Annotated in this window: 49 protein-coding genes (1 of these 49 cut by a window edge); 13 read left to right on the top strand and 36 right to left on the bottom strand. The window is 72.7% G+C overall.

Translation table 11 applies throughout. The features are described 5' to 3' along the window. A protein-coding gene (locus Aau02nite_RS28700; protein ID WP_212991713.1) for an aminotransferase class I/II-fold pyridoxal phosphate-dependent enzyme crosses the window boundary here: on the bottom strand, positions 1-632 show its 5' end (the start). The gene continues 715 nt to the left of window position 1, outside the view; 632 of the gene's 1347 nt are visible here — the first part of the coding sequence; it begins with the start codon at positions 630-632; its stop codon lies off the left edge, out of view. Between the two features lie 46 nt (positions 633-678). Between Aau02nite_RS28700 and Aau02nite_RS28695 the strand changes: the two genes are divergently transcribed. From Aau02nite_RS28695 to leuE, 3 genes are all read left to right on the top strand, one after another. Then, entirely contained in the window at positions 679-1917 is a 1239-nt protein-coding gene (locus Aau02nite_RS28695) for a bifunctional pyridoxamine 5'-phosphate oxidase family protein/GNAT family N-acetyltransferase (protein ID WP_246595515.1), read from the top strand. Positions 1918-1974: 57 nt separating this feature from the next. Continuing rightward, complete coding sequence (locus Aau02nite_RS28690) at positions 1975-2358, top strand: VOC family protein (protein ID WP_212991712.1); 384 nt, start codon at positions 1975-1977, stop codon at positions 2356-2358. Positions 2359-2518: 160 nt separating this feature from the next. Next, positions 2519-3232: a leucine efflux protein LeuE gene (gene leuE / locus Aau02nite_RS28685; protein WP_212991711.1), complete on the top strand. Its 714-nt coding sequence runs from the start codon at positions 2519-2521 to the stop codon at positions 3230-3232. Between the two features lie 119 nt (positions 3233-3351). On the opposite strand, the gene Aau02nite_RS28680 is transcribed toward leuE, so the two are convergent. The 7 genes from Aau02nite_RS28680 to Aau02nite_RS28650 form a co-directional block, all read right to left on the bottom strand. Further along, entirely contained in the window at positions 3352-4116 is a 765-nt protein-coding gene (locus tag Aau02nite_RS28680) for a sporulation protein (RefSeq protein ID WP_212991710.1), read from the bottom strand. A 12-nt stretch (positions 4117-4128) separates the two neighbouring features. After that, positions 4129-5187, bottom strand: coding sequence for a hemolysin family protein (locus Aau02nite_RS28675; RefSeq protein WP_212991709.1), 1059 nt, complete (start codon positions 5185-5187; stop codon positions 4129-4131). Beyond that, on the bottom strand, positions 5184-6533 hold the full coding sequence (locus tag Aau02nite_RS28670; protein WP_212991708.1) for a hemolysin family protein: 1350 nt from the start codon (positions 6531-6533) through the stop codon (positions 5184-5186). Before Aau02nite_RS28670 ends, Aau02nite_RS28675 begins: the two co-directional genes overlap by 4 nt. 147 nt (positions 6534-6680) lie before the next feature. Continuing rightward, positions 6681-8201 (bottom strand): M28 family metallopeptidase, encoded by a 1521-nt coding sequence (locus Aau02nite_RS28665; protein WP_246595514.1) that lies wholly within the window; start codon positions 8199-8201, stop codon positions 6681-6683. Between the two features lie 109 nt (positions 8202-8310). Further along, positions 8311-10122, bottom strand: a complete 1812-nt coding sequence (locus Aau02nite_RS28660; RefSeq protein ID WP_212991707.1) for a serine/threonine-protein kinase — start codon at positions 10120-10122, stop codon at positions 8311-8313. Positions 10123-10185: 63 nt separating this feature from the next. After that, complete coding sequence (locus tag Aau02nite_RS28655) at positions 10186-10914, bottom strand: class F sortase (RefSeq protein ID WP_246595513.1); 729 nt, start codon at positions 10912-10914, stop codon at positions 10186-10188. 11 nt (positions 10915-10925) lie between these two features. After that, entirely contained in the window at positions 10926-11780 is an 855-nt protein-coding gene (locus Aau02nite_RS28650; protein WP_212991706.1) for a DUF4397 domain-containing protein, read from the bottom strand. 269 nt (positions 11781-12049) lie between these two features. Between Aau02nite_RS28650 and Aau02nite_RS28645 the strand changes: the two genes are divergently transcribed. After that, the gene (locus tag Aau02nite_RS28645) at positions 12050-16582 is read left to right on the top strand and encodes an ATP-dependent helicase (protein WP_212991705.1); all 4533 of its coding nucleotides are present in this window, start codon (positions 12050-12052) and stop codon (positions 16580-16582) included. A gap of 52 nt (positions 16583-16634) precedes the next feature. Here the strand turns inward: Aau02nite_RS28645 and Aau02nite_RS28640 are convergent, their stop codons facing one another. Next, positions 16635-17168 (bottom strand): GNAT family N-acetyltransferase, encoded by a 534-nt coding sequence (locus tag Aau02nite_RS28640; RefSeq protein ID WP_246595512.1) that lies wholly within the window; start codon positions 17166-17168, stop codon positions 16635-16637. Positions 17169-17474: 306 nt separating this feature from the next. Continuing rightward, positions 17475-18404: an LLM class F420-dependent oxidoreductase gene (locus Aau02nite_RS28635; protein WP_212991704.1), complete on the bottom strand. Its 930-nt coding sequence runs from the start codon at positions 18402-18404 to the stop codon at positions 17475-17477. An 82-nt stretch (positions 18405-18486) separates the two neighbouring features. On the opposite strand from Aau02nite_RS28635, the gene Aau02nite_RS28630 reads away from it, so the two are divergent. Further along, a complete protein-coding gene (locus Aau02nite_RS28630) occupies positions 18487-19272 on the top strand; it encodes an SAM hydrolase/SAM-dependent halogenase family protein (protein ID WP_212991703.1) in 786 nt (261 codons plus the stop codon). A gap of 39 nt (positions 19273-19311) precedes the next feature. Here Aau02nite_RS28630 and Aau02nite_RS28625 read toward each other — a convergent pair whose 3' ends face one another. Together Aau02nite_RS28625 and Aau02nite_RS28620 are read right to left on the bottom strand one after the other, a co-directional pair. Next, positions 19312-20049, bottom strand: a complete 738-nt coding sequence (locus Aau02nite_RS28625) for an N-acetyltransferase (RefSeq protein ID WP_212991702.1) — start codon at positions 20047-20049, stop codon at positions 19312-19314. 12 nt (positions 20050-20061) lie between these two features. Beyond that, positions 20062-20721, bottom strand: coding sequence for a hemerythrin domain-containing protein (locus Aau02nite_RS28620; protein ID WP_212991701.1), 660 nt, complete (start codon positions 20719-20721; stop codon positions 20062-20064). A 66-nt stretch (positions 20722-20787) separates the two neighbouring features. Between Aau02nite_RS28620 and Aau02nite_RS28615 the strand changes: the two genes are divergently transcribed. Both Aau02nite_RS28615 and Aau02nite_RS28610 read left to right on the top strand, forming a co-directional pair. Continuing rightward, positions 20788-23586, top strand: coding sequence for an ATP-binding protein (locus Aau02nite_RS28615; protein WP_212991700.1), 2799 nt, complete (start codon positions 20788-20790; stop codon positions 23584-23586). Further along, positions 23573-24418, top strand: a complete 846-nt coding sequence (locus tag Aau02nite_RS28610; protein ID WP_212991699.1) for a DNA-formamidopyrimidine glycosylase family protein — start codon at positions 23573-23575, stop codon at positions 24416-24418. The genes Aau02nite_RS28615 and Aau02nite_RS28610 overlap by 14 nt, the downstream gene beginning before the upstream one ends. Here the strand turns inward: Aau02nite_RS28610 and pspM are convergent. The 7 genes from pspM to Aau02nite_RS28575 form a co-directional block, all read right to left on the bottom strand. Beyond that, positions 24415-25176, bottom strand: a complete 762-nt coding sequence (gene pspM / locus Aau02nite_RS28605; RefSeq protein WP_212991698.1) for a phage shock envelope stress response protein PspM — start codon at positions 25174-25176, stop codon at positions 24415-24417. The genes Aau02nite_RS28610 and pspM overlap by 4 nt on opposite strands. A 29-nt stretch (positions 25177-25205) precedes the next feature. After that, positions 25206-26081, bottom strand: a complete 876-nt coding sequence (locus tag Aau02nite_RS28600) for a PspA/IM30 family protein (RefSeq protein WP_212991697.1) — start codon at positions 26079-26081, stop codon at positions 25206-25208. Positions 26082-26301: 220 nt separating this feature from the next. Further along, positions 26302-26778: a helix-turn-helix domain-containing protein gene (locus Aau02nite_RS28595; RefSeq protein WP_212991696.1), complete on the bottom strand. Its 477-nt coding sequence runs from the start codon at positions 26776-26778 to the stop codon at positions 26302-26304. Positions 26779-26969: 191 nt separating this feature from the next. Then, on the bottom strand, positions 26970-27485 hold the full coding sequence (locus Aau02nite_RS28590) for a CinA family protein (protein WP_212991695.1): 516 nt from the start codon (positions 27483-27485) through the stop codon (positions 26970-26972). Between the two features lie 35 nt (positions 27486-27520). Then, complete coding sequence (gene pgsA, locus Aau02nite_RS28585) at positions 27521-28114, bottom strand: CDP-diacylglycerol--glycerol-3-phosphate 3-phosphatidyltransferase (RefSeq protein WP_212991694.1); 594 nt, start codon at positions 28112-28114, stop codon at positions 27521-27523. Beyond that, complete coding sequence (gene rimO / locus Aau02nite_RS28580) at positions 28111-29592, bottom strand: 30S ribosomal protein S12 methylthiotransferase RimO (protein ID WP_212991693.1); 1482 nt, start codon at positions 29590-29592, stop codon at positions 28111-28113. The genes pgsA and rimO overlap by 4 nt, the downstream gene beginning before the upstream one ends. A gap of 43 nt (positions 29593-29635) precedes the next feature. Then, positions 29636-32176, bottom strand: a complete 2541-nt coding sequence (locus tag Aau02nite_RS28575; protein WP_212991692.1) for an FtsK/SpoIIIE family DNA translocase — start codon at positions 32174-32176, stop codon at positions 29636-29638. Between the two features lie 87 nt (positions 32177-32263). Between Aau02nite_RS28575 and Aau02nite_RS28570 the strand changes: the two genes are divergently transcribed. Beyond that, positions 32264-32677: a type III secretion system chaperone family protein gene (locus Aau02nite_RS28570; RefSeq protein WP_246595511.1), complete on the top strand. Its 414-nt coding sequence runs from the start codon at positions 32264-32266 to the stop codon at positions 32675-32677. Here Aau02nite_RS28570 and Aau02nite_RS28565 read toward each other — a convergent pair. The 6 genes from Aau02nite_RS28565 to Aau02nite_RS28540 form a co-directional block, all read right to left on the bottom strand. After that, positions 32651-33016, bottom strand: coding sequence for a DUF2784 domain-containing protein (locus Aau02nite_RS28565; protein ID WP_212991691.1), 366 nt, complete (start codon positions 33014-33016; stop codon positions 32651-32653). The genes Aau02nite_RS28570 and Aau02nite_RS28565 overlap by 27 nt on opposite strands. A gap of 81 nt (positions 33017-33097) precedes the next feature. Then, positions 33098-34330, bottom strand: a complete 1233-nt coding sequence (locus tag Aau02nite_RS28560) for a S1 family peptidase (RefSeq protein ID WP_212991690.1) — start codon at positions 34328-34330, stop codon at positions 33098-33100. Between the two features lie 113 nt (positions 34331-34443). Continuing rightward, positions 34444-36132 carry a ribonuclease J gene (locus Aau02nite_RS28555; RefSeq protein WP_212991689.1) on the bottom strand — a complete coding sequence of 563 codons (1689 nt, stop codon included), beginning with the start codon at positions 36130-36132 and terminating at the stop codon, positions 34444-34446. 13 nt (positions 36133-36145) lie between these two features. Then, entirely contained in the window at positions 36146-37051 is a 906-nt protein-coding gene (gene dapA, locus Aau02nite_RS28550; protein WP_212991688.1) for a 4-hydroxy-tetrahydrodipicolinate synthase, read from the bottom strand. A 72-nt stretch (positions 37052-37123) separates the two neighbouring features. After that, complete coding sequence (locus Aau02nite_RS28545; protein ID WP_212991687.1) at positions 37124-37663, bottom strand: DUF2752 domain-containing protein; 540 nt, start codon at positions 37661-37663, stop codon at positions 37124-37126. A 5-nt stretch (positions 37664-37668) separates the two neighbouring features. Continuing rightward, on the bottom strand, positions 37669-38901 hold the full coding sequence (locus Aau02nite_RS28540; protein WP_212991686.1) for a winged helix-turn-helix domain-containing protein: 1233 nt from the start codon (positions 38899-38901) through the stop codon (positions 37669-37671). A gap of 53 nt (positions 38902-38954) precedes the next feature. On the opposite strand from Aau02nite_RS28540, the gene Aau02nite_RS28535 reads away from it, so the two are divergent. Further along, complete coding sequence (locus Aau02nite_RS28535; protein ID WP_212991685.1) at positions 38955-39533, top strand: GNAT family N-acetyltransferase; 579 nt, start codon at positions 38955-38957, stop codon at positions 39531-39533. A gap of 10 nt (positions 39534-39543) precedes the next feature. Then, complete coding sequence (locus Aau02nite_RS28530; RefSeq protein ID WP_212991684.1) at positions 39544-41535, top strand: amylo-alpha-1,6-glucosidase; 1992 nt, start codon at positions 39544-39546, stop codon at positions 41533-41535. Positions 41536-41538: 3 nt separating this feature from the next. Here Aau02nite_RS28530 and dapB read toward each other — a convergent pair whose 3' ends face one another. The 6 genes from dapB to Aau02nite_RS28500 all read right to left on the bottom strand — a co-directional run bounded on the left by dapB (position 41539) and on the right by Aau02nite_RS28500 (position 48559). Then, complete coding sequence (gene dapB / locus Aau02nite_RS28525; RefSeq protein WP_438841181.1) at positions 41539-42306, bottom strand: 4-hydroxy-tetrahydrodipicolinate reductase; 768 nt, start codon at positions 42304-42306, stop codon at positions 41539-41541. After that, positions 42294-43211, bottom strand: coding sequence for a phosphatase PAP2 family protein (locus tag Aau02nite_RS28520; RefSeq protein ID WP_246595517.1), 918 nt, complete (start codon positions 43209-43211; stop codon positions 42294-42296). Before Aau02nite_RS28520 ends, dapB begins: the two co-directional genes overlap by 13 nt. A gap of 83 nt (positions 43212-43294) precedes the next feature. After that, positions 43295-44590 carry a M16 family metallopeptidase gene (locus Aau02nite_RS28515; RefSeq protein WP_246595510.1) on the bottom strand — a complete coding sequence of 432 codons (1296 nt, stop codon included), beginning with the start codon at positions 44588-44590 and terminating at the stop codon, positions 43295-43297. Between the two features lie 91 nt (positions 44591-44681). Then, a complete protein-coding gene (locus Aau02nite_RS28510; RefSeq protein ID WP_212991680.1) occupies positions 44682-47018 on the bottom strand; it encodes a polyribonucleotide nucleotidyltransferase in 2337 nt (778 codons plus the stop codon). Between the two features lie 193 nt (positions 47019-47211). Continuing rightward, positions 47212-47481 (bottom strand): 30S ribosomal protein S15, encoded by a 270-nt coding sequence (gene rpsO / locus Aau02nite_RS28505; RefSeq protein ID WP_023561775.1) that lies wholly within the window; start codon positions 47479-47481, stop codon positions 47212-47214. Positions 47482-47614: 133 nt separating this feature from the next. After that, positions 47615-48559, bottom strand: coding sequence for a bifunctional riboflavin kinase/FAD synthetase (locus Aau02nite_RS28500; protein ID WP_212991679.1), 945 nt, complete (start codon positions 48557-48559; stop codon positions 47615-47617). An 80-nt stretch (positions 48560-48639) separates the two neighbouring features. Here Aau02nite_RS28500 and Aau02nite_RS28495 point away from each other — a divergent pair, with 80 nt between their 5' ends. Continuing rightward, positions 48640-51327, top strand: a complete 2688-nt coding sequence (locus Aau02nite_RS28495) for a response regulator (protein WP_212991678.1) — start codon at positions 48640-48642, stop codon at positions 51325-51327. Beyond that, entirely contained in the window at positions 51324-51749 is a 426-nt protein-coding gene (locus tag Aau02nite_RS28490) for a response regulator (RefSeq protein WP_212991677.1), read from the top strand. Before Aau02nite_RS28495 ends, Aau02nite_RS28490 begins: the two co-directional genes overlap by 4 nt. Here Aau02nite_RS28490 and truB read toward each other — a convergent pair. Then, positions 51746-52633, bottom strand: a complete 888-nt coding sequence (gene truB, locus Aau02nite_RS28485; protein ID WP_212991676.1) for a tRNA pseudouridine(55) synthase TruB — start codon at positions 52631-52633, stop codon at positions 51746-51748. The two genes, Aau02nite_RS28490 and truB, sit on opposite strands and share 4 nt — an antisense overlap. 33 nt (positions 52634-52666) lie before the next feature. Further along, positions 52667-53065 carry a MarR family winged helix-turn-helix transcriptional regulator gene (locus Aau02nite_RS28480; protein ID WP_212991675.1) on the bottom strand — a complete coding sequence of 133 codons (399 nt, stop codon included), beginning with the start codon at positions 53063-53065 and terminating at the stop codon, positions 52667-52669. 36 nt (positions 53066-53101) lie between these two features. On the opposite strand from Aau02nite_RS28480, the gene Aau02nite_RS28475 reads away from it, so the two are divergent. Further along, positions 53102-53566 carry a MarR family winged helix-turn-helix transcriptional regulator gene (locus Aau02nite_RS28475; RefSeq protein WP_246595509.1) on the top strand — a complete coding sequence of 155 codons (465 nt, stop codon included), beginning with the start codon at positions 53102-53104 and terminating at the stop codon, positions 53564-53566. A gap of 167 nt (positions 53567-53733) precedes the next feature. Here the strand turns inward: Aau02nite_RS28475 and Aau02nite_RS28470 are convergent, their stop codons facing one another. The 3 genes from Aau02nite_RS28470 to rbfA form a co-directional block, all read right to left on the bottom strand. Beyond that, on the bottom strand, positions 53734-55053 hold the full coding sequence (locus tag Aau02nite_RS28470; protein WP_212991673.1) for an MATE family efflux transporter: 1320 nt from the start codon (positions 55051-55053) through the stop codon (positions 53734-53736). 438 nt (positions 55054-55491) lie between these two features. Next, positions 55492-56526: a DHH family phosphoesterase gene (locus Aau02nite_RS28465; protein WP_212991672.1), complete on the bottom strand. Its 1035-nt coding sequence runs from the start codon at positions 56524-56526 to the stop codon at positions 55492-55494. Beyond that, positions 56523-56993 (bottom strand): 30S ribosome-binding factor RbfA, encoded by a 471-nt coding sequence (gene rbfA, locus Aau02nite_RS28460; protein ID WP_212991671.1) that lies wholly within the window; start codon positions 56991-56993, stop codon positions 56523-56525. The genes Aau02nite_RS28465 and rbfA overlap by 4 nt, the downstream gene beginning before the upstream one ends. Positions 56994-57139 lie beyond the last annotated feature (146 nt).

The following is a 57139-nucleotide window of genomic DNA, read 5'->3' as shown; positions in this document are numbered from 1 at the left end:
CCTTCGTCGTCAACTGCCACGGGCACGGCGGTCAGGCCGAGCGCGGCCAGGAGGTCGAGCAGGTTGGCCCAGCCCGGATCCTCGACGGCGACCGTGTCACCCGGTCGGAGATGCGCGGTCAGCAGGCGCTCGATGGCGTCGAGAGTGCCGTTGGTCACGGTGATGGCGGCATCGTCGACCGGCACACCGTCGGCGGCGAGGCGGGACCGGGCCGCGTCGATGAGCTCGGGCATCGCGCCGGCTGCGGCGTACCCCATGGGCGGACCGACCTCATCGGACACCGCGCGGAGATGCCGGCCCAGGGCCGGCAGCAGCCGGGTGTCGGGATCGCCGGCCGACAGGTCGAGCGCTCCCGCCGGCACCGGCAGCCGCAGCGCGGAGCGCGGGCTGGCCACCGCCGGCCGGGCCCGGATCCGGGTGCCCTGGCGGCCCACGGCCTCGACGATGCCGCGCTGACGCAGATCCTGGTAGGCCTTGGAAACCGTGGCCGGGCTGACGTGCAGGCTCTCGGCGAGGATCCGGATGGGCGGCAGGCTTTCCCCCCAGGCCCAGTCGCCCACGCGAACCCCGGCCTCGATGCTCGCGGAAATCGAGGCGGCGTTGGAACCGGTGACCTGATACTGTGCTGACACAAGACAGATTCTGTACTAGTACAGGCCCGTTGGCAAGGAGGGTTCCGTGACCGACCTCTACCAGCCCACTGCTCGGACCACGGCGACCCGCAACCGCGACCGGATGCACTACGACCGCGCGAAGGCACACGCCATCCTGGACGAGGCGTATGACTGTTCCGTCGCCTTCGTGGTCGACGGCGAGCCCCGGGTGCTGCCCACGCTGCACGTCCGCGTCGACGACACGTTGTATCTGCACGCTTCCACGGGTGGGCGGCTCGGGCTGCAGGCTCGCGGCGACGGCGTGCCCGTCGCCGTCTCGGTGACCCTGCTCGACGGCATCGTCTATGCGCGCTCGCAGTTCCACCACAGTGCCAACTACCGGTCGGTCGTGGTGCACGGGAACGCCAGGCCGGTCCTGGCCGAGGCGGAGAAGCGCGCGGCGATGGACGCTCTGGTCGAGCGGATAGGCCACGGCCGCAGCGCGCAGAGCAGGCCGCCGACCGCACGGGAGCTGGCGACGACCACCGTGCTGGCGCTGCCCCTCGTCGAGGTGTCCGTGCGTGCCCGCACCGGCGGCGTCTCGGAGGATCCGGAGGATCTGTCGCTGCCGCACTGGGCCGGTGTGCTGCCGCTTCGCCGGGTGGCCGGCCCGCCGGAACCGGATGCGGGAGTGAGCGGGCCCCCGCCCGCCTACCTGCCCGGACCGACCTCGCCGTGGCACATCGCGGCGCCGATGCGCGGGAGCCACGTCGCGTTGGAGCCGCTGGCTCCCGGTCACGCGGACGGGCTGATGGCGGCGCTGAGCGACGACGAGGTCTGGCAGTTCCTGCCCAGCGAGCCGCCGCGGAGCAGGACGGAGATGGCCGAGCGGATTGCCGTCGCCGCCCGCGAGCAGTGGGAGGGCAGGAGGGTGTCGTGGGCTCAGGTCGACCCGGGCACCGGCGAGGTGATGGGCATGACGAGCTATCACGACATCGACACGGAACGGCGGGCGGTCGGCATCGGCTACACCGTCCTCGGCCGACGGTGGTGGCGCACCGGGGTGAACACCGAGGCGAAGCTCATGCTGCTGGAGCGGGCCTTCGAGGTGCTCGGTGCGGAGCGGGTGTTCTGGTACACCGACATTCGCAACGAGAGGTCGCAGCAGGCGATCGCCCGGCTGGGGGCGACGCGGGACGGAATGATCCGGCGGCACCGGCTGCGCGCCGACGGGACGTGGCGGGACACCGTGCTGTTCGCCATGACGGTGGAGGAATGGCCCGCCGCGGCGAAGCGTCTCCGCGCCCGGCTGGAGGAGGCATGAGGGTACGGGAGACAACGGCTGCGACGGTTCGCCGGCCGGCCTCATTAGGGTGTTGCCATGGCCTGCCGCATAACTGAGCTCGTGCTGGACGCGCTCGATCCTGATCTGCTGTCCCGGTTCTGGTGTGAGGTGCTCGGCTACGTCGAGCTGGACCGGGACGACAACGGCGACATCCAGATCGGACCGGCTGACGCCGGGTTCGGTGGTCCGCAACCGACCATCGTGTTCAACCGGACCGATCAGCCCAAGACAGGTCAGCTGCGGCTGCACATCGACGTCAACGCGACCGACCGCGACCAGGACGCGGAGCTGGAGCGGCTGCTTGCGCTCGGCGCCCGGCCGGCCGACGTCGGGCAGACGGGAGAGGAGAGCTGGCACGTGCTCGCCGACCCGGAAGGTAACGAGTTCTGCCTGCTGCGGCGGCGCGTCACGCCGGTGTAGAGCCGGGGTTTCGTGTCGGGCGACCGGCCTCCGCCGTGCACGCGAACGGGATCCGGCTGGCGGCCTGCGAACGCTACTTGTCCGGCGGCGTGGGCAAGGCCACAGGGATCTGGCCCTCCGGCCACTGCCGGCACCTCGCCGGGGCGCTGAGGATGGAGGCGTGCTGGGGATCACCGACTTCTGGACGTACGTGCTGGGCACCCTTGCGATCGTGCTGCTACCCGGGCCCAATTCGATCTTCGTGTTGACGGTCGGCGCGCAGCGCGGGGTGCGAGCGGGGTATCGGGCCGCCGCCGGGGTGTTCGTCGGCGACGCTGTGCTCATGGCGCTGGCCGCTGCGGGCGTCGCCTCGCTGCTCCGGACGTATCCACCGGTCTTCATGGTGATCAAGTACGCGGGGGCGGCCTACCTCGCCTGGGTGGGGCTCGGCATCATCCGCGGGGCCTGGCGCAAGTGGAGCGACCGCGGCGACGCGACCGTTGGCCGGCGTAGCGATGGCGTGGCGATGCCGGACAATGAAGCAGCCCGGGGCGGGAATCAGGTCCAGCCCACCGGGCTCGGCGCGGGCATGCAGCGGCCGTTCCGGCGGGCGCTGATGGTCAGCCTGCTCAATCCGAAGGCCATCCTGTTCGTGGTGTCCTTCTTCATCCAGTTCGTCGAGCCCGGGTACGCCCACCCGGCCCTGTCGTTCCTGATCCTCGGCGCGGTCCTGCAGGTGTTCAGCGCGCTCTATCTCACGGCGCTGATCTTCGGCGGGCAGTTCCTGGCCGGCCAGTTCCGGCGCCGGCGGCGGCTCTCCGCGGGCATGGCCACCGGGGTCGGCGCCGTGTTCGTCGGCTTCGGCATCAAACTCGCCACCGCCACCACCGGCTGACGCGGCAGGCGACTGACCGCTGCGTTGGGTAAGCGGCTCACCACCGGCAGGCGGCCCACAACAGCAGGCGCCAGGAGGCAGACGGCAGGCCAGACTAGCTGCGGAAAGCCGAACCCCACCTACCCCTTACCAGCCACCTCATGAACCCACCCCTCCACCAGAGACACCGCATCTACCCCCGCCGCCTCGTCGTGCGAAATGCGGTGCCGGGCGTAAGTGTCCCGTCCCTCCCGCAGCAGTCCCCCGCGCTTGTCGAACTCGAGGATCACTTCGGTTCCCGACGAGTCCGCCACGAACGTCACTTCCACCTCGTCCATCGCCTCGGTGTACCGCGCCGGGGCCGCGTATTCGATTTCCTGGTAGAACGGCAGCTCCTGGCGTACCCCATAGATGCCGCCGCGTTCCACGTCAGCGTGCCGCAGCCGGAAGCCCAGGCGGTCGAAGGCCGCCAGGATCTTCTCCTGGGCCGGCAGCGGGTGGATCTGCACCCCGTCCAGGTCTCCCGGGTCCACCGACTTGGCCACCGACAGCTCGGTCCGCACGCCCATCGTCATTCCGGCCAGCGGCTTGCCCGCCACGTGCGTCACCGGCGTCTCCCACGGCACCGTCAGCGTGAACGGGATGTCCTCGCGCACCCCCGCGCTCAGCGTGAAGTTGCCCGCCACCGAGGCGCGGTGGAATTCCAGCAGCGCCTCGCCGTCCTCCGCTTCCACGCGGGTGACCAGGGCCAGCACGATGTTGTCGATCAGCACGTCGTATTCGCCGCCGGCCACCCTGACCTCGCCGTGCAGCGTGCCGCCGGGGCGGGTGGCCGGATCGGTCAGGACCGTGTCGACGCTCGGGCCGCCTACCCCGAACGCGCGCAGCACTCTTGCGAAGACCATCCGGCCATCCTCTCAGCGCATGCGCCGGCCGACCGGTACCGGGTCCGTCTCGTCGTCGAATTCGCCGATGACCTGCTCCAGCAGGTCCTCCAGCGCGACGAAGCCGACCCGGCCCCGGCCCCGGCGGGTCACCAGGGCGAACTGGGCCCGCGCGGCCCGCATCCTGGTCACCGCGTCGGTCACCGTGACCGCGGCCTCCAGCATGAACGGCGGGTCCATCAGATCCGCCGCCGTCGCCGAGCCGCCCGGGGTGGTGACCCGGATCGCGTCGCGTACGTGCACCACACCCAGTGCCTCACCGGTGGGTGACACCACCACGAGGCGGGACCGGCCGCAGCGCAGTGACGCCGCCTCGATGTCCAGGGCCGAGGCGTCCGGCGGCACGGTGACCAGCTGGTCGTCGGGAGTCATCACGTCGGCGACCTTGGTGTCCTGCAGCTTCAGCATGCTGGTCAGCAGTTCGGTCTGCTCCGCGCCGATCAGGCCCTCCGCCCGGGAGCGTTCCAGCAGGATGTGCATCTCCTGCGGGCCGTGCGCCTGGGCGAGCTGGTCCTGCGGGTGCACCCCGAACGGCTTCAGCGCCAGGTTGGCCAGCCCGTTCAGCGCCACCAGGGCCGGGCGGACCAGCCGGACGAAACCGCGGAACGGCAGCGCCAGCAGCGTCGCCGAGCGTTCCGGGTCGGTGATCGCCCACGACTTCGGCATCATCTCGCCGATCACCAGGTGCAGGAACGTGACCACGAGCAGCGCCAGCAGGAACGCGATGATGCCGCTCGGCACGTCCGGCAGGCCGATGCCGTGCAGCAGCGGGTGAACCAGGTGCTCGATGGCCGGCTCGGCGAGCGCACCCAGCCCCAGCGAGCACAGGGTGATGCCGAGCTGGGCGGCGGCGAGCATCAGCGACAGCTCGCGGCTGCCGTCCAGCGCCGCGCGGGCGGCCCGGCTGCCCCCGGCGGCGGCGTGCTCCAGCCGGTAGCGCTTGCTGGCCACCAGGGCGAACTCGGCGGCGACGAAGAACGCGTTGCCTGCCAGCAGCACCAGGGAGGCGATCACGGCCCAGGTCGTGCTCATCGGGACTCCTCCTCGGCGGCGAGAGCGGTGGCGGAGACGGCGGCGGGCCCGGGCGGGGCTGACAGGAGTACGGCGTCCGGCACGTGCCGGTCCACCGAGAGCACCGCCAGCGCGGTGCCGGAGGCGAGCGACACGGCGTCGCCGACCTGGGGCACCCGGCCGAGCTCGGACATCACCAGGCCGGACACCGTGTCGTAATCGTCACTCTCGGGCAGCTCGACGCCGGTCGCGTCGATGACCTCGTCGATGCGCCAGCGGGCCGGGACGATCCACGAGCCGTCCTGTTGCCGGGCCGGGGCCGGCTCGGGCAGGTCGTCCTCGTCGCGGATCGGGCCGACCAGTTCCTCGGCGATGTCCTCGAGGGTGATGATGCCGGCGAAGCCGCCGTACTCGTCGACGACGCAGGCGAGCTGCCGGTGGTCGCCGCGCAGCCGGTCGAGCACCGCGGGCAGCCGCAGTGAGGCCGGCACGAACAGCGGGGGCACGGCCAGCGACTCGACCGGGACCGTGGCACGGTCGGCCGCGGGCACGGTGAGGACGTCCGCGATGCCGACGACGCCGACGATCTCGTCGACGCCGTTGCCGGCGCGGACCGGGAAGCGGGACCGGCCGGTGTCCAGCAGCGCGACCACCTGCGAGGCCGGGTCGGTGGCCCGGACCGTGTGCACGTCCACCCGGGGGATCATCACCTCGGACGCGACCCGGCGGCGGAAGTCGAGGCCGCGGTCGAGCAGCACCGAGAGCTCCGGATCGAGGTGCCCCTCGGCGCGGGACTCGGCGATGATGTGCTCGAGGTCCTCCTCCGTGGCGCCCTCGGGCAGCTCCTCGATCGGCTCGATGCCGATCCGGCGCAGCAGCCGGGCCGCCGCCTTGTCGAAGAGCTTGATGATCGGCCCGAAGACGGCCAGGTACATCAGCGTCGAGCGGCTGAGCGCCTTGGCCAGGGTCTCGGCGCGGGCGATCGCGAAGTTCTTGGGGGCCAGCTCGCCCAGGACCATCTGCACGACGGTCGCGATGAGCAGGGCCAGCACGATCGAGATCGGCAGGGTCACCGCGGTCGGCACGCCGGCCACGCCGAGCAGCTCGGCGAACCCCTCACCGAGGAAGGGCTCGGCGACGTAACCGACGATCAGGGCGGTGACGGTGATGCCGAGCTGCGCGCCGGACAACACGAACGAGAGCCGCTCGGTGACCTTGAGGGCGCGTTCCGCGGCCTTGTCGCCCTGCTCGGCCTCCTGGCGGAGGCGGCCGCGGTCGACCGCGACATACCCGAACTCCTGGGCGACGAAATAGCCCGTTACGGCTGTCACCAGGATGACCAGCAACAATCCGACCAGGATCAACATGGCCGGGCCGGGAAGACGAGAAGCCGGGCCGAGCCCGGCTGGATACTGCCGCTCATCGGAAAAAGATAGCAGTGGCGGCTGCGGGTCCGCTGTGGGAAACCCGAGCGGGGGTACGGCCGCAGCCGCACCCCCGCACGCCCCCGTCCGTCAGGCGCGGGTGATGGTGACGTTGTCCACAGCCGCCTCCACCAGACTCGCCGTGCCCGTGTCGGCCGCCTCCACCTGCAACCGGACGGACTGCCCGGCGTAGGCGGAGAGGTTGACGGTCGCGGCCTGCCACGCGGCGGCGCGGTTGCTCGCCGCCCCGGCCTGGGTGAAGACCGTGGTCGTGGTGGTGCCGGAGATCACCCGGACCCGGAAGTAGTCGCCGCTGGTCGCGTTGTTCAGGTGCGCGAGGTACCAGGAGAACGACAGCGTCAGCGTGCCGGCGGGCAGCGTGATCGCCGGTGAGCGGATCGTCGTGGTGCCACCGTCGACGTCGTTGGCGCCCGCGCCGGCTCCCGCTGCCGCGCCGGTGACCAGGTCGTTGGTGCCGCTGACCGTGGTGCCGAGCTGGGTGGCCACGCCGGAGGTGGTCGCGGCCGGGTCACCGCGCTCGAAGGCGCCGGAGGTCGCGGTGTCGGTGGCCCCGGCATTGGCGGTCCAGCCGGTCGCCGTCTCGAACGTGTCCAAGTAGACCGTCTCGCCGGGCGGAGGCTCGGTGCCGCCGTCGGCCAGCGCCCAGACCGCGGAGGCGATCGCGTCGGAGTTGCGGTTCAGCGCCGTGTCGTTGACGTTCGCGGTGGTGTCACAGGCGGCGTGGTAGCAGGGGTCGAACGCGCCGGTCGTACCGCCCCAGAGGGTGACCTGGGCCGCGGTCTTGCGGCCCTCCGCCCCGGTGAAGATGCCGCCGGCGGGGATGCCCGCCGCGATGAACGGGCCGTAGTCGCTGCGCCCGTCGAAGTCGGTGCCGCGGGTCGGCACGCCGATCGAGGCGAAGTACGCCTCCAGCGTGTCCTCGATCTCGGCGGAGCCCGCGGGGCCGGGGCCCGCGCCGGTGCCGTCGGAGTTGTCGCCGTCGTAGAGGAAATAGCCGGGGTTCGGCGAGCCGACCATGTCGAAGTTGAGGTAGCCGCCGATGGCCGCCTTCTGCGCCGAGCTCAGCGAGTTCACGTACGCGGTCGAGCCGCGCAGGCCCAGCTCCTCGGCGCCCCACCAGCCGAAGCGCAGGTGCCGGTCGGGCTGGAAGCCGGTCCGGGCGACGGCCAGCGCGACCTCGAGGTTCGCGGCCGAGCCGGTGCCGTTGTCGTTGATGCCGGGGCCGGCCGCGATGCTGTCCAGGTGGGCGCCGATCATGAGGGTGTCGGAGGTGTCGCCGCCGGGCCAGTCCGCGATCAGGTTGTAGCCGGTCGCGCCGTTGTAGGTGAACGTCTGCTGCTGGGTGGTGAAGCCGGCCGCGTCGAGCAGACCCTTCACGTAGGTGACCGAGGCCAGGTAGCCGGGCCGGCCGTGCGCGCGGTTGCCACCGTTCGCCGTGGCGATCGACTGGAGCTGGGCCAGGTGCGCCTTGACGTTCGCGAGCGGAATGTCCGGGGGTGCCACGGCGGCCTGGGCGGGGGCGGCCGAGACGGGGGCGGCGAAGAGGGCGGCGAGCAAGGCCGTCGCGCCGATCAATGGGACTGCTCTCACGGGGGGTCCTCCGCGGGGCTCGGGGGAGCCGTCGCCCAGGGTGTGGCGGCGGCCACGCCGAGCATCGCAGAGACGTCGTTCTATGCACTCATATCGAAAGAGCCATATCTCAGCTGTCCGTGAAGAAGGTGCTCTGGATCATGCCCCACTTCTCGAAATTGCCGGGCCAGTCCAGATCCAGGGTCATCAGGCCGATCGCGTACGCCCGGCCGTCGTTCGCCGCGCGCCACCGGGTCATCGCGTGCATCCGCTCACCGTCGCGCCCGTCGTACGTGTACTCCCAGTCCGCCGCCCGGGCCAGCCCGGGCACCCGGTCGATCCGCAGCTGGGTGTAGTTGCGCAGGTCACCGGCGGCCCGCAGCCGGGTGACTTCCTTGCGGCAGGCCCGGACCGGGTCACCCTGCGGGCTGCGGTCGGGGTCGATGCTGAGGATCCTGAGGTTGCTCGGGTCGCGGAAACAGATCGTGGTGCCGATCGTCTGATAGGTCCAGCCGTCCGGGACCGCGATGTGGAAGCCGGCATCGCTGAAGTAGGACCAGCCCGGATACAGCGCCCAGCCGTCGCGCAGCTTCTCGGCCCCCGCGACCGGCGTGCGGGGCAGGCCGGACGGTGCCGGGCTGGCGCAGTTCACCGGGCTGAAGCCACCGGAGCTGCCGCCACTGCCCGAGGACGTGACGACGCTGGGCGTGGCCCCGATCGCCGAGGGCTGCGACCGGTCGTCGTCGCCGCGCAACGCCAGGCCGGTGGCAACACCACCGCCGGCGAGCACGGCCAGGACCAGGCCGGCGACGACGACGAAGCGCCGGCGGGATCTCGGCGGCTCCACCTCGGCCTCGGCAGCGCGCTGGGCCGGGATGAGCGGCTCGCTCGGGTGCTCGGCCCGCTCGGCTTCCGGTCCGGGCGGGTAGACGACACCGGGCAGGGCCGCGGCCAGTGCGGCGCCGAGACCGCCTCCGGCCGGCTCGGCTTTCGCCTCGGCGGGCGCCGGTTCCGGCTGCGGGCGGGCGTCCGGGCTCGGCTGGTCGTCGGGGGCCTTTCTCGGACCGGGTACGACCGCACGGCCGAACGTCGTCCCGGACGTCCGTACCGGCGCGGCGGGACCGGCCTCCGCCACGATCAAGCGCAGCCGCTCGGCCACCTCCGCGCCGGTGAGCCGTTCCACCGGCTCGCGGCGCAGCAGTCCGGTCAGTACCGGGGTCAGGGGCCCGGCCCGCACCGGCGGATCGGCCTCGTCCGTGGCCAGCGCCGTCAGCGTCGCCATGGCGCTGTCCCGGGCGAACGGGGACCGCCCCTCGACGGCGGCGTACAGGGTCGCGCCGAAGGACCAGAGGTCGGACTCCACGGTGGACGCCCCGTCGCGGGCGCGTTCCGGGGAGACGTACTGCGGGGAGCCGACCACCATGCCGGGGCCGGTGACCGAGCCGTCGTCGACGAAGGTGGCCAGGCCGAAGTCGGTGAGCACGACCCGGCCGTCGTGGCCGATCAGCACGTTGTGCGGCTTGACGTCGCGGTGCAGCACGCCGGCCCGGTGCGCGGCGGTGATCGCCTCCAGCACGTCCAGGCCGATCCGGGCCGCCTCGGCCGGCGCGAACGGGCCGTCCTCGCCGATGACCTGGTGCAGCGAGCGGGACGGGACGTACTCCATGACGATCCAGGGCAGATCGTCGGCGTGCACGACGTCGTAGATGCGGACGACGTGCGGATGGTTGAGCCGGGCGGCGCTGCGGGCCTCGCGCAGAGTGCGGGTGCGCAGCCGGGCCTGCTCCTCGTCGGTCATCCACTGCGGCGGGACGAACTCCTTCACGGCGACGTCCCGGTCGAGCATCTCGTCACGGGCCAGCCAGACCCGGCCCATGCCGCCGGAGCCGACCGGCTCGAGGAGCCGATACCGACCGGCGATGAGCATGCGCCTGACCGCCATCAGCCCCCATCCGTAGCTTGTTCGACCAGGATAGTCACCGGCGCCTGACCTGCGGAATCCTGATCACCCGGCCACCGCGTAGACCACCAGGTTGTCCGTGTACGACCGCAAAGTCCGGTCGAACACCCCGCCACAGGTGATCAGGCGCAGCTGCCGGTCCGGGGTCGGTCCGTAGACCTCCTCGGTCGGGAACGCCTTCTTCGGATACCAGGCTGTCGCGGTGACCGTGAATGTCACCGTGCGATCGCCCCGGGTCACCTCGATCTTGTCGCCGGCGGTGATCTCGCGCAGCCGATAGAAGACCGCCGGTCCCTGCTGAGAGTCGACGTGGCCGGCGAGCACGGCCGGGCCCACGTCGCCCGGGGCCGTGCCGTCCGCGTACCAGCCGGCGTGCTCGTTGGTCTTCGGCGGCTGCAATTCACCGTCCGCGCCCAGCTCGAGCTTCTCCAGGGAGGTGTCCACCCCGATGGCCGCGACCCGCAGGCGGGTCGGCGGGCCGCTGAGATCCGAGGGCACGGTACGGAACGGGTTGGGTGCTCCCGCCATGTCCTCGGACGGCTGCACCGGCCCTGCGGCGGCGCTCGGCGTGCCGGCCCAGCGGCCGAGCTTGTCGGTGCCGGTCGGCTCGCGGAGCATCAGGTAGCCGGTGGCCACCACGAACGCCACCAGCACCGACACGGCTGCCGGCAGCAGGATGCGCGCTCTGCGGCGTACCTCCGACTTCTCCGGGGCCGCGGCCCGGCCGGCCCCGGTTGCGGGACCGGCCTCGGGCCTGGGTGTCACGACGCTCATCCGGTACGCCTTCAAGCAGAACGCGGGCGGCGCCTGAGCGCGACGAGCAGACCGCCCGTCGCCACCGCTGCGAACCCTGCCAGCAGCAGAGCCATCGGCATCGGGGACTGCGACTGCGTGCCGCCCTCGCCCGTGGCCACCCCACCCTGCGGGACGCCGCCCTGCCGCGCCGCATCGATGTGCAGCTCCGGCTTCAGGCCGCCCTTCTTGTCGTCGAGCACCAGCAGCGAGTACACGTTGCCGGCACCGAGCGTGCAGGGCAGATCACTGGTCGCGCCACCGCCGGTCGGCTTCACCCGGACCGTCCACTTACCCGGGTTGACCTGGCGATAGGCCGTCGTGGTGGCGAACTGGACACCGTCGGCGATGGTCTTGCCGTCGGCCCCGCCGACGTCGAGCACCGGCGCGCGCACCGAGGCCTGGATGATCCGGATCTTGGACTCCCCCGCCCCCGGCAGCTTGAGGTCGTCCTTGAGCACGCGCAGGCCCAGGTCGGCGTAACGACCCACCCCGGCAACCGTGTACGCCCCGCCGTCGTCCACCGTGACCTGCGTGGTCAGCACCGGCGGGGTGCTCGCGGCGGCACCGGCCTTGCGCATCGCCACCGAATACGTGCCCGTGGGCAGGCGCAGGTAGTCGGACATGGCGCCGTACGCGACGCCGTCGAACTTCTGGTCCTTGACCGTGCCCGAGTCCGACTTCAGGTACACGTCGACGGCCGGCGTATCGGGTGAAAGATGCGCGAGACGGACGTAGCCGTCGCCCGCGGCCTGCGCCGGGGTCGCGGAAAGAGTGATGGTCGCCAGCGCGGCAACGGCAGCCGCCGCGCTACCGAGGCGTCGTAAGGCGGAAACGCGATGGGTCACGGTGCCTCCTGTCAGTGAAGCCTGTCGGCATCGTCGGTGGCGGCCATCGATACATACGCTCTGTGTTCATCAATGTGCCGCACGTCACCGGTCCGCACCATGGTCCTTCCGGTTGCGGGCGAGCGCTGGTCGAGTGCCCATCCTGTGCTCCAACGTCTGATTGATGCCCATCATGTGATGGCCGTTCGCTTCTGATTCGGAGCCGTCACCCGAACGGATGTTTCCACCGGTCCCCGATTTCTGTCACACCGCGGGGGCACCATGGACACGTGTCAGACGTTCTCGAGCAGTTCGGCCTCGCCACCAGGGAGTGGTTCCGGGCCGCCTTCGCCGCGCCCACGGCCGCCCAGGCCGGCGCGTGGCGATCCATCGGCGCCGGCCGCAACGCCCTGGTGGTCGCGCCGACCGGCTCGGGCAAGACGCTGGCCGCCTTCCTCTGGTCGCTCGACCGGCTCGCCCACGAGCCCGTCCCGGCCGAGGCCAAGCAGCGCTGCCGGGTGCTCTACATCAGCCCGCTCAAGGCGCTGGCCGTCGACGTCGAGCGCAACCTGCGGGCACCGCTGACCGGCATCCGGCAGGCGTCCGGGCGGCTCGGGCTGCCGCCACCGGACATCACCGTCGGCATGCGCACCGGCGACACCCCGGCCGACGAACGGCGGGCCTTCGCGCGTACCCCGCCGGATATCCTGATCACCACCCCCGAGTCGCTGTTCCTGCTGCTCACCTCGGCCGCCCGGGAGTCGCTCAAGGGCGTCGAGACGGTGATCATCGACGAGGTGCACGCGGTCGCGGCCACCAAGCGCGGCGCCCACCTGGCGCTCTCGCTCGAACGCCTCGACGCGATGCTGGGCCGCCCGGCGCAGCGGGTCGGGCTGTCCGCGACCGTGCGCCCGATCGACGAGACGGCCCGGTTCCTGGGCGGCGCCGGCGCCGTCGAGATCGTCCAGCCCCGCAGCAGCAAGACCATCGAGGTCTCGGTGCAGGTCCCGGTGGAGGACATGACCCGGCTCGACGAGGTGCCCGAGGCCGACGCGGACGACCCCGGCGCGGCCCGGCGCACGCCGTCCATCTGGCCCGCCGTCGAGGAACGCGTGCTGGAACTGATCCAGCAGCACCGCTCCACGATCGTGTTCACCAATTCCCGGCGCGGCGCCGAGCGCCTGTGCGCCCGGATCAACGAGCTGGCCGCCGAGGCCGTGGCCGAGCAGTCGGACCGCGCGCCGGCCGCGCTGATGGCCCAGTCCCCGATCGCCACGGGAGCGTCACCGGTCGTCGCCCGGGCCCACCACGGCAGCGTCTCCCGCGAGGAGCGCAAGCAGATCGAGGAGGCACTGAAGTCCGGCCGGCTCCCGGCCGTGGTCGCCACCTCCAGCCTGGAGCTGGGCATCGACATGGGCGCGGTCGACCTGGTGGTGCAGATCGAGGCGCCGCCCTCGGTCTCCGCCGGGCTGCAGCGCATCGGCCGGGCCGGACACCAGGTGGGAGCCGTCTCCCGCGGTGTCGTCTTCCCCAAGCACCGCGGTGACCTGCTCAGCTGCGCGGTCGTCGCCGAGCGGATGGGCGAGGGGGCGATCGAGGAGCTGCGCTATCCCCGTAACCCGCTGGACGTGCTCGCCCAGCAGATCGTGGCGATGGTCGCCCTGGACGCGTGGCAGGTCGACGAGCTGGCCGCGCTCGTGCGGCGGGCCGCACCGTACGCGGAGCTGCCCGATTCCGCCCTGCACGCCGTGCTCGACATGCTCTCCGGGCGCTACCCGTCCACCGCGTTCGCCGAGCTGCGGCCCCGCCTGGTGTGGGACCGCACGACCGACGAGCTCACCGGGCGTCCCGGCGCGCAGCGGCTCGCCGTCACCAGCGGCGGCACGATCCCCGACCGGGGCATGTTCGGTGTCTTCCTGGCCGGCTCGGAGAAGGCGTCCCGGGTGGGCGAGCTCGACGAGGAGATGGTCTACGAGTCCCGGGTCGGCGACGTCTTCCTGCTCGGCTCGACCTCCTGGCGGATCGAGGACATCACCCCCGACCGGGTGCTGGTCTCTCCCGCACCGGGCGCACCGGCCCGGATGCCGTTCTGGAAGGGCGACGCGCTCGGCCGCCCGATCGAGCTGGGCCGGGCCATCGGCGCCCGGCTGCGCACCCTGACCCGCGCGGACGACACCAAGGCGACCGCCTCGCTGCGCGACTCCGGGCTGGACGAGTGGGCGACCGACAACCTGATGGCCTACCTGCGCGAGCAGCGTGAGTCGACCCGCAACCTGCCCGACGACCGCACGATCGTGGTCGAGCGCTTCCGCGACGAGCTGGGCGACTGGCGCATGACCGTGCACTGTGTCCTCGGCGCCCGGGTCAACGCGCCGTGGGCGCTGGCCATCGCCCGCCGGCTCGCCGAGCGGTACGGCGTCGACGGCCAGGTGATGCCCTCCGACGACGGCATCGTCATCCGCCTGCCGGACACCGCCGAGGAGCCACCCGGCGCCGACCTGGTCGCCTTCGACCCGGAGGAGATCTCGCAGCTCGTCGAGGAGTCCGTCGGCACGTCCGCGCTGTTCGCCTCCCGGTTCCGCGAGTGCGCCGCCCGGTCACTGCTGCTGCCCCGGCGCGACCCGCGCCGCCGCCAGCCGCTCTGGCAGCAGCGCCAGCGCTCGGCCCAGCTGCTCGACGTGGCTCGGGAGTTCGCCGACTTCCCGGTGACCCTGGAGGCGGCCCGCGAATGCCTGCAGGACGTCTTCGACGTGCCCGGGCTGGTCGGGCTGATGCGCGAGATCGCGGGACGCAAGGTCCGGCTGGTCGAGGCCGAGACCCCGCGGCCGTCGCCGTTCGCCCGCTCCCTGCTCTTCGGATACGTCGGCGCGTTCCTCTACGAGGGGGACGCACCGCTGGCCGAGCGTCGCGCCGCGGCGCTGGCCCTGGACTCGACGCTGCTGGGTGAGCTGCTCGGCCGGGTCGACCTGCGGGAGCTGCTCGACCCGACGGTGGTGACCGAGAGCGAGGCCCAGCTGCAGTGGCTCACGGCCGCCCGCAGCCCCCGCGACGCCGAGGACGCGGCCGAGCTGCTGCGCCTGCTCGGTGACCTGTCCGCGGCGGATCTCACCGCCCGCGGCGTCGAGCTCGACTGGCTGGCGACCCTGCAGGCCAGCCGGCGCGCGATCCAGATCCGGATCGCCGGTGAGGAACGCTGGATCGGTGTCGAGGACGCCGGCCGCTACCGCGACGCGCTCGGCGTGGCCCTGCCGGTCGGCGTCGCGGAGGCCTACCTCGAGCCGGTGGCCGACCCGCTCGGCGACCTCGTCGCCCGGTACGCCCGCACCCACGGCCCGTTCGCGGCGGCCACCTGCGCGGCCCGGTTCGGACTCGGCGTCTTCGTCGTCGAGCAGGCCCTCAAACGGCTCAGCGCCACCGGCCGGGTCGTCTCCGGCGAGTTCTCCCCCGGCGGGGCCGGCACGGAGTGGTGCGACGCGGAGGTGCTGCGGCTGCTGCGACGCCGTTCTCTGGCCGCACTGCGCCGCGAGATCGAGCCGGTGCCACCGCGGGTGCTGGCCGCGTTCCTGCCGCGCTGGCACCAGATCGGTGGCAACTCCCGCGGCGTCGACGCCCTGGCGGCCACCATCGAGCAGCTGCAGGGAGTGGCCGCACCGGCCTCGGCCTGGGAACGACTGATCCTGCCGGCCCGGGTCGCCGACTACGCGCCCCCGCAGCTCGACGAGCTGTGCGCGAGCGGCGAGGTGCTGTGGGCGGGCTCGGGCTCCATCCCGGGCGGTGACGGCTGGGTGACCCTCGCGTACGCCGACAGCGCCCCGCTCCTGCTGCCCCCACCGGACGACGAGTTCGCGCTGACCCCGCAACACCAGTCGGTGCTGGACGCGCTGGCGGACGGCCAGGCGCTGTTCTTCCGCAGCCTGTCCGACAAGATCGGCGCCACCGACGACACCGCCCTGGCCGAAACGGTCTGGGACCTGGTCTGGGCCGGCCACCTGACCAACGACACGCTGGCGCCGCTGCGCGCCCTGCTCGGCAGCAGCGGCGCCCACCGCGCCAAGGCGGCACCCGCCCGCACCCGCTACCGCCGGCCCGGCCGCCCGACGATGCCGGCCCGATCCGGACCACTGATGATGGTCGGCCGCTGGTCCCGCCTGCCGGAACGCGACCTCGACCCGACCCGCCGCGCGGCAGCCCTGGCCGACCTCCTGCTCGAACGACACGGCGTGGTGACCCGCGGCGCGGTGATGGCCGAGGGCGTGACGGGAGGTTTCGCCGCGGTGTATCCGGTGCTGGCGGCACTGGAGGAACGAGGCGCGGCCCGCCGCGGGTACTTCGTGGAAGGGCTGGGGGCGGCACAGTTCGCGGTGCCCGGGGCAGTGGACCGGCTCCGGGCCCTGGCCGAGCCGGCCGAGCTGGCCAAACGCACGGGCACGACCGCGGTGGTGCTGGCGGCGACCGACCCGGCCAACCCGTACGGCGCGGCGCTGCCATGGCCGGAACGGGTGGTGGACAGCGGCAACGGCGAGACGACACCGGCGACGGGCCACCGCGCGGGCCGCAAGGCGGGAGCCCTGGTGGTCCTGGTCGGCGGCGACCTGATCCTGTACGTCGAACGCGGCGGCCGGACACTGCTGTCCTACCTGGACGATACCGAGGCGTTGACGGCGGCGGGGCAGGCGCTGGCGGGATCGGTGCGGTCGGGGGCGCTGGGGCCGATGTCGGTGGAACGGGCTGATGGGGAGTCGGTGCATTCTTCGCCGTTGCGGGACGCGTTGACCGGGGCGGGGTTCCGGGCTACGCCTCGGGGGCTGCGTTTGCGCGGCTGACCGGCTGACCGGCGGAGCAGGACGGCAGCGGGGCGGGTAACGCGGCGGAGGGTCAGGTTGGGCTTGGCCCGTTGGCGGGCCAGCGGGTGACGAAGAGCCAGTCCAGGCCGTCCTCGCCCAGGTCGTCCAGGTGTTCGGCGCGGGTGAGGCCCGCGCGTTGGGCCACCTTCTGCGAGGCGACGTTGTCTGGGCGGACCCGGGCGAGAATCGGCCATTCCGGGAGGTGGCGGCCGGCCCAGGACACCACGGCCGTCGCCGCTTCCGTGGCCACGCCGTTGCCCCAGGCCGCCGGATCGAGGCGGTAGAAGAGGTTCAGCACCTCGATCTCGCGGAAGCGGACCACCTTGAGCCCCGCGAAGCCGAGGATCTTCCGGGACTCGCGCTCTTCGACGACCCAGTAGCCGAAGCTGTGCCGGCGCCAGTGGTCGTCCCAGCGGCTGTAGAGGTGTTCGGCCTCCGCCGGGGTGGCGAGCAGGTCCGAAGGGTTGTGCCGACTGGCCTCGGGGTCGCGGTGGATCGCGAAGATCGTTTCGACGTCTGCGGGCCCAGGCCGCCGCAAAGCCAGTCGCGCGGTGACAATCTCCACGCAACAGACTTTAGGCTCCGAGCCCGGACACCTCATCCCCGCCACCACCAAGACCGTCCCCACCAGGGCCAAACCCCGCAACGACCCCGCAGCCGCCCATCCCGGCCACCCCACCGCCCCCACCGCGCGCCGCAACGCCGGCCCGACCGCAGCCCCGATCCGCCGCGTCGCAGACACGAAGCGGTCGCCCCCGGCCCGGACCGACCGCCGCGTCGGGCACAGGGCGGTCGGGGCCGAAACAGGATCGGGCCGGCGGCCCCCGGCGCCGGAATCACCGACGCCGGAGGATCACCGACCCGAACAAGATCAGGACAGCTGCGGCGCCACCGCCGAGGCGACCAGCTCGATGTGGTCCAGGTCGGTCAGGTCCAACGTCTGCAGGTACATCCGGGACGCCCCCGTCTCCGCGTACCGGCCGAGGATTTCCACCGCCTGGTCCGGCGTGCCCACCACCCCGCCGTTCCCCCGCATCTCCTCCACGTCGCGGCCGATCGCCGCCGCTCGGCGCTTCACCTCCGCCTCGTCGCGGCCCACGCAGAGGACCGCAGCCGCGGACAGCGCCGGTGCCTGTGCCCGGCCGATCTGCTCGCTCGCCGCCCGGACCCGGTCGAACATCGCCGGCAGCTCGGCCACCTTCGCGAACGGGGCGTTGAACTCGTCGGCGTAGCGGGCCGCTAGGGCCGGGGTGCGCTTCTTGCCCGCGCCGCCCACGATGATCGGCGGGCGGGGTGACTGGACCGGCTTCGGCAGTGCCGGCGAGTCGGTCACCTGGTAGTGCTTGCCCTGGAACGTGTACTGCTGCCCGGCCGGCGTCGTCCACAGACCATCGATGATCTCGAGCTGCTCCTCGAGGCGGTCGAAGCGTTCGCCCACGGGCGGGAACGGGATGCCGTACGCGGTGTGTTCGCGTTCGAACCAGCCGCCGCCCAGACCCAGCTCGACCCGGCCGCCGCTCATCGCGTCGACCTGGGCCACGCTGATCGCCAGCGGGCCCGGCAGGCGGAACGTGGCCGACGTGACCAGCGTGCCGAGCCGGATCCGGGAGGTCTGCACGGCCAGCGCGGCCAGGGTCAGCCAGGCGTCGGTCGGGCCGGGCAGCCCGTCCCTGCCCATCGCGACATAGTGGTCGGAGCGGAAGAAGCCGTCGTAGCCGGTCTGCTCCGCGAGCTGGGCCACCCGCCGCAGGTCGTCGTGCGAAGCACCCTGCTGGGGTTCGGTGAAGATGACAAGACGCATAGATCAACAGTGCCAGAAGTGCCGCGACCCGCCCGGCCAGCCGCCACGCACCGAGTGTGCCGGGGCAGTAACGTGAACCACCATGGGCGGCTATGGATGGATCAGCCTCACCACCGACTACGGCACGTTCGACGGTTTCGCCGCCGCGTGCCGCGGGGTGATCGCGCGCATCGCTCCCGATGTGCGAGTCAATGACATCACCCACCACGTGCCGCCCGCTGACGTGTCGCGCGGCGCCGCGGTGCTGGCGCAGACCGCGCCGCACCTGCCGCCGTCCGTGCACGTCGCCGTGGTCGACCCGGGGGTCGGTTCGGAGCGGCGCGGCATCGCGATCGGCACCCCCGGCGGCATCCTGGTCGGGCCGGACAACGGACTGCTGATCTGGGCCGCCGAGGCGCTGGGCGGCATCAACGGCGTCTTCGAGCTCACGAACAAGGACTGGCTGCTCGGCGACGTCTCGCGCACGTTCCACGGCCGGGACGTGTTCTCCCCCGCCGCGGCGCGGCTCGCGCTGGGCGCGCCGCTGAGCGACGCGGGGGCGGCCGTCGCCCCGGAGACGCTGGTGCGGCTGCCCGATCCGGTCGTCGCGGTCGGTGACGGCTGGCTCGAGGCCGAGGTCCTCACCGTGGACCGGTTCGGCAACGTGCAGCTCGCGGCCGGCGGCGCCGCCCTGTCCGGGCTGAGCCCGGACCTGGTGATCGGCGGGGTCAAGGCCCGGCGCGCCCAGATCTTCGCCGACGCCCAGCAGGGCGAGATGATCGTGTACGAGGACTCGGCCGGCCGCGTGGCGATAGCGGTCAACGGCGGTCGCGCCGTCGTCCTGCTCTCGGTCCGCCCCGGCGACATCGTCCGCGTCGCCGAACGCTGACCGCCCCGGAAGCACCGCCGAACGCCGACCGTTCCGGGCTCAGAGCTTGTGGTGGACCCAGACGTTGGGCTCCACGTAGACCGCCCGGTTACCGGCCACGTCGCAGTGCACCGGCCCCAGCGCATGCGGCACCGTCACCGCTCCCGAGGTGTCGAACGGCAGCTCCGTCCACCGGCGCCAGTCCGCGAGCGTGCCCACCATCACCATGCTCGTGTGGGCCACGTTCACGATCCGCCCGCCCGCGCGGACGTGGACGCGTAGCCACGGGTCCACCGGGAGGCCGTCCGGGCGCTGCTCGTACGCGTACGTGTCGATGTTTCTGCCCTGCGCCCCGATCGGCCGGACCGGCGCGATCAGATCCGTGAAGCCCCGCGCCGCTGTGTTGGCCCGCAGGGCCGCCAGCATGCGCGCCGACAGGCCGTGTGAGCGGAGATCCGGCCGCACCATGATCTCCAGGGCGGAGACGATGGCCGGCTCGGCCCCGCTGAGCCGGTCGTGCGTGGCCTGCCGGACCGCCCAGTCCCAGCCGTGCCCGGGCAGCCCGTCGGCGATCGCGCCGGTGAAGCTCAGCGGCACTGAGTGTGCCTTCGCGACGGCGTCGCCGGTGTCGAGGTCGACGGCCAGCAGCTGGAACTCGGGGTAGTGGTCGAACTCGTAGCCGTAGAAGAAGTCACCGGTCTCGTCCTGGGTCATGAAGCGTGGCCACAGCCCGGTGAGGCCGGACCAGAGCGGGGCCCGGTCCGGGCGCTCCGCCGCGGAGGTGATGTCGAGACGCATCCGGTGACGATGTCAGCCCCGGCGGATGCTGTCCCGCGATTTTGCGTAGGTACGCGGCCCGGCAATTCGCCACAGCAGCCGGGCCGGACCGGGCAGCTGGGCCAGGAACTTCCTTCTCTCCAGCGGGCTCGCCTCTTCGAGGATCGCGCCGACGAAGACCAGCGCCAGCTTGTTCATCGGGATCGCCTCGCGGCCCCGCTCGCCGAGCGCGTTCCACTCGGCCGGGGTCACGTGCTCCGACACCAGCGGGAGCAGTTCGCGCTCCTCGTCGCCGAGGTGTTCGTCGAGCGCCCCCGACGCCTGGGCCAGCACCTCCGCCAGCTCGTCGCGGACCTCGGCGCCGGCGTGCGCGCGCCAGCGGGCGGTCAGGTCGTCGATGCGGGTGAGCAGGCCGGCCAGGCGCTCGTGCTGCGCCTCCATCCGGTGCACGAGGTCGGCGCGCAACCCGACGCGGTCGAGCATGACCGGCCAGAGCAGCTCGTCCTCGGCCTCGTGGTGGTGGTGCAGCGCCCCGGCCACGTTGGCCAGGTGCGAGCCGATGGTCTCGGCGCGGGCGGTGTCGCCGGGCGGCACCGCCCTGATCAGCGCGGGCAGAATGCGGAACTCGCGCCGGAACACCCGGTGCACCAGCACCATCTCCCAGGTGTCGACGCGTGCAGTTGTGGTGGTCATGGGTTCAGGTTGCTCGGGTCGGCTTGCAGACTGCCTGCAAGCGGCCTGCGTTTGTATGCTCCACCCGTGCTGCGCTGCCGCGTTCTCGGGCCGACCGAGCTCGGCGCGGGCCGCGCAGTCCTCGATCTGGGCGGTCCGCTGCCGCGCCGGCTGGTCACCGCGCTCATCGCGGCCGGCGGCCGGCCGGTCGGCGGGGACGCGCTGACCGCGGCGGTGTGGGGTGACGAGCCGCCGGCCAGCCCGGAGGTGTCGTTGCAGGCGTACGTGTCGCGGTTGCGGCGGGCGCTGGGATCCGAGCACCGGGACGCGCTGCAACGCGTCGGCGACGGATACCGGCTGACCGGCGCGGAGACGGACGTGGCGGCGTTCGAGGCGGGCGTGGCCCGGGGGCGGGAGCTGCTGGACGAGCAGCGGCCGGCCGAGGCCGGCCGCGCCTTCGACGCGGCCCTGCGGCTGTGGCGCGGCGAGGCGTTCGCGGATCTGGACGGGGCCGCCGCGGTCGAGGCCGCCCGGGCCCGGCTGGAGGAGCTGCGCCTGGTCGCGGTCGAGGAGAGGCTGGCGGCGCGCCTGGCCGTGGGCGACGCACCCGGGGCGGTGGCTGAGCTGACCCCGGCGGTACGCGCGGAGCCCTATCGGGAACGCCGGTGGGAGCTGCTCATCCTCGGTCTCTACCGCAGTGCGCGCCAGGCCGAGGCGCTGTCCGCACTGCGCAAGGTCCGGGCGCTGCTCGCGGACGACCTGGGCGTGGATCCCGGCCCGGCCCTGCAGTCCCTGGAGCGGCGCCTGCTGGCCCAGGATCCCGGCCTGCTGTTGCCGGCCCGGCCCGACGCCGCACCACACCCGGTCGCCACGGCTCCGGCGGTGACCCGGCCGCTGTCGGCCTTCGTCGGCCGGGAGCCGGAGCTGGCCACGCTCGCCGCCACCATGCCGGCCGCGCGCCTGCTCACCCTCGTCGGCCCCGGCGGCGCGGGCAAGACCCGGCTGGCGGTGGAGTACGCCGCCACCCGCCCGGACACCGACGGCCCCTGGCTGGCCCGCCTGGCCGACGTCACAGACCCGCAGCTGCTGGTGTCGACGATCGCCGCGGCTGCGGGCGTGCATCAGAGCGCCGAGCCCGGCCCCGCGGGTCTGGGTTCGGCCCTGAGCGGCCGGGAAGCGCTGCTGATCCTCGACAACTGCGAGCATCTCGTCGCCGCCGTCGCCGACCTGGTCGTCGATCTGCTGGCGCGGTGCCCGCGACTGCGGGTCCTGGCGACGAGCCGGGAGCCGCTCGGTGTCGACGGCGAACGGCTGCTCCCGGTGGCGCCACTGCCGCCGGGTGACGCCGTCGCGCTGCTGGTCGACCGGATCGCCGCGATCCGGCCGGGATGGAGTCCCGGCTCCGCCGACCAGGCCCACCTCGGGCGGCTGGCGGAGGTGCTGGACGGGATCCCGCTGGCGCTGGAGCTGGCCGCCGCCCGGGCCCGGGTGCTGGGTCTCGGCGAGCTGGTCGCGTTGCTCGGTGAGCGGTTCCCCGCGCTGGGCCGGGTTCCCCGCGGGGCGCTGGCGCCGCACGCCACCCTGGAGGCCGCCGTCGGGTGGAGTGTCGACCTGTTGCCGGCCGCCGACCGGGCCCTGCTGCTGCGGTTGTGGCCGTTCGCGGGCGGCTTCACCGTGGAGGCCGCGGCGGCGGTGGGCTCCGATCTGGAGGCGCTGTCCTCGCTGGTCACCCGGTCGGTGGTGAGCGCCGACACAACCGTGACGCCGACCCGCTACCGGCTGATGGGCATCATCCGGGCGTACTGCCGCGAGCATGACCCCGATCCGGCGGCGAGCCGGGCCGCGCAGGCCGCCTGGGTCCGCGCGCTGGTCGAGCGGACCGCGCCCGAGCTCCGCGGGGAGCGTTCCGCGCACGCCATCCGGGTGCTCAACCGGGAGGTGCCCAATGTGCGCGCCGCGCTGGCCCACGACCTGGCCGTGGACCCGGGAGCGGCGCTGCGGACGGCGGGCCTGCTGGAGTGGTTCTGGTTCCGGGGCGGGCACGTGGCCGAGGGCCTGCGGCTGCTGACCACGGCCCTGGCCGGAGCACCGGACGCGCCCGCGGTCGACCGGGCGCTGGCGCTGGCCACGTGCGGGACCCTGCGGTTCATCGGCGGGGACCTCGGCGGTGCCGGCGAGTGCCTGTGGCAGGCGAAGGCCCTGCTCGCGGAGCCGGACAGCCAGGACGGGTGGCGCCTGGTCAGCCAGCTGCTCTACTACGAGTCGCTGATGTGGTCGGCGCGCGGCGACTACGACACCGCCGCGGTCCGGGCCCGGGAGTCCATCGCGGTGAGCGTGCGGATCGGCGAGCAATGGGCCACTCCGGCCGGCGAGATGGCGCTCGGGGGCGCCCTGACCGGGCTCGGGGACGTGCCCGGGAGCCGCCGTGAACTCGAGGCGGCGGCCGCGCACGCCGGTGAGCTGCGGCAGAACTGGATCGCCGCGATGAGTGAGCTGCTGCTGGCCCGGGCCTGGCTGGTCCCCGCCGATCCCGATCCCGGCGCGGCGCTGCGCCAGCTCCGTTCGGCCCTGGGCCGCTTCCGTGAGGAGGACGACGTCGGCAACGTGCTCTCGTGCCTGCACACCGGCGCCTACGCCCTCACGCTGAGCGGCCGGCCAGAGCTGGGCGCGACCCTGCTGGCCGCCGTACGCCACCAGGGTGCCCGCCGCGGGCTGCGGCCCGAGGCCACCGACCCGGCGACCGCGGCTGCCCTCGACGCCGCCCTCGACCGGGCGCTCGATCCGGTGACCCGGGCCGCCGCGGACACCGACGGTGCCGGACTGGACGAGACCGCGATGGTTGCGATGCTGGCGGCGGGGCAGGATCAGAGCCATGCCCGAAGGTGACACCGTATGGAACACCGCGCGCGTCCTCGAGCGCGCGCTGCAGGGCGACGTCCTCACCGGCTCGGACTTCCGGGTGCCGCAGCTGGCCACCACCGACCTGACCGGCTGGACGGTGGCCGAGTCGGCCAGCCGGGGCAAACACCTGCTGCTGCGGCTGACCCACGGCGAGCGGGCCATGACCCTGCACTCGCACCTGCGGATGGACGGCGCCTGGCGGGCGTACGCGCCGGGTGAGCGCTGGACCGGCCGCCCCGCGCACCTGATCCGGGTGGTGCTGCGGACGAAACGCTCAGTGGCGGTCGGCTACCACCTGCACGAGGTGGCGCTGCTGCCCACCGCCGAGGAGGGCCGGCTGCTCGACCACCTGGGCCCGGACCTGCTCGGCGCCGACTGGGACCCCGACGAGGCGGTCCGCCGGATCGCGGCCCGGCCGGAGGTGCCGATCGGTGAGGCACTGCTGGACCAGCGCAACCTCGCCGGGGTGGGCAACCTCTACAAGGCGGAGACGCTGTTCCTCCGCGGCCTGTGGCCGTGGACGCCCGTCTCGGCGGTGGCGGATCTGGCGGGCACGGTGAAGCTGGCGCAGAAGCTGGTGGCGTCCAACCGTGGTCGCTGGACCCAGACCACCACCGGCTCACTGCGCCGGGGACAGACCAGCTACGTCTACGGGCGACGAGCGCAGCCGTGCCGGCGCTGCGGCTCGGCCATCCAGAAAGAGGACCAGGAGGAGCGGATCACCTACTGGTGCCCCCGCTGCCAGCCGAAACCGGCCGCGGAAGCCCCGTCCGGCCACCCCACCGCCGCCCTTGAACGGACTGAAGGCTCTTCCTAGGCAGCAGGGGTGGCGGGCCGCCGCAGCTCCGACAGCCCCTCGGCGATACCGCGCAGGCGGTCGGTCGCCTCGATCAGGCCGCCGAGCGCCGGGTGCTGGGCGGAGGCCGGGTGGCCCTCCTCGGCGACATAGCTGGCCGCGGCCGCCACCAGCCGTTCGTAGGCGGTCACGCCCTCGGTGAACTGCTTGGCCAGGCTCTCGTGGGCCTGCACGATCCCGGGGCGCTGGTCGGGTGGGCTGAGCGGAATCGCCCGCTCGACGCTGGCCACGCGCTGCCCGAGGTCACGCAGCCACTGCTCGGCCACCGCGGCCTCCAGCGTGGCGGCCTCACCGGGCCCGGTCAGCCGGCCGGCGAGCCCGGTCAGCGTCGCGTTCGCCCGGTCCAGCCGGTCCCAGGCCTGGGCGACAGCCGACCCGCGCAGCGCGTAACGCTCCTTGTGCCGGCGCACCTCCTGCAGCACCTGCCGGCCGGCCGGGAACCGCTCGACGGCGGCCACCAGCCGCTGGCCGGGAATGGCCGGCGGGGCGGGCGGCGGGGCCGGCGTCGCGGCCAGGGCCCGGTGGTCGCTCCAGCGCCACCAGGCCAGCGCCGCGGACGCACCCGCCGACGCGGCCCATGCCGCGTCGGCGAGCCCGATGCCCGCGTACGGGGTGAGCACGGCAGCGGCAGCGGTCAGCCCTCCGCCGACGACGCTCCAGCGCCGCGCGGAGCCGCGCAGCTTCCTGAGCTGCCGGAAGTACCTGGTCCGCTCGTCCACCGTTCACTCCTCCCCGAGGTGGGGTGTGCTCAGCCCGTGGCCGAGGTGTCCCCACGCTTGGCGTTCATGCTTGCCCTGATCTCGTCGAGGCGCGCCACGCTGGCCGGGTCGGCTGCCGGGGCGGCGTTGTTGGTGCCCGCCGCCTCCACAGCCGGCTTGGCCGCGGTGTCGCCGCCGAGCTGCTCGCCGGCCATGCTGGCCCGGATCTGCTCCAGCCGCGAGGTGCCGGCCATGTCGAGGCTCGACTTCTGCACCTCGAGCATGCGGCCCTCGACGGAGTTCGACGCCAGTTCGGCGCGGCCCATCGCGTTCGCGTACCGCTGCTCGATCTTGTCGCGGACCTCGTCCAGGGACGGGGTGTTGCCCGGCGCGGAGAGCGACGACATCGACTCCAGCGACTTGGCCACCGTCTCCTGCATCTTGGCCTGCTCGAGCTGGCTGAGCAGGCGTGAGCGCTCGGCGATGCGCTGCTGGAGCACCATCGCGTTGTTCTCCACCGCCTTGCGGGCCTGGCCGGCCGCCGACAGCGCCTGGTCGTGCAGCGTCTTCAGGTCTTCCATCGACTGCTCGCCGGAGACCAGCTGGGTGGCGAGCGTCTGGGCGGTCGACTCGTACTTCTGCGCCTCCGCCTCGTCGCCGCCGGCCCGGGCCCGATCCGCCAGCACCAGGGCCTGGCGCGCCATGCCCTGCAGCTTCTCGACCTCGGACATCTGCCGGGACAGCTTCATCTCCAGCTGCCGCTGGTTGCCGATCACGGCGGCGGCCTGCTGCACGAGCGCCTGGTGCTGGCGCTGGGCATCCTCGATGGCCTGCTGGATCTGCACCTTGGGGTCGGCGTACTCGTCGATCTTGGCGCCGAAGAGCGCCATCATGTAACGCCATCCCTTGACGAACGGGTTCGCCATATCCGCGGTATCCCCTCAATGTCGCTCAGTCGGACGCGCCACCGACGCGGGACCGAGGGGTCTTCACGATGGCGCGAAGTCCATCGTGTCAGCTCCACGCCACCGGCGTCACGTGACCTACGGGGGATCTCAGGGTCGGACGAGGGTTCCCCCGACATCGAGGCTACGCGCCGATACGCGTTCCGGCGACGCCGGAACGCGTAGTGGGCGGTGCTGAGAATCAGGCAGCGTAGACAACGTCGCGACCGCGCTTGCGGGTCGCGTGCAGGGTCGCCTTGAGCGGAGACTCCTGGCGGACGGAGACGGAGACCGTCCCGTCGGAGGTCACCTGGCGCACAGCCGGGGCCTCGCTGTTCTTGACCGGCCTCTTGACCGGGGAGCCGTTGAGCGGGACCGGGCTGGCCCCCGCACCGCTGGTCTCGACCGGAGTGGGCTCGTGCGGAGCGAGAACGCCGTCCATTCCCTCGGCGAGCGCGAGCGTGCCGCTCACTTCACCCAGGACCTCGGACAGGCGCGCGCCCAGAGCCTCGCAGATCGCGGCGAGCAGCTCGCTGGACGCTTCCTTCTGGCCACGTTCGATCTCGGAGAGATACCCCAGGCTGACGTTGGCGGCGGTCGACACCTCACGCAGCGTGCGATGCTGACCCTGCCTGCGCGCCCGAAGTGCGTCACCGATAACCCGGCGTAGCAGGACCATGGCACCTCCTCCTGCGGCGGGGCCGCCGGCAACCGCCGGAGGCTTCCCGCAACCGTACCCGCTGAGCGCTACACCGACATCCCGCCCCGCCGAAATGCGGGACGGGCGGGAACGCGCGCGTGCCCGCGGGGCTGCTGAGACGGGCGGCGGGCAGGTTCCACCCACTCACCCGTTCGAGACAACACAGCAGCTCAGCCCGCGATTCCCGCCGTCGATCCGCGCAGCTGGGCGACGAGCAGCGACAGGGCGGACGTCACACTCGCGATTCGGACGTCCTGGCGCGTACCCGGCAGGCTCAGCTCCTGGACGGTGGCTCCGTCCGGCCCGGCGGCCGCCACGAAGACCATCCCCACCGGCTTGCCGTCCTGCGGCTCCGGTCCGGCGACCCCGGTCGTGGCCAGTCCCCAGTCGGTGCCACAGCGTTCCCGCACACCCTCGGCCAGGGCCAGCGCGACGTCCGGATCGACCGGGCCACGTTCGTCCAGCAGCTGCTGGGGCACGCCGGCCAGGACGTGCTTCAGCTCGGTGGCGTAGACCACCACACCGCCCTTGAACACCGCGCTGACCCCGGCGATCTCGACGATGGTGGCGGCGAGCAGACCACCGGTCAGCGACTCCGCGACCGCCAGGGTCTGGCGGCGGTCGACCAGCGCGTGCACGACCGCGGAGGCGGCCACTCCGGGATCTTCGATCTTGCCTTCGCTCATGCCCCGATTCTGCCAAGCGCGAACGGGCCGTGACCTCAGACCCGCTCAGCCCGCCGGCGCAGGCGCACCGCCTGCAGCACGTAGTCCACACCCGTCACCACGGTCACGATCAGCGCCGCCACCATCAGCACCGTGCCGACCACGTCGAACGGCTCCGGGACGGGCCACAGGAACCAGGCGATCGCGGCGATCTGCAGGGCGGTCTTGAGCTTGCCGCCACGGCTGGCCGGGATGACGCCGTACCGGATGACCCAGAAGCGCAGCGCCGTGACGCCCCACTCGCGGAGCAGGATCAGGCCCGTCACCCACCACGACAACCGGTCGTACGCCGACAGCAGCACCAGCGCGCTGCCGGTCAGGGCCTTGTCCGCGATCGGGTCGGCCACCTTGCCGAAGGACGTCACCAGCTCGTAGCGCCGGGCGATCCACCCGTCCGCGAAGTCGGTGGCGGACGCCACACAGAACGTCAGGCAGGCCAGGATCCGCCAGCCGGACTCGGTCATCTCGGACACGATGACAAAAGCGACGAACACGGGGACGAGCACGATGCGGGCGGCCGTCAGCACGTTGGCCGGGTTGTAGAGCGAGACCGGCCGCGGGGCGGCCACCGGCACCGGCTCGTCGGTCACGACGCTGCCGTCGCTGCCAGTGAGACAGCTCCCGGCCCGGCGGAGATCATGGCGACCGGTACGGCGACCAGGTCGACGCCTTCAGTCCCGGTGACCCGGGCGCGCACGAAGTCGCCGGGTCGCAGCGCGGCCAGGTCGACGCCCTCGTCGCCGGCGACCAGCGTGGTCGAGCCGTCCACCTCGGGCGCCTGGTGCTCGGCGCGGCCCTCGATCTCGCCGTCGGCCACGGTGTCCACCAGCACCTCGACGATCGAGCCGAGCCGGTCCTCCGCGCGCTGGGCGCACAGCTCGTCGGCCAGGTCGCTGATCCGGGCGTACCGGCGCTTGATGGTGTCCTCGCGGACCTTGCCGGGCAGCCCGGCGGCCTCGGTGCCGTCCTCGTCGCTGTAGTCGAAGACGCCGATGGCGTCGAGCCGCGCCTCGCTCAGGAACCGGACCAGCTCGTCCACGTCCTGTTTGGTCTCACCGGGGAAGCCGACGATGAAGTTGCTGCGCGCGCCCGCCTCGGGAGCCAGCGCGCGGGCCGAGGCGAGCAGCTCCAGGAACCGGTCGGTGGAGCCGAACCGGCGCATCCGCCGCAGCACCGGCTCGCTGGAGTGCTGGAACGAGAGGTCGTAGTACGCCGCGACGCCGGGCGTGGTGGCGATGGTCTCGACCAGGCCGGGACGGGTCTCGGCGGGCTGCAGGTAGCTGGCCCGGACCCGGACGATGCCGGGCACGGCGGCGAGCTGGGGCAGCAGCTTGTCCAGGGCGCGCGGGTCGCCGAGGTCCTTGCCGTAGGAGGTGCTGTTCTCGCTGACCAGGACCAGCTCGCGGACGCCGGTGCGGGCCAGCCACTCGGCCTCGGCCAGCAGCTCCTGCGGGTCGCGGGAGACGAACGCGCCGCGGAAGGCCGGGATGGCGCAGAACGAGCACCGCCGGTCACAGCCGCTGGCCAGCTTGAGGCTGGCGACCGGGCCGCTGTCGAGGCGGCGGCGCAGCACCTGGCGCAGGTGCGCGGGCGTGTGCTCGTCGACGGTGGCGTGCCCGGGGACGACGACCTTGGCGGCCTGCCGGGCGACCGGGGTCAGCGGCAGCAGCTCCCGGCGGTCCCGCGGGGTGTGCGCGTCGAACCGCTCACCGGCGAGCACGCCGTCGAGCCGGGCGGCGATGTCGGTGTAGTCGTCGAAGCCGAGCACGGCCTGCGCCTCGGGGAGGCTCTCGGCGAGCTCCTTGCCGTACCGCTCGGCCATGCAGCCGGCGGCGACCACCTTCGCCCCGGTGTCCGCGGCGGCCAGCAGGGTCTCGATGGAATCCTGCTTGGCCTTCTCGACGAAGCCGCAGGTGTTGACGAGGACCACGTCGGCGCCGTCGGCGTCCGTGCTGACCTGCCAGCCACCGGCGTCGAGACGGGCGGCCAACTCCTCGGAGTCGACCTCGTTACGGGCACAGCCCAGGGTGAGCAGGGCGACACGGCGGGGGGCAGGGGTTACCGACACTCCGACAAGGCTACCGGGCGCCGGTTGCCGTGCCTTCGCCCGTCTAGTCGACTCTGAGCGTTGCGAGGGTCTCTTCGAGCTCGTCGGGCTTGATCAACACTTCGCGGGCCTTGGAGCCCTCGGACGGGCCCACGATGCCGCGGGTCTCCATCAGGTCCATGAGCCGGCCCGCCTTGGCGAAGCCGACCCGCAGCTTGCGCTGCAGCATCGAGGTGGATCCGAACTGGGAGGTGACCACCAGCTCGATCGCCTGGATCAGCACCTCGAGGTCGTCGCCGACCTCCTCGTCGATCTGCTTCTTCTTGCTCTCCGGCGGCGCCGTCACGTCCGGGCGGAACTCCGGCTCACGCTGGTCCTTGCAGAACTTGACGACGTCGGCGATTTCCTTCTCGTCGACCCAGGCGCCCTGGAAGCGGGCCGGCTTGGAGGCCCCCATCGGCAGGAACAGGCCGTCGCCACGGCCCAGCAGCTTCTCCGCGCCGGGCTGGTCGAGGATGACCCGGGAGTCGGCCAGCGAGCTCGTCGCGAAGGCCAGCCGGGACGGGACGTTGGCCTTGATCAGGCCGGTGACCACGTCGACCGAGGGGCGCTGGGTGGCCAGCACCAGGTGGATACCGGCCGCGCGGGCCAGCTGGGTGATCCGCACCACCGAGTCCTCGACGTCGCGGGGGGCGACCATCATCAGGTCGGCCAGCTCGTCGACGATCACCAGCAGGTACGGGTACGGCTTCATCACCCGGTCCACGCCGGGCGGGGCGGTGATCTCGCCGCTGCGGACCTTGCGGTTGAAGTCGTCGATGTGGCGTACCCCGTTGGCGGCGAGGTCGTCGTAGCGCATGTCCATCTCGCGCACGACCCACTCGAGCGCGTCGGCGGCCTTCTTGGCGTTGGTGACGATCGGCGTGACCAGGTGCGGGATGCCCTCGTAGGCGGTCATCTCGACCCGCTTGGGGTCGACCAGGAGCAGCCGCACCTCGTCCGGGGTGGCCCGGGTCAGGATCGAGACCAGCAGCGAGTTGAGACACGAGCTCTTGCCCGCGCCGGTCGCGCCCGCGATCAGGATGTGCGGCATCTTGGCCAGGTTGGCCACCACGAAGCGGCCCTCGATGTCCTTGCCCAGCGCCACCAGCATCGGGTGGTGGTCGGCGGTGGCCGCGTGCGAGCGCAGCACGTCACCGAGCGACACGTTCTCCGGGTCGGTGTTCGGGATCTCCACGCCGACCGCGCTCTTGCCCGGGATCGGGCTCAGGATGCGCACGTCGGGCGATTTGACCGCGTAGGCGATGTTGCGCGAGAGCTGGGTGATCCGCTCCACCTTGACGCCGGGGCCCACCTCGACCTCGTAGCGGGTGACCGTCGGGCCGCGGGTGAATCCGACGACCTGCGCGTCCAGGTTGAACTGGTCGAAGACCCCGGTCAGCGCGGTCATGATCTCGTCGTTGGCCTTGCTCCGGGACTTGGGCGCCGCGCCGTGGCCCAGCAGGTTCGGCGGCGGCAGCCGGTAGTCGCCCTCGACGGCCGAGATGTCGAGCTGCTCGGCCCGGGTGGGCAGCGGCGAGTGCTCCGGCGGCTCGGGCGTCTTGCGGCTGGCCGGCACCTTCTTGCCCCGGGGCACCAGCACGGTGTCGTGCACGATCGGGTCGTCGTCGATGTCGAGGTCGTCGGGCTCCGGGGCGAGGCCGATGTCGGCCAGCGAGCCCTGCCGGCGGCGGGCCGGGGCGCGCCGCCTGGGCTCCTCGTCGCCGGGCTCGTCGAGGTCGGGCAGGTCCGGATCGGGCAGCGGGGCCCGGGCCGACGAGCGGCCGAGCAGCACGTCGGCGAGCAGCATCAGCCGCTCGGGGATCTTGTTGATCGGGGTCGCGGTGATCACCAGCAGACCGAAGATCAACAGCAGCACCAGCAGGGGTACGGCCACCCAGGCCGTGACCGCGTTCTCCAGCAGGGAACCGACGCCGTAGCCGATGAGCCCGCCGGAGCCGGTCATCTCGACGTCGTCGGCCGGGCGCTGGGACACGTGTAGCAGGCTGGCGATGGAGACGAGCAGTGCGCTCCAGCCGACGACGGACCGGCCCCGGTGCTCCGGGTCGGCGGGCTTGCGCATGAAGCGGACCGCGCCGTAGAGCAGCAGCAGCGGCAGGAGCACCGCGAGGCCGCCGAAGAACAGCCGCATGGCGTCGTTGAGGCGGGCGCCGACCGGACCGGCGGAGCCGGCCCAGACCGCCACCCCGACCAGGATGGCCAGGCCGAGCATGAGCAGACCGGCACCGTCGCGGCGGTGCTCCGGATCGATCTCCTTGGCGGTCGCGGCCTGCCGACCGACGCCGCGGGCGACCCAGCCGACGCTGTGCGCCAGGCCCATCCAGAGGGCGTTGACGCCGCGGCCGACCCCGGTCGCGACGACCGATCCGACTCCGGGCCGGGCCCGGGTGGCGCTTCTGGCCCGGGTACGCGCGACTGCCTTCTTCGCCGGAGCCTGGCGGGCGGGTGCCTTTCGGGGCGCTGGTTGCCGGGCGCGCGTCGTCGCGGCACCGCGCGTGGTGGACGCGGCGCGGCCCCGGCTCGCCGGAGGAGTACGGCCCGCCATGGCCCTACCGTAACGGGATCACTCTCGCGAGTCCGCGCGCCGCACCGTGACCAGGTTTCGCTTTTTCCCCCGTTTAGGATCGGGACCATGTCCGATTCGCCGCAACCGCTCAGCCACGGCATGATCATCGACGCGCTGAACGCCCGCCGGTTCGCCCACTTCGTCGACGACGACGGCGACATCGGCGGGAACTGGCAGGGCTGCCTGATCTACTTCTTCCGGCTCGGCAAGGACGAGGAGGTCCTGCAGGTCCGCACGCTGACCCGGACGGTCTTCAGCACCGACGACGTCCCGCGGCTGTACGCCTTCTGCAACGCCTGGAACCACGACCGGCTCTGGCCCAAGGCGTACGTGCACACCGCCGACGACGGCGTGGTGCGGGTGGTCGGCGAGGTCGTCGGCGACTGGGAGCGCGGCGTCATCCCGGAGCAGCTCGACCAGGTGATGATCTGCGGTATCGCGACCGGCTGCGAGCTAGCCGACGCGGTCGCGGAGCTTTGAGCGCCACGCGAAGCCGAGCCACGAGGCACCGATGAGGGCGGCGACCGCGATCCGGGCCGCCCACTCGTAGCCGTGCGGGTAGAAGACGCCCGCCACGTGGTTGTCCAGGAAGCCGCCGTCCCGCAGCGGCAGGCCGGCACCGGCCCGGCCGCGGTCCTCCAGCCAGGTCAGCGGGCAGGACAGCTGGGCGACGACGATGATCAGGAGCCAGGCGGCACTGATCACCTGCAGCCAGATCAGCCGGGGCCAGCGCCAGGCCAGGAAGCCCCCGAAGACGCCGAAGGCCAGGAACGCGAAGTGCGCGCCCACGGCCGCGGCGATCAGAATCCGGTAGCCCACCCCTGCAACGGTAGGCGACGCAGCGCTGCCCGCACAGGACGGAGGATGGCCTGTGCGGGCAGCACGTCTACGGGTGGTGCGTCAGTTGCCGGAACGCATCCGTCGCGGCAGGTCCCGCCGGGTGTCGCCGGACAGCGTGCCGGTGCCCGTGGTGAGCAGAGTGAGGTCGTTGGCCTCGATGATCTCGGCGATCGGCTGGAAGAACGTCTCGCCGCCCACGGTGCAGTCACCGGAGCCGCCGGAGGTCACGCCCTGGGCCTGGTCACCGACGAGCCACGGGCCGCCGGAGTCACCACCCTCGGCGCAGACGTCCGTACGGGTCAGGCCGGTGACCGCGCCCTCGGGGTAGTTCACCGTCTGGTTCTTGGCCAGGATCGTGCCGCAGAACGTGCCGGTGGTGGAACCGGACCGGCAGACCGCCGCGCCGACGGGCGCCTCGGTGCTGCCGCCGACCGGCAGGGCGTTGCCGTCGAAGTCGTTGACGAACGGCTGCAGGCCCACGCCCGCGTTGGTCTGCACCAGACCGATGTCGGCGGTGCCCGGGAAGATCGAGCCGACGACGACACCCTGGTCGAGGTTGTCCTTGTCGGTGGTCTCGGTGCCCTCGGGGCCGCAGTGGCCCGCGGTCAGGAAGCCGCCCTCGACCGCGAAGCCGATCGAGCAGCGGGCCTGGCCGCCGCCGATGTTGACGAAGTACGGCTCGGCGCCGACCACGTCCGCGAACGTCTTCGGGGCGGCCTTGGTGACGACCACCTTCACCGCCTCGGCCGGGATCCCGGCGTCGGAGGCCAGGTCCTCGGCGCGGTCGGTGTCGCCGGGCAGCGCCTGGATGACGACCTGGTTGGCCGCGACGTCGACGTACCAGCCGGGCAGTTTCCGGTCCGCCTTGCCGGCCTCGGAGTCCAGCGCCTTCTTGGCGCCGTCCAGCTCGGCCACACTGCGCTCCACGAGCTTCGGCGTGGCACCGGCCGCGCGGACCTCGTCGGCCAGGCCGGCGTCGGTGATGCCGATGTTCAGCGTCGTGCCGTCCTTGCCGAGCCAGGAACCCGCGTAGGAGTCACCGGACGCGCTGCGCAGCTGGGCCGCCACGCCACTGGCCCACGCGGCCCGCTTCACCCGGGCCCCGGCCTGGTCGGCGCTGACGCCGAGGTCCCGCTGCATCGCGGCGAGCAGCTGGGGGGCCACTCCGCCGCTCGACTGCGACGCAGGGCCGCGGCCGGCGTTCGTGCCCGCCATGGACGGCAGCGTGAACGCCACCGCCGCTCCCGCTGCCGTCACCGTCGCCGCAAGCGCGACGACCGTTCTCCGCTGCATCCGTAACTCCCCTCGCATCGAGTGCCGTGGGGGCGGCACCGTGCCCTCAGATACGCAAAGGGGTCGCGGCCGGATCAATGAATCCGGTATTCACCGAAAACTATGGCTGCCGATCACACTTCCACGACGGTCGGCACGATCATCGGCCGGCGGCGGTAGGCGTCGTTCACCCAGCGTCCGACGGTGCGCCGGACCACCTGCTGGAGCTGGTGGGTGTCGGTGATGCCGTCCTCGGCCGAGCGGTGCAGGGCCGCGGTCAGCAGCGGGATGACCGGGTTGAAGGCCTGCGGGTCCTCGGAGAAGCCCTTGGCCGAGATGCTCGGCTCGCCGACCACCTTGCCGGTCACCGAGTCGATCACCACGGTGGCCGAGATGAAGCCGCCGTCGCCGAGGATGCGCCGCTCGGTCAGCAGCGATTCGCTGACGTCGCCCACGGCCAGGCCGTCCACGTACACGTAGCGGTTCTTGACCCGGCCCACGTGCCGGGCGTGCCCCTCGACCAGGTCGACCACGTCGCCGTCCTCGCAGAGCACGACCCGGTCCGGCGCGACCCCGGACTCGATGCCGAGCTGGGCGTGGGCGCGCAGGTGCCGCCACTCGCCGTGCACGGGCATCAGGTTGCTCGGGCGTACGACGTTGAGCAGGTACAGCAGCTCGCCGGCCGGGGCGTGCCCGGAGACGTGCACCTTGGCGGTGTCCTTGTGCACGACCGTGGCACCGGCCCGGGCCAGCTGGTTGATCACCCGGTAGACCGAGGTCTCGTTGCCCGGCACCAGCGAGCTGGCCAGCACGACGGTGTCGCCGGACTCGATGGTGATGTGCCGGTGGTCGCCGGTGGACATCCGGCCCAGCGCGCTCATCGGCTCGCCCTGCGAACCGGTGGACATGAACACGATCTCGTCGTGCGGCATCTGGGCCGCCTCGTCCAGGCTGACCAGCAGGCCGTCCGGGATGCGCAGCAGGCCCAGGTCCCGGGCGATGCCCATGTTGCGGACCATCGAGCGGCCGATCAGGGCCACCTTGCGCTCGTACTCGTAGGCGGCGTCCATCACCTGCTGGACGCGGTGCACGTGGGAGGCGAAGCTCGCCACGATGATCCGGCCGCGGGCCTTGGCGAAGATGGCGCCGAGCACCGGGCCGATGTCGCGTTCCGGGGTGACGAAGCCGGGGATCTCGGCGTTGGTCGAGTCCGACAGCAACAGGTCGACGCCCTCGGCCCCGAGCCGGGCGAACCCGGCCAGGTCGGTGATCCGGCCGTCCAGCGGGACCTGATCCATCTTGAAGTCGCCGGTGTGCAGGACCAGGCCGGCCGGCGTACGGACGGCGACCGCCAGCGCGTCCGGGATCGAGTGGTTGACCGCGAAGAACTCGCACTCGAACGGGCCCAGCCGCTCGGTCTGCCCCTCGCGCACGGTCAGCGTGTACGGGTCCAGCCGCCGCTCGGCCAGCTTGGCCTCGACCAGCGCCAGGGTGAACTCGGAGCCGACCAGCGGGATGTCCGGCTTGAGGGCGAGCAGGTACGGCACCGCGCCGATGTGGTCCTCGTGCCCGTGGGTCAGCACGATCGCCTGGACGTCCTCCAGTCGTTCCCGGATCGGGTCGAAGTCGGGCAGGATCAGGTCGACGCCGGGTTGCTCGACGTCCGGGAAGAGCACTCCGCAGTCGACGACCAGCAGCTTGCCGTCGAACTCGAAAATCGTCATGTTGCGGCCGATGGCCCCGAGACCTCCGAGCGGGATGACGCGCAGGGCGCCCTCCGGCAGCGGGGGTGGTGGTTCCAGTTCGACGTGTGCCTGGCTCAAGTGCGAGGCCTCTCTAATTGGTGCCGAGGTGCAGTCCCGCCGCGGCGGCGTCCTCGAGCAGTTGGTTCGTTTCGGCCTCGGTGGCGTCGACCAGCGGCGAGCGCACGGGTCCGGCGGGCAGCCCGAGGGCGCGCAGACCGGCCTTCACGAGGATGGTGCCCTGGGTCCGGAAGATGCCGGTGAACAGCGGGAGCAGCTGCCGGTGCAGCGTGAGCGCCCCGGCGGTGTCGCCGCGCTCGTACGCCTCGATCATGGCCTTGGTCTGCGGGCCGACGAAGTGCGTGGAGGTGCCGACCACGCCGACCGCGCCGATCGACAGCAGCGGCAGGATGGCGGCGTCCTCGCCGGAGTAGTAGGCCAGGTCCGTGCGGCGCAGCACGTCGGCGCTGCCAGCGAGGTCGCCCTTGGCGTCCTTGACGGCCACGATGTTGGGGTGCTCGGCCAGGCGGACCAGCGTCTCGGTGGCGATCGGCACACCGGAGCGGTGCGGGATGTCGTAGAGCATCACCGGCAGGCCGACGGCGTCGGCGACCGTGGTGAAGTGCCGGACCAGGCCGGCCTGCGGGGGCTTGTTGTAGTACGGCGTCACGACCAGCAGGCCGTGCGCGCCCGCCTTCTCCGCCGCGCGGGACAGCTCGACCGTGTGGGCCGTGTTGTTCGTGCCGACGCCCGCCACGATCCGGGCCCGGTCCCCCACCGCCTCGACGACGACGCGCAGCAGGGTCTCCTTCTCCGCGTCGGTGGTCGTCGGCGACTCACCGCCGGTGCCGCTGATCACCAGCGCGTCGTGGCCCTGGGAGTCCACCAGCCACGTGGCCAGCCTGGCCGCGCCGTCGACATCGAGCGAGCCGTCCGCCGTGAACGGGGTCACCATGGCCGAGAGCAGCCGGCCGAAGGGCCGCGGGTGGTCGTGCGTCATACCGACAACTTATCGGACGGCCGGAGGGCTCACCCCGTCGCCGGTGGGCCCGGGCCCCGGCCCCGGCCTGTCCTAGACGTAGAAGGCGGCGAACGGCGCCCAGGGCAGGTTGCGCAGAACGCTCCAGACACCCCAGACGGCGATGAAGCCACCGATCACGGCCGGGCTGAGGTTGAGCTGCGGGAGCCGCCAGCCGAACAGCCGGCGCCCGGCCCAGGCGACGTACATGTAGAGCAGGAAGGGGACGACGAAGACGAACAGCGCGTGGTGCCGGGCCGCCGCCGGGATGTCGCCGTGCAGCAGATACCACGCCGCGCGGGTGCCACCGCAGCCCGGGCAGATGAAGCCGGTGGTGTATTTCAGCAGGCAGCTCGGGGCCGCACCGGCGTTCGCCTCGGTGGGATGGGTGGCCAGGGTGTAGCCCACCGCGCCGGCCATGCAGACCAGCATCGCGGCCGGGGCCACCCAGATCGGCGACTCGCGCCACTTGCGCTGGACGAACCGCGTGACCCGGTCGGGCTGGGCCGGCTCGAAGTACGGCGGCGGGTACGGGCCGTGCACCGGCCCGTCGATCTGCGGGTGGACCGCGACGGGATCGGTCGCACTGCTCATGGGCGTCACGGTACACCCGCGGAGGCAAGCTTCAGCGCGGCCGTGAGCGGGCCGGCCAGGTCTCCGCGCTGCGGTGCCGCGACTGTGTGCAGGCCCAACCAGCCGGCCAGCCGGTGCAGCTCGGGCACCAGCGCGGCGGCGGTCTCCTCCGGGTCGGCGGCGGGCTCGATCCAGGCGGCCGGGATCTGCAGCACGCCGCTCTTGCGGTCGGCCTTGAGATCGAGACGGGCCGCGAACTCGTCACCGAGCAGGAACGGCAGCACGTAGTAGCCGTAGAGCCGCTGGGCGGCGGGCACGTAGATCTCGATGCGGTAGTTGAGGTCGAACAGCCGCTCGGTGCGCCCGCGCTCCCAGATCAGCGGGTCGAACGGGCTGACCAGCGTGGCCGCCCGCACCCGGCGCGGCAACCGGGCCTCGTGGTGCAGGTAGGCCGGGCCCTTCCAGCCGTGCACGCCCACCGGGAGCAGCACCCTGTCGTCGATGAGTTCGGCCAGGGCCTGCTTGAACCCGGCCACCGGCAGCCGGAAATAGTCGCGCAGCTCCGGCTCGGCGGCCACGCCCAGGGTGCGGGCGGACAGCTCGACCAGGGCCCGGAACGAATCCTCGGGCGACGGGGTCGGCGCCTCCAGCACGTGCCGGGGCAGGACCCGCTCGGGCAGGTCGTAGCGCCGGGCGAAGGAGGTCGTGCGCTCGGCGGCGGTGACCTCGCCGCTGTAGAACAGCCACTCGAGGGCCTGCTTGACGACCGACCAGTTCCACCCCCAGTGGTCCTTCGTCCGCGGGGCGTCGTGCTCGATCTCGGCGGCGGTCAGCGGGCCGCGGGCGCGGACCTCGTCGAGCACCCAGGCGACCAGCTCCGGCTGCTCGGCCACGATGCGGCGCATGCCGCCCCAGGCGTAGTCGTGGGCGCGGGCCATGCGCCAGCGGAACAGCGGCTGCAGCTCGACGTCGATCAGCGACGCCTCGTGGCCCCAGAACTCGAACAGCAGCCGGGGACTGCGGTAGGCGGCCCGGTCGAGCAGCGCCGTCGGGTAGGGCCCGAGGCGGCTGTAGAGCGGCATGAAGTGGGCCCGCTGCAGGACGTTGACCGAGTCCATCTGGATCAGGTGCAGGCGGCGCAGCACCCGGCGCAGGTGCCGCATGTCGGTGGCGCCGCCCGGCCGCGGGTCGGTGAAACCCTGCGCGGCCAGCGTGATGCGCCGGGCCTGGGCGACGGAGAGAGATTCGGGTACGGCCACAGACCAGGACGCTAGCCGAGGGGTACGACAAAGCCGTCTGTAGGCTGCCGGGCATGGCACTCGGTTTCGTCCGTCCCGCCCGTCCCGAGGACGCCGGCGAGATCGCCCGCATCCAGCTGACGACGTGGCGGACCGCGTACCGGCGGATGTTCCCGGCGCACGTGCTGGCCAACCTGGACGAGGCGTACCTGGCCCGGGGCTGGGCCGAGGCGATCGGAGCCCCGCCCTCACCGCGGCACCGCGTGCTGATCGCGGTCGAGCAGGCCGAGGCGGCGTCGCACGTGGTGGGCTTCGCGGCCTCCGGGCCGGCCGACGAGCAGGCGCTCGTGCCCGAGGAGCCACCGCTGCCCGACGACGTGGCGGCGATCACCGACCTGCTGGTCGAGCCCCGCTGGGGCCGCCGCGGGCACGGCAGCCGGCTGCTCGCGGCCACCGTCGACCTGTGGCGCGAGGACGCGTTCAAGGCGGCCGTGGCCTGGGCCTACGACGCGGACGAGGCGATGAAGAAGTTCCTCGTCTCCACCGGCTGGGAGCCGGACGGCGCCGGCCGCGCGCTGGACGTGGACGACATGCTGGTCCCCCAGCTGCGGCTGCACGTGGCCGTCGACCCGCAGCCACCCGAGGCTTCCTGACCGGCCCGCCATGCACCGTCTCCAGCCGCTGCTGCACGAACTCGTCACCACCGTGGCGGCACCGACCATGGCCCTGGCCGGCCCGGACGGGCAGCTCCGCGCGGCCGGCGTGCAGGGCGCGTTCCACGCGGACGTCCGCGTGCTGTCCGCGGCGGTGCTGCTGCTCGACGGGCACGAGCCCGAGCCGATCGGCCACGCCGACGCGGGTGCCGGCACGACACACTTCGCCGCGCTGGCCCGCCGGCTCGACCCCGGGGTGCGCATCGACCGGACACGCACCGTCACTCCCGCCCGTCTCGACGAGCGGATCCGGCTGAGCTCGGCCGCGACGGAGCCGGTCAGCACGGTGGTCACCGTCGACCTGGCAGTCGACCTGGCGCCGATCGAGGTCGTCAGGTCCGGCGGCGCGACCACCCCGGTGACCGCCGGCCGGTCCGCGGACGGCGGCCTGACCTGGACCCGGGACGGCGTCACGGTAACGGTCACCGCCGAGCGGGCCGCCATCGACGACCGCGGGCGGCTGCGCTGGGCGGTCACGCTCGCGCCGGGCACGGACACGACCCTGACCTTCACCGTACGGGTGGACGACCCGTCCGCGACGGTGCACGCCGCCACCCGCCCCCGCGACTGGAACGCAGCCCGGGTCCACTCCGGCGACCAGCGGCTGGGCCGGCTGGTGGCCCGCTCGCTCGACGACCTGCACGGCCTGCGGCTGGCCGACGGCGACGATGTCTACCTCGCCGCCGGAGTGCCGTGGTTCCTGACGCTGTTCGGCCGGGACAGTATCTGGGCGGCCCGGATGCTGCTGCCGCTGGGCACCGGCCCGGCCGCCGGGACGCTGCGCGTGCTGGCCCGCCGGCAGGGCACCCGGACCGACCCGGCCGCGGCCGAGGCGCCCGGCAAGATCCTGCACGAGCTGCGCCGGCACGAGTTCGTGCTGGGGGACGGCCTGCGCCTGCCCGCCGCGTACTACGGGACCATCGACGCCACGCCGCTGTGGATCAGCCTGCTGCACGACGCCTGGCGCTGGGGGCTGCCGGAGGCGCAGGTCGGCGAGCTGCTGCCGCACCTGGAAGCCGCGCTGAGCTGGCTGGCCGGGCACGGCGACGACTTCCTGGCGTACCGGGACCCCACCGGGCACGGCCTGGCCAACCAGGGCTGGAAGGACTCCGGGGACGCGGTGCGCTGCCACGACGGGCGGCCCGCCGAGCCACCCATCGCGCTCGTCGAGGTGCAGGGCTACGCCCACCGGGCGGCGCTGGACGCCGCGGCGTTGCTGGACGCGTTCGGCCGGCCCGGCGGTGACCGCTGGCGGCAGTACGCGGCCACGCTCGCCGAACGCTTCCGGGCCGCGTTCTGGCTGGACGCCGGCTACCCCGCGCTGGCCCTGGACCGCGCCGGGCGCCCGGTCGACTCGCTGACCAGCAACATCGGCCACCTGCTGGGCACCGGCCTGCTCGACGCGGCCGAGGAGCGGGCGGTGGCGACGGCGCTGAGCGGCGAGGCGATGTCCGGCGCGTACGGGCTGCGCACGATGTCCACGCTCGATCGCGGATACTCGCCGCTGTCGTACCACTGCGGCTCGGTCTGGACGCACGACACCGCGATCGTGGCGGCCGGGCTGGCCCGGTCCGGTTTCGGCACCGAGGCGGCCGTGCTGATCGACGGGCTGCTGACCGCGGCCGAGGCGTTCGGCTACCGGCTGCCCGAGCTGCACGCCGGGGACGCGCGCACGGCGCTGAGCCGGCCGATGCCGTACCCGGCGGCCTGCCGCCCGCAAGCCTGGTCGGCGGCCGCGGCGGTGCTGATGACCCAGGCCGTGATCGGACTGGAGCCGGACGTGCCCGGCGGCCGGGTCCGCCTCCGGCCGCTCGCCGGCGCGCCCTTCGGCCCGGTCGAGGTGCGCGGGTTGAGCATCGCCGGGGCGCCGGTCGACGTGCAGGTCGACGCCACCGGCGACGCGAACGTCAGTGGCCTGCCCGCCGGCCTGAGGCTGGGCTGAGCCTCAGTCGAGGAGGGGGTCGAGGCCGATCGTCAGACCCGGGCGGGTCACGATCGAGCGGATCCCCAGCAGCACACCCGGCATGAAGGACGTGCGGTCCAGGCTGTCGTGCCTGATCGTCAGCGTCTCGCCGTGCGTACCGAAGAGGACCTCCTGGTGGGCGACCAGGCCCGCCGCCCGCACCGCGTGCACCCGCACGCCGTCGATGTCCGCGCCGCGGGCGCCGGACACCTCCTCCTTGGTCGCGTCCGGCATCGCGCCCAGGCCGGCCTCAGCGCGGGCCGCAGCGATCAGCTTGGCCGTGTGGGTGGCCGTGCCGCTCGGGGCGTCCAGCTTGCGCGGGTGGTGCTGCTCGATGATCTCGGCGGACTCGAAGTAGCGGGCGGCCCGGGCCGCGAACTGCATCATCAGCACCGCGCCGAGGCCGAAGTTCGGCGCTATCAACACGCCCACCTCGGGCTTGTGCGAGAGCCAGGTGCGTACGCGTTCCAGCCGCTGCTCGGTGAAGCCGGTCGTGCCGACGACCATGTTGATGCCCTGCTCCACGGCCCAGTGCAGGTTGTCCATGACCACGTCGGGGGTGGTGAAGTCGACGAGCACCTGGGCGCCGGCGTCCGCGGCGTTGACCAGCGAGTCGCCCTGGTCGACCATGGCCACCAGCTCGAGGTCGTCGGCCGCGTCGACTGCCTTGCACACCTCGAGGCCCATCCGGCCCCGGGCCCCGAGCACGCCGACGCGGATCTGCTCCTGCTGGTCTGTCACCCGGTCAATTTAGCGCCGGTCGCCGCCTCGGCCGGAGCCGGGTGCCGGTTGCGCCACCAGCGTTCGGCCAGCCCCACCACCAGGAACACGGCGGCGACGTAGGCCCAGCCGACCAGCACGTCGACCACGTAGTGCTCCCCGGTGTAGACCAGGGTGAACGTCATCGCCAACGGGTACGCCAGCAGCAGCGGCCACCAGCGCCGGCGCACCACCGGCAGGAAGAAGGCGACGGCCATCATGGCCCAGGCGGTGTGCAGCGACGGCATCGCGGCCACCGGGTTCGACGCCTCCACCTGCAGGGCGTTGAGGGTGTTGCCGGCGCCGTGCAGGCCGATCGCGTCCCACCCGTTCGTGGAGATCCGCTCGACGTGCTCGCTCAGGTAGCCCTCTTCGTACGCCCACCAGGGTGGTGCCGCCGGGTAGACGAAGTAGGTGATCAGGCCGAAGACGCACAGCGTGAACCAGCGGCGGACGAAGCGGGCCCACTGCGCGCGGGACCGCACCCAGAGGATCACCGCCACCGTGGGCACGGTGAGGAAGTGCGAGACGTAGACCAGGGTGACCACGACCTCCCACCACTGCACCACGCCGGGCTGGTAGAGGTGCTGCTGCAGCCAGGTGGTCGGAACCTGGCCGCCGGTGAACCAGCCGAACATCGCCTCGTCGGCCTCGATCAGCTCGGTGACGTGCGGCTGGAAGAGGTCGTCGGCGTACCCGCGGGAGATGTTGTAGACGACCAGCAGCAGCGCGATGGGCAGCCAGTCCCGCAGGAACAGCAGGTGCTGCCGCCACGGCAGGTCGCTGCGCCACGCGATGGTGGCCAGCCACAGCCAGCCGAAGGCGATCAGCGGGTCGCTGGTCGGCACGCCGATGAAGTACGTGCCGACCGCGAACAGCACCGTCCAGATCAGCATGCCGATGATCCGGCGCCTACGCCGGTCCGGCGGCGCTTGCTCGTGTACGGGCGGAGGGCTGAGGATGGTCACGGCGTCCCAGGTTAGCGGGCGTTCGAAAACGCGTTCTCGTCGAAGGGCCCGACGACGGCCAGCGACATCGGCTTGGCCAGCAGCTCGGTGGCCAGCTCGTTGACCTCGTCCAGGGTGACGGCGTCGACCCGGGCCAGCATCTCGTCGACGGCCATCAGGTCGCCGTGCAGCAGCTCCGACTTGGCCAGCCGGCTCATCCGCGAGCCGGTGTCCTCCAGGCCGAGCACGTACGAGCCCTTCACCATGCCCTTGCCGCGGGCCAGCTCGCCGGGGCTGATGCCCTCGGCCGCGACCGTGGCGAGCTCCGCGCGGATCAGCGCGAGCACCTCCTCGGCCTTGCCCGGCGCGCAGCCGGCGTAGACCCCGAAGAGGCCGGCGTCGGCGTACTGACTGCCGTAGGAATAGACCGAGTAGGCCAGCCCGCGCTTCTCCCGGATCTCCTGGAAGAGCCGGCTGGACATGCCACCGCCGAGCACGTTGTTGAGCACGCCGAGCGCGAACCGGCGCTCGTCGGCCCGGTTGATGGCGGCGCAGCCCAGCACGATGTGCGCCTGCTCGGTGTCGCGGTGCCGGACCAGGGTGACCGGCCTGCGGGCGCGGGCGGCACCGGACGAGCCACGCTTGGGCGCGGGCTCGGCGGTGTCGCCGTCCAGCGGGCTGCCGGCCACGGCGGCCCGGACGAGCTTGACCACCTTGGCGTGGTCGAGGTTGCCCGCCGCCGTGATCACGATCTGCGGCGCCTTGTAGCGGGCCCGGTAGAAGCGGTTGATCTGGGCGCGGGTCATCGGGGAGATGGTCTGCTCGGTGCCCGAGATCAGCCGGCCCAGCGGCGTGCCGGCGCCGAAGATCGCCTCGGTGAAGACGTCGTGCACCTCGTCGCCGGGCTCGTCGTCGTGCATGGCGATCTCCTCGAGGATCACGCCCCGCTCGGTCTCCACGTCCGCCGGGTCGAGGAGCGAGCCCGCCACCGCGTCACAGAGCACGTCGACGGCGAGCGGCAGATCGGCGTCCAGCACCCGCGCGTAGAAGCAGGTGTACTCCTTCGTGGTGAAGGCGTTGGTCTCGCCGCCGACCGCCTCGATCTCCGCGGAGATCTCCAGCGCGGTGCGCTTCTCGGTGCCCTTGAACAGCAGGTGCTCGAGGAAGTGCGAGGCACCCGACATCGCGGGGGTCTCGTCACGGGAGCCGACCCCCACCCAGACGCCGAGGGCGGCGCTGCGGGTGGTGGGAATCGCCTCGGTGATGATGCGCAGACCACTGGGCAGGACGGTGCGCTTCACGCCGTCCTGCAGAGATTCGGTCTTCATCCTTTTAAGGGCGGTGGCGGGGCGGTCGGATGGGGTGACAACGCGGGCCGGCCTTTCGGCCGGCCCGCGGTTGCTCTCTGTCATGCGTGGATCAGTTGCGGTCGCCGCTGGGACGCTGACGACGGCGACGGGGCTCGCCGCCACCCTCGCCACGGGGACCCCGGTCCTCGCGCTCGCGCGGCGGGCGGCCGCCACCCTCGGAGCCCTCGCCACCGGAGGCGGCGGGCGCGTCCGCGGGCGCCTCGGCACCCTCGGGGCGGACCTTGTCCAGGTAGATCTTGCCGCGGTTGTCGATGTCCGCGATCGAGACCTCGACCTTGTCGCCGACGTTGAGGAAGTCCTCGACCTTGTCGACCCGCTTGCCGTCGCCCACCTTGGAGATGTGCAGCAGGCCGTCGCGGCCGGGCAGCAGCGAGATGAACGCGCCGAACGCGGCCGTCTTCACCACCGTGCCGAGGAACTTGTCCCCCGCCTTGGGCATCGTCGGGTTGGCGATGGCGTTGATCCGCTCCACCGCGGCCTCGGCCGCCGGGCCGTTGGTCGCGCCGACGTAGATCGTGCCGTCGTCCTCGATCGAGATGTCCGCGCCGGTCTCGTCCTGGATCGCGTTGATGGTCTGGCCCTTCGGGCCGATGACCATGCCGATCTTGTCGACCGGGATCTTGACGCTGGTGACCCGCGGGGCGTACTCGCTCATCTCGGCCGGGCTGTTGATGGCCTGGTCCATGACGCCGAGGATCGTGGTGCGGGCGTCGTGGGCCTGCTGCAGCGCGGCGGCCAGCACGTCGGACGGGATGCCGTCGAGCTTGGTGTCGAGCTGCAGCGCGGTCACGAACTCCGGCGTGCCGGCGACCTTGAAGTCCATGTCGCCGAACGCGTCCTCGGCGCCGAGGATGTCGGTCAGCGTGACGTACTCCGTCTTGCCGTCGACCTCGTCGGAGATGAGGCCCATGGCGATGCCGGCGACCGGCGCCTTCAGCGGCACACCGGCGCTGAGCAGGGCCAGCGTCGAGGCGCAGACCGAACCCATCGAGGTGGAGCCGTTCGAGCCCAAGGCCTCGGAGACCTGGCGGATCGCGTACGGGAACTCCTCGCGCGTCGGCAGCACCGGCACCAGGGCCCGCTCGGCGAGCGCGCCGTGGCCGATCTCGCGCCGCTTCGGCGAACCGACCCGGCCGGTCTCACCGGTCGAGTACGGCGGGAAGTTGTAGTTGTGCATGTAGCGCTTGGACTTGTCCGGGGACAGCGTGTCCAGGGACTGCTCCAGCCGCAGCATGTTCAGCGTGGTGACGCCCAGGATCTGGGTCTCGCCCCGCTCGAACAGCGCCGAGCCGTGCACCCGCGGCAGCACGCCGACCTCGGCGGACAGCGGGCGGATGTCCCGCGGGCCGCGGCCGTCCATGCGGACCTGCTCGCGGAGCACGCGGTTGCGCACCTCGGACTTGGTGACCGAGCGGAACGCCGCGCTGATCTCCTTCTCGCGGCCCTCGAACTGCGGGCCGACGAGCTCGACCGTCTTGGCCTTGACCCGGTCGAGGGCCTCCTCGCGGTCGGCCTTGCCGGCGATCTTCAGCGCCTCGGCCAGCTCGCCCTTGGCGGCGTCCGAGACGGCGGTGTACACGTCGTCCTGGTAGTCCAGGAAGACCGGGTATTCCAGCACCGGCTTGGCGGCGACCTCGGCCAGCTCGCTCTGCGCGCGGCACAGCTCGCGGATGGCCGGCTTGGCGGCCTCGAGACCGCTGGCGACGACCTCCTCGGTCGGCTTCGGCGCGCCGGCGGCGATCAGGCTCAGCGCCTGCGGGGTGGCCTCGGCCTCGACCATCATGATCGCGACCTCACCGTCCGGCAGGGTACGGCCGGCGACGATCATGTCGAAGGTGGCGCGGGCCAGCTCCTCCAGCGTGGGGAAGTTGACCCACTGGCCGTCGATGTGCGCGACGCGGGTGGAGCCGACCGGGCCACTGAAGGGCAGGCCGGAGAGCTTGGTCGACATCGAGGCGCCGTTCATGGCGACGACGTCGTACGGGTGCTGCGGGTCGAGCGCGAGGACGGTCTCGACGACCTGGACCTCGTTGCGCAGGCCCTTGGTGAACGACGGGCGCAGCGGCCGGTCGATCAGGCGGCAGGTGAGGATGGCGTCCTCGCTGGGACGGCCCTCGCGCCGGAAGAACGAGCCGGGGATGCGGCCCACGGCGTACATGCGCTCCTCGACGTCGACCGTCAGCGGGAAGAAGTCGAAGTGCTCCTTCGGCTGCTTGCCGGCCGTGGTCGCGGAGAGCACGGTGGTCTCGCCCAGCTGGACGATGACCGAACCGGCGGCCTGACGGGCCAGCCGGCCGGTGGAGAAAGTGATCTCGCGGGTGCCGAACGACCCGTTGTCGATGACGGCGGTGCGAGTCTCGGTGCCGAGAGCTTTTTGCTCTGTCATGTGGTGCGGTACTCCTTCGTCGAGGACCCGGCGGTTCACACAGCGCGGAAGAGGCTGGCCGGTCTTCGATCGAAGTGCCCGAGAGTTTGTGCTCGGGAACCACTACCGAGGACCGGGGCCGGTGGCCCGGTGCCGCGCGGGTCCGTGGGTGAAGCTCGGGGGGAGCGGCCAGGCGGCCCCTCCCCCCGTCGAATCAGCGGCGCAGGCCGAGACGCTCGATCAGCGTCCGGTAGCGCGCGATGTCCTTCTTCTGGACGTAGTTCAGCAGGCGGCGGCGACGGCCGACCAGCAGCAGCAGACCACGACGGCTGTGGTGGTCGTGCTTGTGCACCTTGAGGTGCTCGGTCAGGTCGGCGATCCGCTTGGTGAGCATCGCGACCTGCACCTCGGGCGAACCGGTGTCGCCCTCGAGCGTCGCGTACTCGGTCATGATCTTGGTCTTGGTCTCTTGGTCGAGCGCCATGTTCTCCGTGATTCTGTGTTGCCGATTCATACGGTGTCCCACCCCGGAGGGCGAGCTCGCGGCCCGCGGCGTCGGGCAGGCAGGCGAGTCCGGTCGTCGGAATAGCCGACGTCACGGCAAGCTTATCAGCAGCTTAGATCGGTGGCCGGGCGAGCAGCCGCCGGGTCTGCTCGACGTCCTCGCGGATCTGCGCGACGAGCGGCTCGATGCCGGTGTAGACCCGCTGTTCGCGCAGGTGGGCGACGAAGTCGAGGCTGACCCGCTCGCCGTACAGGTCGCCGGCGAAGTCCAGCACGTAGGCCTCGACCCGGCGCTCGCGGCCGGAGAACGTGGGGTTGGTCCCGACCGAGACCGAGGCCGGCTGCGGGCCGCCGTGCTTGCCCCCGCGGATGAGCCACGCCGCGTAGACCCCGTCGGCCGGAATGGCCGCATAGCGGTGGCACATGAGGTTGGCGGTCGGGAAGCCGAGCTCCCGGCCACGCTGATCGCCGCGGACGACCACGCCGGCCAGGCGGTGCGGGCGGCCGAGCGCGGCGGCGGCGGCCGAGACGTCCCCGGCGTCGACACAACTGCGGATGTACGTGGACGAGAACACCAGCTCCTGCTCGGCCACCAGCGGCGCCTCCTCGACCGTGAAGCCGAAGGTGCGCCCGAGCCGGGTGAGCATCGCCAGATCCCCGGCCGCCTTGTGCCCGAAGCGGAAGTTGTCCCCCTCCACGACGACGGCGGCGTGCAGCGCGTCGACCAGCACGTCGTGCACGAAAGCCTCGGCGCTGAGCTGGGAGAAGGCGGGGGTGAAGGGCACCACGCAGAGGGCGTCGACGCCGAGCTGCTCGATCAGCTCGGCCTTGCGCACCGGCTCGGTGAGCACGGCCGGGTGCGAACCGGGCCGGACCACCTCCGCGGGGTGCGGGTCGAAGGTCACGACGACCGACTGGAGGCCGAGGTCCCGGGCGCGCTTCACGGTGTGCCCGATGATCGCCTGATGGCCGCGGTGCACGCCGTCGAAGACGCCGATGGTCACCACCGACCGGCCGAACCCGCCCGCTACGGCCTCGTACCCGCGCCACCGCTGCATTTCCACTTACCTTCCTGGAGTGTCCGGGGGTAAGCGTATCGGTCTCCACGACTGCCTGAAACGCTACAGTTAGTCCCGATATGCGCGTTGACTGGAGCTCTCTCGTCCTGCTCGCGGCCGAGTTCACCTTCGCCGTGCTCTTCCTGCGCGCTCTGGTCGGCTACCTGCGCCGGCGCGACCCGCTGCAGCGTGACGTCACGCTGGTCTTCGCGCCGTGCACAGTGCTGTTCTGCGTCGACATCGCCCGCCGGATCAACGGCGATGCCCTGCCCATGTGGGTCAACGCCGTCTCGCTGACCGTCCTGCTGGCCCAGCCGTACCTCACGGTCCGGCTCGCCGCCCGGCTGCGCGCGGTGCCGGCCTGGCTCCAGCGGGCGATTCTGGTCACACTCGCCGCGGTCGCCGCCTGGGTGGCGTTCGCGCCGCGTCCGCTGAGCCCGATCCAGCTGTTCACCGCGGTGACGTCATTCCTGATCGCCGAGCTCATCGCGGCGGCGCTGCTGTTCGGCAAGGCCCGCACCCGCACCGGCGCGAACCGGGCCCGGCTGATGATCGCGGCCGGCGCGACGGCCGCCTTCGGGCTGATGATCGTGCTGATCGGCATCGCGGCGGTGCCCGGCAGCAGCCCGGTGCTCGACACCGCCAACCGGGTCCTGGCGCTGATCTGCGGGTTCGGCTACCTGATCGCCTTCGTGCCGCCGCACTGGCTGCGCCGGGCCTTCTCCGCCACGGCCGCCCAGTCGGTCACCGAGCGGCTGCTGCGGGCGCCCGCGGAGTCCGCCGAGCAGGTCTGGCAGATCTACGCCGACATCATGCGGGTGCAGACCGGGGCCGACGCGGTGGCCGTCCTGATGCCGCGGGCCGACGGCATGCTGGCCCCGGCCGCGTACGCCGGTCCCCCGACGACCGCGCCGGACGGTCTCGGCTTCGCCGACGTCACCGCGCTGATCCGGGCCGGCCGGCCGGCCCGGCTGCGCGACAGCGACCCGGCGCTGGTCGCCCACTTCGGCGACGACCTCGGCGACGACTTCGTGACCGTGCTGAGCATGCCGGTGCCGCCGGACGCCGAGGGTGCGGTGCTGCTGTTCAACCGCCACCGCAGCCTGTTCAGCGACGACGACCTGCGGCTGCTCGCGGCGCTCGGTGGGCAGGCCGGCGTCCTGGCCGAACGCCAGGCGGTCACCGCGGCGCAGCGCCGGCTGGCCGCCGAGCTCAGCACCTCCGTCGAGGCGCTGACCCGGGCCAGCCAGGCGAAGAGCTCGTTCCTGGCCAACATGAGCCACGAGCTGCGGACCCCGCTGAACGCGATCATCGGCTTCAGCGACCTGATGCGGCTCGAGGAGCCCGACGGTGACCGGCGCCGGGTGCCCGCCGACTGGGTGGACCACATCCACACCAGCGGGCGGCACCTGCTCGGCCTGATCAACGACATCCTCGACCTGGCCAAGGTGGAGGCGGGCCGGCTGGAGCTGCGGCTGGCCCCGCTGCGGGTCGACACCGCGGTCAGCGAGCTGCTGACCGGCCTGGCCCCGCTGCTGTCGGCCAAGAACCTCACCGTCACCACGACGCTGCCGGAGGCCACCGCCCTGGCGGACCGGGTCCGGTTCCGGCAGATCGTGGAGAACCTGCTCTCCAACGCGATCAAGTTCACCGACGACGGCACGATCTCCGTCTCGGTCGCCCAGGCCGGCGACCTCGTCGAGGTGACCGTCGCGGACACCGGGGTGGGCATCGCCGAGGCGGACCGGGAACGGGTCTTCGAGGAGTTCCAGCAGGTCGGTGACCCGGACCGGCAGCGGGCCGGCACCGGCCTGGGGCTGGCGCTGACCAAGCGGCTGGTCGAGGCGCACGACGGTGAGATCAGCCTGATCTCCACGCCGGGTGAGGGCAGTGCCTTCACCGTACGGCTGCCGGCCGCGCCCCTCCTGCAGCTCGACCAGGGCCCGGACGCCGGTGCCCGGGTGCTGCTGATCGAGGACGACCCGCAGTCCGCCGAACTGCTCAGCACCCAGCTCGTCAGCGCGGGCTACCACGTCGAGGTGGCCGGCACCGGCGAGGCGGGCCTGACCGCCGCCGGGGCGCACCCGCCCGACGCGATCGTGCTCGACGTCGCCCTGCCCGGTATCGACGGCTTCGAGGTCATCCGCCGGCTCAAGGCCGATCCGCGGCTGGCCGGGATCCCGGTCTTCTTCGCCACCATCATCGACGAACGGCAGGCCGGGCTGGCGCTGGGCGCCGACGACTACTTCGTCAAGCCGGTCGACCAGGCCGCCCTGCTCGGTGCGCTGGCCCGCAAGATCGCACACCGGCCGGTGCCGCGGGTGCTGGTCGTCGACCACGACGACGAAATCCGCAAGGCGATCGAGGACGGCCTGCGCGCCGGCGGCGCCGACGTGGTGGCCTGCGCGGACGGGCGCGACGGCCTGGCGCTGAGCCGGGAGAGCCACTTCGACCTGATCGTCTGCGACATGCAGTCGCCGGAGGTGGACGGGTTCAGCATGCTGGCCGCCATCGAGCAGGACCCGGCCACCCGGCACACCCCCGTGCTGGGACTCACCGCGGCGGCCGGCGTGGCCCGCGAGCCGGGCGACGCGGCCCCGCTGGTGGCCACGGCGATGGCCGGCGGCGTGGTGGCTACCGCGATGGCCGGCGGCGCCGGCTGGGAAGCGCTGGCACCGCTGCTCGGCGGGTCCGGAACCGCCATGAAGGACGGCTCCGCCAAGGGCGGCTCCGGAACTGCCGCGAAGGACACGAAGGAGACTGCGTGACGGCCGAGAACCCCAGGATCCTGCTGGTCGAGGACGAGGAGTTGAACCGGACCCTGGTCAAGGCGGTGCTGGCCCGGGCCCGGATCGCGGCCGTCCGCGACGCCGAGGTGCTGGACGCCTCCACGCTGGCGAGCGCGCGCACCCGGCTCGCCGCGGAGGACGTCGACCTGATCCTGCTGGACATGAACCTGCCGGACGGCAGCGGCCTCGCCCTGGCGAGCGAACTGGCGGCGGGCACGGTCGCGACGGGCCGTCCCCGGCCGACCGTCGTCGCGGTGACCGCGAGCGTGCTCCCACAGGACCGGGAGGCGGCACTGCAGGCGGGCTGCGACGGCTTCCTGGACAAGCCGTACGCGGCGGCGGACCTGGTGGCGACGGTGGCCGAGCACCTGTCCCGGCGCAGCGGGCAGGACAGGTCCTAAGCCGGGGCGAGCACGATCTCGGCGCGCGCTTTGCCGTCGCGCTCGGAGACGATCGCGAGCACGTCGCCGGCGGTGTTGAAGACCGCGTACGGGCCCTCGATGCCGACCGGCTGCAACGGACCGCCGTGGCTGAGCACCCGGGTCTCCTCGGCGTCGGCCTCCCGCTGCGGGAAGGCCCGCCGGGCCGCCTCGGCCAGCGGCAGCGAGATCACGTCGGGGGCGCGTTCCTCCAGCTCCGCGAGGGTGGCGGCGGACGCGAGCGTGAGATCACCGACGGCGGTGCGGCGCAGCGCGGTCAGATGCCCGCCGACTTCGAGGGTACGGCCGAGGTCCCGCGCGATGGCCCGGATGTAGGTGCCGCTGGAGCAGGTGACGTCGATGTCCACGTCGACGAAGTCCCCGTCGTCCGGGCGCCGCACGGCCGGCACGTCGAGCCGGGAGATCGTGACCTTACGGGCGGCCAGCTCGACCTCCTCGCCGTCCCGGACCCGCTTGTAGGCGCGCTGCCCGTTGACCTTGATGGCACTGACCGCACTGGGCACCTGCTCGATCTCACCGGTCTGCGCGGCGAGCCCGGCCCGGATCGCCGCCTCGGTGACCCCGGCGGTGGAGACGGTGGCGGTGACGTCACCCTCGGCGTCGTCGGTGATCGTGGTCTGCCCGAGCCGGATGGTCGCGGTGTAGCTCTTGCCGGCGCCGATGACGTACGTGAGCAGCCGGGTGGCCCGGTTGACCCCGATGATCAGCACTCCGGTGGCCATCGGGTCGAGGGTGCCGCCGTGCCCGACCCGCCTGGTCCGGGCCAGCCTCCTGATCCGGGCGACCACGTCGTGGGAGGTCATCCCGGCCGGCTTGTCCACAACGATGAGCCCGTCCACGTTCACGGCTCCACCCAACCAGACCACCCGGGTCGCGGGTCAGGCCGGGGTGAGGTTGCCGGCGACGCGCTCGAGCAGGGCGACCAGGGTCGCGTACTCCCGCTCGGACAGGCCCTCGGCGACGCGGGCCCGGAACACCCGCACCCGCTCGGCGACCCGGTCGTGGGCCGCCCGCCCGGCGGTGGTCAGGCGGACGCCCGGCCCGCCCGCCACCTCAGTCACCCAGCCCCGGCGGATCAGGTCGTCGACCTGCGGGCGCACGGTCGGCGCGAACGGCGCGAGGGCGGTGTCGAGCTCCGACCGGGAGGCGTCACCCCGCGCAAGGGTGGTCAGGACCTGCCAGTGCCGCCGGGTCACACCCTCGTCGGCCAGCAGCCGGCCGAAGGTGTCCTCGATGCGGCGGTCGACCTCTTTGATCCAGTAACCGAGGGGAAGCATGAATGTCATGCTACATGTAGTTGTATAATGACATCCATGCAGCGCGATGAGGACCTGGCGGCGATCGAGCGGGCGATGATCGCGATCCGGCGCAGCCAGAGCCGGCGGGTATTGAGCCGGCTGGCCCCGCCGGGTGATCAGACCGTGTTCGGGGTGCTGGACGCGCTGGAGGAACTGGGCCGGCCCGGGACCGTCGGCGAGGTGGGGGTTGCGCTCGGGGTGGATCAGCCGCGGGCGAGCCGGCTGGTGGCTCGGGCGGTGGCGCAGGGGCTGGTGATCCGCCAGGCCGATCAGCGGGATGGCCGGCGGGCTTTGCTCGTGCTGACCGGGGAGGGGCAGTCCTACCTGGCGGATGCTCACCGGTCGCGGCAGGAGATGTTCGCGCGGGCCATGGTCGGCTGGCCGGAGGAGGATCGGAGGGGTTTCGCTCGGCTGTTGACGTCGTTCACTGCCGCGCTCGGCACCCTCACCGACGAGCCGGGCCGGTCGTCGCTCGAGTGACCAGGCCGCCGGCCGCCGGCTGGACCGACGGCGGCAAAGGGGCCCAAGCATCCGGCTCGGCCCCGAGACGCTGTCATCGCGGCGTGCCGCCACGGTGGGAGACGACCAGTCCCCCGCCCTCCGCCGGTGCCGCGAAGCCCACGCGAGAACGGCCGACCCGAAGGCGATCAGCGGGTGGCGCCGAGGACCGCCCATCGCGCCCCGCGCCAGCGGACCAGCAGGAACACCAGCCGGATCAGCGTGAACAACGCCAGCCCGAACCACACCCCGGCCAGCCCCCGGTCCAGCGCGTACGCCAGCCAGATCGCCGGCAGGAACCCGAGCAGCGCCGCCGCCAGCGTCATCGTGCGCAGGTAGCCCACGTCGCCCGCGCCGATCAGGACGCCGTCCAGGGCGTAGACGACGCCGGCGAAGGGCAGCATGCCCACGAACCAGGGCCAGACGATCGCCGCCTGCTCGTGGACCGCCCGGTCGCTCGTGAACCAGCCGGGCACCACCCCGGCGCCCGCCGCCGCCAGGAGCGCGAAGCCCACGCCGGCCACCGCGCCCACCGCCGTGACCCGCCGGGCCACCTCGCGGGCCGCGGTCTCGTCGCCCGCGCCCAGCGCCGCACCGACCAGGGACTGCGCCGCGATCGCCACCGCGTCCAGGGCCAGCGCGCAGAAGAACCAGAGTTGCAGGCCGATCTGGTGGGCACCCACGGCCGCGACGCCGAAACGGGCCGCCACGGCGGTCGCCGACAACCAGCAGGCCTGGAACGCGGCGCCGCGGATGAGCAGGTCCCGGCCCAGCACGAGCTGCCGGACGATGACCGCCGGGCTGGGCCGCAGCGGCGCGCGTTCGCGGATCAACGCCCAGAGGAACAGCCCGCCGGTCAGCGACTGCGCCACCACATTGGCGACGGCTGAGCCGATCAGTCCCCAGCCGGCCGGGTACACGAGCAGCGGGCACAGCACCGCGGAGAGCACGTTGGCGCCGAGGACGTAGTACAGCGGGCGGCGGGTGTCCTGCACTCCGCGCATCCAGCCGTTGCCGGCCGCCGCGAGCAGCAGGCCGGGGATGCCGAGGGCCGCGACGCGCAGCCACTGTGCGGCGGCCTCGGCGGCGGCCGGGTCGGCGGCCAGGGCCCTGGTGACCGGCGTGGCGAAGAGCTGGGCCAGCAGGACGAGCAGAGCACCGGTGGCCAGGGCGAGCCAGGTGGCCTGGACGCCTTCGGCGACGGCGGCGGTGCGGTCACCCGCGCCGAAGCGGCGGGCGGCGCGGCCGGTCGTGCCGTACGCCATCAGCGTGCCGAACCAGACGGCCACCGACATCACCGTGCCGCCGACGGCGACCGCCGCGAGCGGGATCCGGCCGAGGTGGCCCACCACCGCGGTGTCGACCAGCACGTACAGCGGCTCGGCGGCCAGCACGACCAGGGCCGGCAGGGCCAGGGCGGCGATGCGCCGGGTGAGGGTGCCTTGGTCGACGGCGGCGGGCGGGCTCATGAACAGCCATGATGCCCGCCGAGCCGTAAGGGGCGCAACGCGCCCGTACTACTTACTGGCGGGTGTCCATCGACGTCTGCAGCGCGCGGCGGGCCTGCTCGCGGGCGTCGTCGGACTGCTGGGGCTTGGGCTTGGCGGCCATGATCGTGGTCCTTCCACGGCGGAACGGGTGCACGGCACCCACTGATCGATCGAGCGGCGTGTCGCGAGGGCCGGTCCGGGATCACCGGACGGGTGGCGGGGCGACACAGCCCGGGATGGTGTACCCGGGTGGCTCGAGGCTGCTGCGGCGGTCGGTGGTAGCGCCCGTGCAGAAACCAAATCACCGTTAACTCAAACTATCGTTCAGTCTCGCTGGTTGCTCGTCGTGTCCCGCGATACGGGAAGCCGGATCAACGACAAAAGGCCGGCCCGAAGGCCGGCCCCGCGCAGAAGAAGCTACGGAATGAGGTGGTTGCCCAGCTCGTCGCGGACCGCGGTGACGACGTCCCCCGGGGTGCCGTAACCGGTGAAACCCGCGGCCAGCCGGTGCCCGCCACCGCCCAGCGCCACCGCGACGGCACTCACGTCGACCGCGCCCTTGCTGCGCAGCGACACCGCCCACTCGCGCTCGGCGAGCTCCTTGACCACCACGGACACGTCCACCTCGGCCACGCACCGGACCGGGTCGATCAGCGCGTCCAGCACGTACGGTCGCTGCCCGTGCCGCTCGAGGTCCCCGAGCGTCGCGTACGTCCACACCATGCCGTGCCCGTCCGCCGCGGTGGGATCGAGCTGGGCCCGGCTGAGCACTTCGGCGGAGAGCTTCATCGCGCCGAACGGGCGGCTGTCGAACACCCGGCGGGAGATCTCCCCCGGGCGCAGGCCGGTGGCGATCAGCCGGGCGGCCATCTCGTGCACCCGCGGCGTGGTCATGTCGAAGCGGAACGAGCCGGTGTCGGTGGCCAGGGCCACGTACAGGCATTCCGCGATCTCGGCGTCCAGCGGCACGTCGAGGCGGCGCAGCAGCTCCTCGGCCACCACCGAGGTGGCGGCGGCACCGGCGTCGACCAGGTTGACGCCCGCGAAGCCCGTGTTGGACGCGTGGTGATCCAGGGCCACGGTGGCCCGGGCACGGGACAGCCGGTCGGCCAGCCCGCCGAGCCGGGACACCGCGGCCACGTCGAAGACGATCACCAGATCCGGCTCCGGCTCGGCCTGCTCCTCGCTGACCAGCAGATCGAGGCCGGGCAGCGCGGCGAACGGCTCGGGGATCTCGAACGTGCCGGGGAACGTGGCCTGCAGCCGGGGCACGCCGAGCCGGCGCAGTCCCAGGCCGAAACCGAGCATGCTGCCGAGCGCGTCGCCGTCGGGATTGACGTGACAGATCAGCAGCACCCGGCCGGTGGGCGCCAGCTCACGGATCGCCGAGACCGCCGCCGAGAAGTCAGCTGCGGCGGGGCTGCCCTCCGAGACGGTGACCGCCTCGGTCACCCCTGGTCCTCGCGGGCACCGACCCGCTCGTCGGCGTCCTCGTCGTCATCCTCGTCCTCGGCCTTGTACGGGTCCGGGTCGCCGGCGTACTGCTTGCCGGCGGCCAACCGCTGCACCTCGGCGTCGCGGTGCCGGGCCGCGGCCAGCAGCTCGTCGATCTCCTTGACGTTGTCCAGGACGTTGTCCAGCACGAACGTCAGGCTCGGCGAGTGCCGCAGGCCCAGGGCGTGACCGACCCGGCTGCGCAGCATCCCCTTGGCGCTGTCCAGCGCCGTCGCGGTCGCCGCCTGCTCGGTCTGGTCCCCGAGCACGGTGTAGTACACATGAGCGTCGCGGAGATCGCCCGTGATCCGGGCGTCCGTGATCGTCACCATGCCGAGACGGGGATCCTTGATCTCTCGCACCAGCGATGCCACCAGCTCGCGGATGCGCTCCGCGTGCCGACGCGTCTTGGCCGGGTCCGACATATCGCCCACCTCCGACAACCGTGCCTCCGGGGCGAACCGCCCCGCCCAACGCCTGAAGCCTACCCATGACCGCCTGAGCCCGAACGTCGCGTCGGTGCGTCGCCCCGTGGGGCCACCGGCGGCACCGCTCATGTAACGAACTTGCA

The sequence above is a fragment of the Actinoplanes auranticolor genome, assembly GCF_018332655.1.
Taxonomy (GTDB): domain Bacteria; phylum Actinomycetota; class Actinomycetes; order Mycobacteriales; family Micromonosporaceae; genus Actinoplanes; species Actinoplanes auranticolor.
The sequence above is the reverse complement of the archived record's forward strand: the minus strand, read 5'-3'. Positions and strand labels throughout refer to the sequence as shown.

Bases quoted from the DNA above. Each gene is read 5' to 3' on its own strand.
- Aau02nite_RS28690 (WP_212991712.1), top strand. From the start codon at position 1,975: ATGGCCTGCCGCATAACTGAGCTCGTGCTGGACGCGCTCGATCCTGAT.
- Aau02nite_RS28680 (WP_212991710.1), bottom strand. From the start codon at position 4,116: ATGGTCTTCGCAAGAGTGCTGCGCGCGTTCGGGGTAGGCGGCCCGAGC.
- Aau02nite_RS28675 (WP_212991709.1), bottom strand. From the start codon at position 5,187: ATGAGCACGACCTGGGCCGTGATCGCCTCCCTGGTGCTGCTGGCAGGC.
- Aau02nite_RS28670 (WP_212991708.1), bottom strand. From the start codon at position 6,533: ATGTTGATCCTGGTCGGATTGTTGCTGGTCATCCTGGTGACAGCCGTA.
- Aau02nite_RS28660 (WP_212991707.1), bottom strand. From the start codon at position 10,122: ATGGCGGTCAGGCGCATGCTCATCGCCGGTCGGTATCGGCTCCTCGAG.
- Aau02nite_RS28655 (WP_246595513.1), bottom strand. From the start codon at position 10,914: ATGAGCGTCGTGACACCCAGGCCCGAGGCCGGTCCCGCAACCGGGGCC.
- Aau02nite_RS28635 (WP_212991704.1), bottom strand. From the start codon at position 18,404: ATGCGTCTTGTCATCTTCACCGAACCCCAGCAGGGTGCTTCGCACGAC.
- Aau02nite_RS28630 (WP_212991703.1), top strand. From the start codon at position 18,487: ATGGGCGGCTATGGATGGATCAGCCTCACCACCGACTACGGCACGTTC.
- Aau02nite_RS28625 (WP_212991702.1), bottom strand. From the start codon at position 20,049: ATGCGTCTCGACATCACCTCCGCGGCGGAGCGCCCGGACCGGGCCCCG.
- Aau02nite_RS28620 (WP_212991701.1), bottom strand. From the start codon at position 20,721: ATGACCACCACAACTGCACGCGTCGACACCTGGGAGATGGTGCTGGTG.
- Aau02nite_RS28610 (WP_212991699.1), top strand. From the start codon at position 23,573: ATGCCCGAAGGTGACACCGTATGGAACACCGCGCGCGTCCTCGAGCGC.
- Aau02nite_RS28600 (WP_212991697.1), bottom strand. From the start codon at position 26,081: ATGGCGAACCCGTTCGTCAAGGGATGGCGTTACATGATGGCGCTCTTC.
- Aau02nite_RS28595 (WP_212991696.1), bottom strand. From the start codon at position 26,778: ATGGTCCTGCTACGCCGGGTTATCGGTGACGCACTTCGGGCGCGCAGG.
- Aau02nite_RS28590 (WP_212991695.1), bottom strand. From the start codon at position 27,485: ATGAGCGAAGGCAAGATCGAAGATCCCGGAGTGGCCGCCTCCGCGGTC.
- Aau02nite_RS28575 (WP_212991692.1), bottom strand. From the start codon at position 32,176: ATGGCGGGCCGTACTCCTCCGGCGAGCCGGGGCCGCGCCGCGTCCACC.
- Aau02nite_RS28570 (WP_246595511.1), top strand. From the start codon at position 32,264: ATGTCCGATTCGCCGCAACCGCTCAGCCACGGCATGATCATCGACGCG.
- Aau02nite_RS28560 (WP_212991690.1), bottom strand. From the start codon at position 34,330: ATGCAGCGGAGAACGGTCGTCGCGCTTGCGGCGACGGTGACGGCAGCG.
- dapA (WP_212991688.1), bottom strand. From the start codon at position 37,051: ATGACGCACGACCACCCGCGGCCCTTCGGCCGGCTGCTCTCGGCCATG.
- Aau02nite_RS28545 (WP_212991687.1), bottom strand. From the start codon at position 37,663: ATGAGCAGTGCGACCGATCCCGTCGCGGTCCACCCGCAGATCGACGGG.
- Aau02nite_RS28535 (WP_212991685.1), top strand. From the start codon at position 38,955: ATGGCACTCGGTTTCGTCCGTCCCGCCCGTCCCGAGGACGCCGGCGAG.
- Aau02nite_RS28530 (WP_212991684.1), top strand. From the start codon at position 39,544: ATGCACCGTCTCCAGCCGCTGCTGCACGAACTCGTCACCACCGTGGCG.
- Aau02nite_RS28520 (WP_246595517.1), bottom strand. From the start codon at position 43,211: ATGCTGATCTGGACGGTGCTGTTCGCGGTCGGCACGTACTTCATCGGC.
- Aau02nite_RS28515 (WP_246595510.1), bottom strand. From the start codon at position 44,590: ATGAAGACCGAATCTCTGCAGGACGGCGTGAAGCGCACCGTCCTGCCC.
- Aau02nite_RS28510 (WP_212991680.1), bottom strand. From the start codon at position 47,018: ATGACAGAGCAAAAAGCTCTCGGCACCGAGACTCGCACCGCCGTCATC.
- rpsO (WP_023561775.1), bottom strand. From the start codon at position 47,481: ATGGCGCTCGACCAAGAGACCAAGACCAAGATCATGACCGAGTACGCG.
- Aau02nite_RS28500 (WP_212991679.1), bottom strand. From the start codon at position 48,559: ATGCAGCGGTGGCGCGGGTACGAGGCCGTAGCGGGCGGGTTCGGCCGG.
- Aau02nite_RS28495 (WP_212991678.1), top strand. From the start codon at position 48,640: ATGCGCGTTGACTGGAGCTCTCTCGTCCTGCTCGCGGCCGAGTTCACC.
- Aau02nite_RS28480 (WP_212991675.1), bottom strand. From the start codon at position 53,065: ATGCTTCCCCTCGGTTACTGGATCAAAGAGGTCGACCGCCGCATCGAG.
- Aau02nite_RS28475 (WP_246595509.1), top strand. From the start codon at position 53,102: ATGCAGCGCGATGAGGACCTGGCGGCGATCGAGCGGGCGATGATCGCG.
- Aau02nite_RS28470 (WP_212991673.1), bottom strand. From the start codon at position 55,053: ATGAGCCCGCCCGCCGCCGTCGACCAAGGCACCCTCACCCGGCGCATC.
- rbfA (WP_212991671.1), bottom strand. From the start codon at position 56,993: ATGTCGGACCCGGCCAAGACGCGTCGGCACGCGGAGCGCATCCGCGAG.